The sequence below is a fragment of the Pseudomonas sp. ok272 genome, assembly GCF_900109995.1.
Classification (GTDB): Bacteria; Pseudomonadota; Gammaproteobacteria; order Pseudomonadales; family Pseudomonadaceae; genus Aquipseudomonas.
In genome coordinates, this window is sequence record NZ_FOCB01000001.1 from 1 (window position 1) to 56,953 (window position 56,953).

Below are 56,953 nucleotides of genomic sequence, written 5' to 3' on the forward strand. Positions count from 1 at the left end.
ATCCCCCAATCAGTCCCCTCGCCCCTTTGGGGAGAGGGTTAGGGTGAGGGGGACGATCATGCCGTCAGTACACATCCCGCCGATAACGTCCCTGCTCGATCAAGCGCTCGACCGCCTCGTGGCCCAGCACGTCGTTGAGCACCTGATCCACCCCCGCCGCCATCCCTTGCAGGCTGCCGCAGATGTAGATCGCCGCGCCGTCGGCCAGCCATTGCTGGAGTTCGCTGGCGTGTTCACGCAGGCGATCCTGCACGTAGACCTTGTCGGCCTGGTCGCGGGAGAACGCCAGGTCCAGCCGCTCCAGATCCCCTTCGATCAGCCAGCTTTGCAGTTCGTCCCGGCACAGGAAGTCGTGCTCGCGGTTGCGTTCGCCGAACAGCAGCCAGTGCCGCGTCTGGCCGTCGGCAATGCGCGCCTTGAGCAGGCTGCGCAGGCCGGCGAGGCCGGTGCCGTTGCCCAGCAGGATCATCGGCACCGGCGTGGCGGGCAGATGGAAGCCGCTGTTGCGCTGTACCCGCAGGCTGATCTTCGACCCCAGCGCCGCGTGTTCGGTCAGCCAGCCGGAGCCGACACCCAGGCTGCCGTCGGTGTGGCGTTCCTGGCGCACGATCAGTTCGAGTAGGCCGTCGGCGGCAATCGAGGCAATGGAGTATTCGCGCATGGCCAGCGGTACCAGCGCATCCACCAGCGCCTGGGCGTGGAGGCCGACCAGATGGGTTTGGTTCTGCGGCAGCTGACGGCTGGCCAGGGCCTGTTCGAGGGTTTCCAGCAGGCCATCGACCTGCACCGGCGTGTCACCGCGAATGCCCAGGCCTTCGAGGACGTGATCGATGGCCGACAGGCCGTTGCGTGGCAGCACTTGCACCAGGTCGCCCGCCAGCCAACTGCGGGTGTCGGGTGGCGTGAGGCCCAGCAGGTACACCTCGGAACCGGCGCTGCCGGGGTTCAACAGCTCGCGCTTGCTCAGGGTCCAGTGGCTGTAGTCCGGGGCTTTCCAGGTGTCGACCGGTGCCTGTCCGGTCAGTTGTCCCAGTTGTTGCTGCCAATGCCCCAGGGCATAGGGATCACCGCCATCGACCTCGACCGGGGCAAACAGCGTGGTGCCGCCGTGTTCCTTGAGCCAGGCGTGCAGGCGCCGGGCGAAGCCGCAGAAGTGCTGATACTGGCGGTCTCCCAGGCCCAGCACCGCGTAGTTCAGGCGCGGTAGCGAGGCCGCGCGGCCCAGTACCTTGCGTTCGAACGCGCGCGCACTGTCCGGCGCTTCGCCGTCGCCAAAGGTGCTGACCACGAACAGTGCATGGCTTGAGTCACGCAGGTCCTGTTCGCTCACGGCGGCCAATGGCTGAACCTTGACCGGCACGCCGGCCGTCTGCAATTGGCTGGCGGTCTGCCAGGCCAGTTGCTCGGCGAAACCGCTCTGGCTGGCGAAGCCGATCAACCACGCCGGGGCATCACTGGTGGTGGGTGCCAGGTCCTTGCGGGCGTCCTTGATCTGACGCTTCTTGCGGCGTCGGTCCAGGTACAGCAGCCAACCAGTGATGAAGAACAACGGCATCAGCACCGACGCGATCATCAGCACGATGCGCCCCGCGAGGCCGAAGTAACTGCCGACGTGCAGCGCATAGACACTGGTCAGCAATTGGGCCTTGAAGCTTTTGTCGCTGTAGCGGTCGTGACGCTTGATCACGCCGGTGGCCGGGTCGAGGCTGATCTGGTTCAGCGCCCGCTCATGGGGCGAGTCGCTGAGCAGGTAGAACACGGTCGCCGGTTGCCCGGCCACCGGCGGCATCCGCACGTTGTAGGCACTCAGCTTGGGACCGGCGACGCTGTAGAGGCTGCTCCAGATCGCGTTGTAGTCGGCGGTCGGCGCGGGGCCGGCCGGTGCACCTCGGCCCTGGCGCATGCGCTCGGCGTGCGGCGCATCCGACAGCAACCTGGTCAGGCCCTTGTTGTACCACTCGTAGGACCAGTACAAACCGGTCAACGCCGCCAACAGGTAAACCAGCAGACACCAGGTGCCAGCCACGGAGTGCAGGTCCCAGTTGAAATTGCGGCCTTTTTTCTTCCAGTCCAGGGTCAGCCAGGCGCGCCAGCTTCGCCATTGGCGCGGCCAACGCAGGTACAGCCCCGAGAGGCAGAAGAAGATCAGGATGAGGGTGCAGGCGCCGGTGATTTGCCGGCCCAGGTCGCCCATCGCCAGGAAGCGGTGCAGTTTGAGCATCAGCCCGAAGAAGTCCTGGCCGACGGCTTCACCCATGAACTCGCCGGTGTACGGGTTGACGTAGCGCATCTGGCCACGGCGTTCGCCCGGTGGCGGGGTGAAGGCCACGCGGGCGGCGAAGCCGGTGTCGATGTCGACCCAGAGCATGGCGACCTTCTTGCCTTCAAGGGATTCGGCCTTGGCCACCAGGTCGGCGGGGGGCAGGACGCCAGCGGGGAGTTTCTCCACTTGCAGGACCGTGGGGTTGAGCGCCCGCAGGATCTCGTCCTGGAACGACACGGCCGCACCGGTGATGCCCATCAAGGCCAGCACCAGCCCGGCAGTGATACCGAAGAACCAATGCAACTGGAACAGGGTTTTCTTCAACACAGCAACCGCCTTGCTCATCTAAAGAGGTGTTCCACGGCGCGCATTATGCCGTGAGTTGTCGAGAAAGATTCTTTTTTACAGTCAAAAGCCCCGTTCATCGAGATGAGCGGGGCTGGCAGTTGAGCGTTTGAACACCGCAGTCCTGTGGGAGCAACTGTCTTCGCCATGCCGCTCGTCACCGCCATCGCGAGCAGGAATCTGGGTTGAGCCCGTAGGAGCGAGGCTTGCCCTAATGCCAGTCAGTTAAGGCGCCAAACCTGTGGGAGCGAGCCTGCTCGCGAAGACGGCAACACAGCCAACATCTCCGTTGACTGACCTACTGCTATCGCGAGCAGGCTCGCTCCCACGTGGGTTTCGCTTAACTGACTGGCATTAAGGCTTGCCCGCTCCCACAGGGTTCATCTACTCACTGATGGGTATCGCCACGCCTATCAGAAGTGGAAGTTGGTACTCAGCAATGCCGTGCGGCCCGCCGCCTGGTTGGCGAAGTGGGTCGAGAACGCCTTGTCGTAGTAGGTTTCGTCGGTCAGGTTCTGCACGTTGAGCTGCAGGTCGATGTTTTTGGTCAGCTTGTAGGCCGCCATCGCATCGTAGCGAACGTAGGCGTCGACCATGGTGGTGTTGGCCACGCTGCCGAATACTTCATCGACGTAGAACGCACCGCCACCGACGGTCAGCTTCGGCGTGACCTGGTAAGTGGTCCACACACTGGCGCTGTTGCGCGGGGTGTTCGGCAGTTGGTTGCCATCGGTGGCGCTGGCCATTGGGCCGCCGTCGACCTGCTCGCTGTCCATGTAGACGTAGCCGGCAAACACTTGCCATTTCTCGGTGAGCTTGCCAGTGGCCGACAGCTCGATCCCTTGGACGCGGGTCTTGCCGGCGTTTTCGTAAGAGGTGGTGTCGACCTGCACGCGGGCGTTTTCCTTCTCGGTGCGAAAGAGGTCAGCGGTCAGCGACAGACGATCATTCAACAGGTCCCACTTGGTGCCGATCTCGTAGTTCTTGGTGGTTTCCGGCTCCATGTCGCTGCTCAGCAGGTTTTTGCTGCGATCGACGGTGCCGCCCAGTGGGTTGCCGTCCATGCCTTCGCCCAGGGAGTTGCCCGGTGGGGTGGCGGAGGTGGCGTAGGAGGCATAGATGCTGCCGTTTTCAGCGGGTTTGTAGACCACGCCGAACTGCCCGGTGACGAACTCGCTGGTGTCCTTGCCCTTGGCTTCGACGCCTGTGGCGCCGGGGGTGGTCGGCTTGTTGACCAGGGTCGAGCCGTCCGCGTTGTAGCTGCGGTAGTCGGTGGTGAAGTGGTCGTAGCGCAGGCCCATGTTCAGCAGCCATTGTTGCGACAGTTCCAGGGTGTCGAACACATACAGCGCGTAGGTGTCGGCCTTGGTCTCGGTGCCGGCGTAGTTGCGCGAGATAGCGCCATTCCATGGGTCGCTCGGCGTCGGGTTGGACAGCGAGGTGCAGTTGTAGCCGCTTGGCGCGCCGATGATCGAGGGCTTGCACTTGTTGGTGTTCAGACCGGTGTTGGTGTTGACGTTGTACCCGGACTTCTCGCTTTCTTCGTGGGTGTACTCGATACCGGTGGAGAAGCTGTTCTTGAAGCCGGCGATGTACACGTCACCAAACAGATCAGTCTGGTTGGTGGTGGTGTCGGTGTTGCTGACACGGGTGTTGGCGCGACGCCACACGCTGCCATTGTTGACGTTGGCCTGGCTGTCGTCCGGCTGGGTCAGGATGTAGTCCTGCATGCTGCTGCCGTGACGCAGGGTGTTCTTGAGGGTCAGCGCGTCGTTGAGGTCGTGCTCGATGGCGAAGGTCGCGGTGTCGGTACGGGTCTTGCGGAAGTCGCGGTCGGTCAGGCCGTAGAAGTTGCTGTCGCTGCCGCCGCCGGTGGTTGGCTTGTCCGGGTTGTGCGGGTTGCGGTCGGTCGATTTGCCCGAGGCTGGCATCGAGTACGGGATGCCCGAGTCCGGTAGGTCGTTGCTTTCCAGGTGGTAGTAATCGAGGTTGACGCGGGTGTCGGTGCCCAGGCCGAAGGCCAGGGACGGAGCGACGCCCCAGCGGTCGTAGTTGATGCTGTCACGGCCGGCGACGTTGCTTTCGTGGCTCATCAGGTTCAGGCGGCCTGCGGCGGTGTCGCTGAACTGGTAGTTGCTGTCCAGGGTGTAGCGCTGGGTCTGGTCGGAACCCCAGGTGAAGCCACCGTCGAACGAGTCGCCCAGGTGGGCCTTCTTGCTCACCAGGTTGATGCTGCCGCCCGCTGCGCCACGCCCGCCGATGGCTGAGTTCGGGCCTTTGCTGACTTCAATCGATTCAACGGCGAAGATTTCGCGGCTCTGCGAACCGGTGTCGCGTACACCGTCCAGGTAGGTGTCGCCCTGGGCATCGAAGCCCCGGATGAACGGACGGTCGCCCTGGGGGTTGCCGCCTTCGCCGGCACCAAAGGTGATGCCTGGCACGGTGCGCAGCGCGTCCTGCATGTTCAGGGCGCCGGTGTCCTTGAGGACTTGTTGCGGGATCACGGTCACCGAGCGCGGGGTATCGATCAGCGGTGCGGTGTACTTGGGGGAAGAGGCCTTCTCTACCTGGTAGGAGGTCGCGTCCTGGGCTTCACCGGTCACGCTGGTGGCGTCCAGTGCAATGGCACTGCCCGGCTTCTTGGTGTCGGTGCTTTCGGCAGCGAACACCATGTGGCCAGCGGAGCCGGCGGTGATCGCGACGCCAATCGCAGAAGCGAGCAGGCGCGGTGAACTGACGGGTGATGGTTGTAGTTGGCGTGTCATGGTGAATTCCCCTCCCCAAGGATTTGAGGCGGCGAAATATAGTGTAACCGCGTATTTGTATCAATTGCGAAATATTGCTATTTGCACTTAATTTACATTCTTTACAATTTATCCTTACGGTTTTTACGTCCTCATTCGTTATGCCGGTTTTACATACTCAATAAGAATCAATATCATTGCGTTCCATTCCTTTTCAGGTATCACCCCATGCTGCTGCATATTCCCGGCTTGTTCTCCCGTGAAGAGGTGCAGCGCATCCGTGAGGCCCTGGAACAGGCCGATTGGGCGGACGGTAAAATCACCGCCGGGTATCAGTCGGCCAAGGCCAAGCACAACCTGCAACTGCCCGAAGGCCATCCGCTGGCCCAGGAAATCGGCGCCGCGATGCTGGAGCGCCTGTGGAAAAACCCGCGCTTCATGTCCGCGGCGCTGCCACACAAGGTGTTCCCGCCGTTGCTCAACTGCTACACCGCCGGCGGCAGTTTCGACTTCCATATCGACAACGCCGTGCGCCAGCCCAAGGGCAGCATCGAGCGGGTGCGCACCGACCTGTCGTCGACGCTGTTCTTCAGCGACCCGGATGACTACGACGGCGGCGAGTTGGAGATCCAGGACACCTTCGGCACCCAGCGGGTGAAGTTGCCGGCCGGCGACATGGTGCTGTACCCCGGCACCAGCCTGCACAAGGTCAACGCCGTCACCCGCGGCACTCGCTACGCGTCATTCTTCTGGACCCAAAGCCTGGTGCGCGAGGACAGCCAGCGCGCCTTGCTGTTCGAGATGGACGAAGCGATCCAGCAACTGACCCAGGACATGCCCGACCACCCGTCGCTGATCCGCCTGACCGGCACCTACCACAACCTGTTGCGTCGCTGGGTCGAGGTCTAGGCGGTGAGCTTTCGACTGCGGCGCGAAGAAGTCCTCAACGGCGAGCAACTGCGCGCCATGCTTGCCGAAAGCCCCGCCCGCGCGGCCCAGGCGATTCTGCTGGCGGCCAAGGCGGGCATCCTCGACGGCCAGGCATTGCTGGGGCAAATCCTCCTGCAAGGGCAGGGCATCGCCAAGGACGAGGCGCTCGCCCTGCGCTGGTTCCAGATCGCCGCCAACGGCGGGCACCTGATGGCGCACAACATGCTCGGTCGTTGCCATGAGCACGGCTGGGGCTGTGTGTCCGATGCCACGGTCGCGGCCGGGCATTACCGTCACGCTGCCGCCGGTGGCCTGGACTGGGGCTTGTACAACTACGCCAACCTGCTCGCCACCGGGCGCGGAGTGATGGAAGACCACCCGCAGGCACTGGCGTGTTACCGCCGTGCCGCGCACGTGGGGCATGCCAAGTCGATGAACCTGCTGGGCCGCTATTTGGAAGAGGGCCGCTACTGCCCAGTGGACCCCGAAGGGGCGCTTGACTGGTATCGGCGTTCGGCTGCAGGCGGCGACTTTCGTGGCCAGTTCAGTTATGGCGCCTGCTTGTTCGAGCAGGGGCAGTCGGACCAGGCGCTTGTCTGGTTGCACCGGGCGTTGGCAGGCGGCAATCCCCAGTTCTTGCGCAAGGCCGCACACACCTTGCGCCAGGTGGGCTTGCTCGCGTTGGCCGAGGCATACCTTGAGCAGGCACAGGGGTTGAGCGCATAGGCGCACCGCACGGTGGGCGATGAAATAAAAGCTCGCTCACGTTCTGGCGGGCGATGTCATCCAAGCTCGTTTCAGCCGGCATAAAAAAACCCGTGAACAGTCACGGGTTTTTAGTTGGCTTCAAGCGCGCGGCTTAAACGTAGAACGACTTCAGTGGCGGGAAGCCATTGAACTCAACGGCGCTGTAGCTGGTGGTGTAGGCGCCGGTGGACAGCCAGTACAGGCGGTCACCGATGGCCAGGTTCAGCGGCAGGCCGTACTTGTAGTTTTCGTACATGATGTCGGCGCTGTCGCAGGTTGGGCCGGCGATCACCACTTCTTCCATCTCGCCCTTCTTCTCGGTCCAGATCGGGAACTTGATGGCTTCGTCCATGGTTTCGATCAGGCCGGAGAATTTGCCCACGTCGGTGTACACCCAGCGCTCGACGGCGGTGCGCGATTTACGCGCCACCAGCACCACTTCACTGACCAGGATCCCGGCGTTGGCGATCAACGAACGGCCCGGCTCCAGGATGATTTCCGGCAGGTCGTCGCCGAAGTCTTCCTTGAGGAAGCGGATGATTTCCTCGGCGTAGGTTTCCAGGCTGTTGGTGCGGGTGATGTAGTTGGCCGGGAAGCCACCGCCCATGTTGATCAGTTTGAGGACGATGCCGTCTTCTTCTTTCAGGCGTTCGAAGATCACTTTGACCTTGGCGATCGCCGCGTCCCACACGCTGATGTCGCGCTGCTGCGAACCGACGTGGAACGACACACCGTACGGCACCAGGCCCAGGTCGCGGGCGAGGATCAGCAGGTCCATGGCCATGTCGGTCTGGCAGCCGAACTTGCGCGACAGCGGCCAGTCAGCGGTGGTCGAGCCTTCAGTCAGGATGCGCACATAGACCTTGGAGCCCGGCGCGGCCTTGGCGATGTTGCGCAGGTCGGCTTCGGAGTCGGTGGAGTACAGGCGCACGCCCTTCTCATAGAAGTAGCGAATGTCCTTGGACTTCTTGATGGTGTTGCCGTAGCTGATGCGATCGGCGCTGACGCCACGGTCCAGCACTTTGTCCAGCTCGTAGATCGAGGCGATGTCGAAGCTCGAGCCTTTGTCCTTGAGCAGGTCAATGATCTCGACGGCCGGGTTGGCCTTGACCGCGTAGTAAACCTTGGCAAATTCGAAACCGGCGCGCAGGTCGTCGTAGGCCTGGCTGATCATCGCGGTGTCGATCACCACGAACGGGGTTTCTTGCTGGTCGGCGAACGCCTTCATTTTGTCAAAAGTGGCGCGCGCGAAATAGTCTTCGACGTTGATCGACATGCTGGGAACTCCTAAGGGCAAACATCAGTAATCAATGGGTGCAAATGAACGTCCTCCGTATCCCCACTTTGGTTCGCCTACTTCCCAAGGCATGTCGCCGAAAGCAAAAAGGCCATGGGATAAGCTTCCCTTGGCCTTGCTGTCTCGTCGTCAGTACTTGAGCCGGATGGATCGTTTCCAGCATGGACGTTCGGCGCGAACTTTAGGGCGTGAGGGGCTTGAGATCAACAAAAAATGTCGCGTTTTTGCACTTGTCTGACGTGCGTTAAAGACGACGCTCTTTGTAACCGGCACAGATGACAGAAGGATGTTCCCGAAGAACGATGAAGTGTTAAACATACCTGCACGTTCGACACGGATGCATGCTCATTCGCTGGAAACTACGAAGTCGTCAACATCGCCGACGTTGGCGGCGAAAAGCTTAAATGAGGGAGATTTTGGCGGTTGCGGTGGGTGTTTTCGGTGGTGCTTTTAGGGCCCAGGTGTTGATCTTATTTTCCGCCCTGTGAATCACGCCAAAAACGACAAAAGCTGTGGGAGCGAGGCTGCTCGCGATGGCGTTTTCAACGCCAACCTCGAAGTTGGCTGACATTGCGCATTCGCGAGCAGGCTCGCTCCCACGGTTTTACCTTAAGCGATCAGGCCACCGCCTCGGCCGGCGACACGATGTTGGTCTTCATCCCGCGCGAGCGACCGGAGCTCAGATAGGCCGCAATCGACTCCTGGGTCACTTCCCCGAGGAACACCCGCTCGGCATCCATCACCGGCAGCCACGAACGATTGAACTCGTACATGCGCGACAGCAGGATGCGCAAGTGCTCGTCATAGGCCGCCGTGGTGTTGAATTCGCGCAGGTACTGCACGCAAGTGCCGCTCTGGCGATGCAGGTCACGGCGGCGCACGTAGCCCAGGGCCTTGTTGTCGGCGCAGGTGACCACCACATAGCGGCGGTCGAGGTCGTCCATCAGCTCCAGTGCGTCGCTGACCGGGGTCTCGGGGCTGACGGACGGTGCGTTGTCCGCCGCATCCTCGGCCTTGACCAGCAGCAGGCGCTTGAGGGTGCTGTCCTGGCCCACGAAATCGCTGACAAAATCATCCGCCGGGTGCGCCAGCAGCGTGTCCGGGTGGTCGATCTGCAGCAGCTTGCCGGCGCGGAAGATGGCGATCTTGTCGCCCAGCTTGATGGCTTCGTCGATGTCATGGCTGACCATGATCACGGTCTTGTTCAACGCCCGCTGCATCTCGAAGAACTCGTTCTGGATCATCTCGCGGTTGATCGGGTCGACCGCGCCGAAAGGTTCATCCATCAACAACAGCGGTGCGTCGGCGGCCAGGGCGCGGATCACGCCGATGCGTTGCTGCTGGCCACCGGACAATTCCCGGGGATAGCGGTTGAGGTAGTGCTTGGGTTCGAGCTTGATCATGCTCATCAACTCGCGGGCGCGGTCATGGCACTTTTGCTTGTCCCAGCCCAGCAGGCGCGGGACCACGGTGATGTTTTCCTCGATGGTCATGTTGGGGAACAGGCCGATCTGCTGGATCACATAGCCGATGTTGCGGCGCAGGGTCACGGCGTCGAGGTCGGTGGTGTCTTCGCCGTTGATCAGGATCTTGCCCGAGGTCGGTTTGATCAGGCGGTTGATCATTTTCAGCGTGGTGCTTTTGCCGCAGCCGGAGGGGCCGAGGAACACGCAGATTTCGCCTTCATTGACGGTCAGGCTCACATCGTTGACGGCGCTGATGGTCTTGCCGTTGCTTTGAAAGGTCTTGGTCAGGTGTTGAAGTTCGATCATTTGAACAGTCCTCGTGGCGTCAACGAGCGTTGCAGCCATTGCAAAAGAAGGTCGGCGGCGATGGCCAGCAGGCTGACGAACAGGGCGCCAACCAGCAGCATCGACATGTCGCTGCGGCTGATGGCCGCCAGAATCAGTACGCCCAGGCCACCGGCGCCGATGGTCGCGGCAATGGTCATCACCCCGATGTTCATCACCACGGCAGTGCGCACGCCGGCCAGGATCACCGGCACCGCAATCGGCAACTCGACCATGCGCAGGCGCTGGCCGAAGGTCATGCCGATGCCCCGCGCAGCCTCGCGGATACCCGGTTCAACGCCGGTCAGCGCCAGGTAGGTGTTGCGCATGATGGGCAGCAGGGAATAGAGAAACACCGCCGTGATGGCGGGCATTGGCCCCAGGCCCTGGCCGAACTTGGAATAGAACGGTAGCAACAGGCCGAACAGGGCAATCGAGGGGATGGTCAGCAACACCGTGGCGCTGGCTTGCAGCGGGCCGGCGAGCGCGGGGAAGCGGGTCATCAGGATGCCCAGCGGTACGCCAAACACAATTGCCAGGGTCACGGCGACCCCGACCAGGGTGATGTGCTGCCAGGTCAGGTGCAGGACGAGCGGCCAGTCCAGGTGGGAAAAGGCATTGAGAAACTCCAAGACGTGTCCTCCTTAATCCAATGGGTGCTGGCGCAGGAAATCAGCGGCCACCGAGGATGGGCTTTCATGGTTGACGTCGACCCGGGCGTTGAGTTGGCGCATGGTTTCGTCGTCGAACAGGTCGGCCAGCGGCTTGAGCTGTGCCGCCAGTTGCGGGTGAGCGTCGAGGTAGGCCTGGCGCACCACGGGCGCGGCGGTGTAGTCGGGGAAGTAATGCTTGTCGTCTTCGAGCAACTTGAGTTTGAACGCGCTCAGGCGCCCGTCGGTGGTGTAGACCAGCCCGGCAAACACCTGGCCGTTGCGCAGCGCGGTGTAGACCAGGCCGGCGTCCATCTGGCGGATGGTGCGCCGGGTCAGGTCCATGTCATAACGCTCGACCATCCCGGCCAGGCCGTCGGAACGGTTGGCGAACTCGGTGTCCAGCGCCACCAGCGGGTTGTCCTGGCTGGCGTTGCGCAGCACGGTGTTCAGCTCGCTGATGGTGTTGACCTGCGGGTACTCGGCGGCGATGTTGGCGGGCAGCGCCAGGGCGTAGGTGTTGCTGAACTTCGACGGCGCTAGCCAGGCCAGGCCCTTCTTGGCGTCCAGTGCCCTGACCCGCTCCAGCGACTGCTGGCTGTCGAGTTTTTCGGTGACGTGGTTGTAGGCCACCAACGAGACGCCGGTGTATTCCCAGACCATGTCCAGTTGCCCGGTTTCCTGGGCGCTGCGGGCCAGGTTGCTGCCCAGCCCGCCGGTGATCCGGGCGTCATAGCCCTGGGTGCGCAGGTATTGCGCGGTGATTTCCGCCAGCAGGGTTTGTTCGGTGAACACCCGGGCGCCGATGCGAATCAACGGTTTGTCGGCGGCCTGGGTAAATCCTGCGCACAGCAGCAGGCAGCCTAGTAACAAGCTTATCGTTTTCATGGGTCTTCCTTTGCGCAGGCTTAAGACGGGCGCAGGCCGCGTTCCAGCCAGAGGCGGCTGGCCAGGGTCACCAGGCCGTCGAGCAGCAGGGCGAGCAACGCGGTACAGGCTGCGCCGAGCACCAGTTGCGGCTGATTGTTCAAGGCAATGCCAGGAAATATCAGGCTGCCCAGGCTGTTGGCGCCGATCAGGAACGCCAGTGGCGCGGTGCCGACGTTGATCGCCAGCGCCACCCGTACACCGCCGATGATGATCGGCACGGCGTTGGGCAATTCGACTCGCCACAGGACTTGCGTTGGGGTCATGCCAATGCCGACGGCGGCTTCCTTGAGCGAGCCCTGAACATTCTTCAGGCCCTCATAGGTGTTGCGCACGATGGGCAGCAGGGAGGCGAGGAACAGCGCGAAGATGGCGGGGCCACTGCCGATGCCGAGAAACCCCAGGGCGATGGCCAGGACCGCGAGAGGCGGGACGGTGTTACCGATGTTGAAGATTTGCATGAAGCGCTCGGCGCGTCCCACCAGGGATGGGCGGCTAAGCAGGATACCGGCGGGGATGCCCACGATAAGGGCGGCCAGCATGGAGGCGAGGACAAGGATCAGGTGAGCGTGCAGGTAAAACAATAAATCGTCGCGGTACGTGTCGATCGTATTGATGCCGATCCATTGGATCAGCAGGGCCAGGAGAGCGACGACAACCGCACCTCCTATCAGCCCTTTGCCATAGCGGATAGCCACAGGCGGACTCCTTTGTGTTCAGTCGGCGAACAGTGCTTCGTGTGGCTACGCCATGCTTGGCTGCCGAAGCACTGATCGCGAAAAGCAGCTCCATCGATGCCGGCATAAGCGGCATGAAATTGAGCCATGAGCGCAACCTCGTCAGGTGCAACATGCTGATGTTTCAGCCCCTGGCGACCGGTCGTCACAGGGGAGTGGACGTCTCTACAGCCCCAAAGGTTCCCATCTCAGGCAGCATTTGGCCACCCCTAATGTGCTCAACGGTTCGGTTCTTGGGTCAACTTGGGCTATAATCTGCGCCCTTTTTTGAATCACCTGCCAGGCGATTTCCCATGACCAACCAGGCCGCCGAAGTCGCGAAACGCCGCACTTTCGCCATTATTTCCCACCCCGATGCGGGTAAGACCACCATCACCGAGAAGCTGTTGCTGATGGGCAAGGCGATTGCGGTTGCCGGTACGGTGAAGTCTCGCAAATCCGACCGTCATGCCACCTCCGACTGGATGGAAATGGAAAAGCAGCGGGGCATCTCCATTACCACCTCGGTCATGCAGTTCCCGTATCGCGACCACATGATCAACCTGCTCGACACCCCGGGCCACGAAGACTTCTCCGAAGACACCTACCGCACCCTGACGGCGGTCGACTCGGCCTTGATGGTCCTCGACGGCGGTAAGGGTGTAGAGCCACGGACCATCGCCCTGATGGACGTGTGCCGTCTGCGCGACACGCCGATTGTCAGCTTCATCAACAAACTCGACCGTGACATCCGCGACCCGATCGAACTGCTCGACGAAATCGAAGCCGTCCTCAAGATCAAGGCCGCGCCGATCACCTGGCCGATTGGTTGCTACCGCGACTTCAAGGGCGTGTATCACCTGGCCGACGACTACATCATTGTCTACACCGCCGGGCATGGCCACGAACGCACCGATGTGAAAATCATCGAGAAGCTCGACTCCGACGAGGCCCGCGCCCACCTGGGTGACGAGTACGACCGTTTCGTCGATCAGTTGGAGCTGGTGCAGGGCGCTTGCCACACCTTCAATCAACAGGAGTTCCTGGACGGCCAACTGACCCCGGTGTTCTTCGGTACCGCGCTGGGCAACTTCGGCGTCGACCACGTGCTCGACGCCGTGGTGAACTGGGCGCCGAAACCGTTGGCGCGGGTGGCCAACGAGCGCACCGTGGAACCGGTCGAAGAGAAATTCACCGGCTTCGTGTTCAAGATCCAGGCGAACATGGACCCCAAGCACCGCGACCGCATCGCCTTCATGCGCATCTGCTCCGGCCGCTATGAAAAAGGCATGAAGATGCGCCACGTGCGCACCGGCAAGGACGTGCGCATCGGTGACGCCCTGACGTTCTTCTCCTCGGAACGTGAGCAACTGGAAGAAGCCTACGCCGGCGACATCATCGGCCTGCACAACCACGGCACCATCCAGATCGGTGACACCTTCACCGAGGGCGAGGCCCTGGGCTTCACCGGCATCCCGCACTTCGCCCCGGAACTGTTCCGCCGCGTACGCCTCAAGGACCCGCTCAAGTCCAAGCAACTGCGCCAGGGCTTGCAGCAACTGGCCGAAGAGGGCGCGACCCAGGTGTTCTTCCCGACGCGCAGCAACGACATCATCCTCGGCGCCGTCGGTGTGCTGCAGTTCGATGTGGTCGCCAGCCGCTTGAAAGAGGAATACAAGGTCGAGTGCGCCTACGAGCCGATCACCGTGTGGTCTGCGCGCTGGATCGATTGCAGCGATAAGAAGAAGCTCGAAGAGTTCAGCGTCAAGGCCGTGGAAAACCTCGCCATCGACGGTGGCGGGCACCTGACCTACCTGGCCCCGACCCGGGTCAACCTGGCGCTGATGGAAGAGCGCTGGCCGGACGTGAAGTTCCGCGCCACGCGTGAGCATCATTAAGCGCTGAGTGAGTCACACCCAAAACCCCGTAGGCGTGAGCCGCGGGGTTTTTTGTGGCGAATGCGATCATGTGTGGGAGCGAGCCTGCTCGCGAAGACGGCAGCCCATTCAACATCACTATTGGCTGGCCCGCGGCTTTCGCGAGCAGGCTCGCTCCCACAAGGGATCTCCAGCGCCAGCGGTGTTAGTCGGTTTGCGCATAACCCTTATCGCCAACCGGTCTGCCCATCCATGCCATTTCCCACCCCGCGTTCAGCCTGTGTTCTGGTGAACCTGGCCGATCAGAACTAGATTTCATTCAGCGCCACGGCAAGTGCATGACCTGTCGCTTGGCACCTGTGATTCACCTACGAATGAAAGGATGAAATCGGCTATGAGAATTTTCCAACGCATTGTGCTGTTGATCAAAGTGCTGGTGATGCTGTCGATCGGGATCTCGTCGGCCTGGGCCAGCACCGGTAATGGCGTGGCGCATGACCAGGGCTTCTGGGGCGCGAAGAGCGTGCAGGGCAGTGGCTTGATGGTTGCCAAGTCGGAGTCGGACTCCAATGGGCAGGGTGGCGATAGCCAGGATGATCCCGCCACCGATGGATCGGGCGACGACGGTGATCAAGGCAGCACCGACGATGAAGGCGGCGACAGCGACAGCTAAGGCCAAAGAAAACCCCGCCAGCCCGACAGATGCGCTGTCGAGGCAGGCGGGGTTGGGTTGATGCCGTGTGACGAGCGTCCGATGCGGGTAATGCCGATCAGTTAAGGCGCCAAACCTGTGGGAGCGAGCCCGCTCGCGAAGGCATCAGCACATGCGACATCAATGTTTGCTGATCGATCGCCTTCGCCGGCAAGCCGGTCTCGCTCCCATATGGTTTTCGCTTAACTGACGAACATTCCCCCATACGGGCGCTTGTTCATGGCCGGCTTAAACGACGAATTGCTCGGCGTAGTGGCAGGCCACCTGGCGGTTGTCGAGGGCGCGCAGGGCCGGTTCTTCCTTGCTGCACAACTCGGTGGCGTACGGGCAGCGCTTGTGGAAGGCGCAGCCCGACGGCGGGTTCAGCGGGTTGGGCAGTTCGCCGACGATCTTGATCTTCGGCTTGCTCGGGTCCGGGTGGATGGTCGGTGTGGCCGACAACAGCGCCTGGGTGTAGGGGTGCAGGGGACGGGTGTAGATGTCCTCTTTCGGGCCCATTTCCACCGGACGACCGAGGTACATCACCATCACGTGGTCGGCGACGTGACGCACCACCGCCAGGTTGTGGGAGATGAACACGTAGGCGGTGTTGAACTCTTGCTGCAGGTCCATGAACAGGTTCAGCACCTGGGCCTGGATCGACACGTCCAGCGCGGACGTCGGTTCGTCCGCCACCAGCACCTTGGGTTGCAGCATCATGGCGCGAGCCAGGGCGATCCGCTGGCGCTGGCCGCCGGAGAACATGTGCGGATAGCGCTGGTAGTGCTCGGGACGCAAGCCCACCTGCTTCATCATCGCCTGGACTTTCTCGCGACGTTCGGCGGCACTGAGTTTGGTATTGATCAACAGCGGCTCGGCCAGTTGATCGCCGATCTTCTGCCGTGGGTTGAGGGAGGCGTAGGGGCTCTGGAACACCATCTGCACGTCTTTGCGCAGTTGTTTGCGCTGGGCCTTGTCGGCGCCGGCGACTTCCTGGCCGGCGATCTTCAGGGAGCCGGAGGACGGCTCCTCGATCAGCGTCAGGGCGCGGGCCAGGGTCGACTTGCCGCAACCCGACTCGCCGACCACGGCCAGGGTCTTGCCGGCTTCCAATTCAAATGACACGCCGTTGAGGGCGCGCACGGTCGCATAGCCCTTGAACAGGCCGCGGGAGACATCGTAGTGACGGGTCAGGTCACGGGCGGTGAGAACGACGGCCATTACGCCACCTCCTGATTCAACGGATAGAAGCAGCGGGCGAGGCTATTGCTTTTCGGGTCCAGGGTTGGCCGCTGCTGGCGGCAATGGTCCTGGACGTAAGGGCAGCGCGGCGACAACAGGCAACCTTGCGGGCGGTCATAACGGCCGGGGACGATGCCCGGCAGGGTCGCCAGGCGGGATTCTCCCAGGCTGTGCTCGGGAATGGCCTTGAGCAGCGCTTCACTGTAGGGGTGTGCCGGGATGTCGAACAGCTGTGGTACCTGGCCGACTTCCACCGCTTGCCCGGCGTACATCACGCAGACGCGCTGGGCGGTTTCGGCGACCACGGCCAGGTCGTGGGTGATCAGCACCAGGCCCATGTTCTGCTCCTTCTGCAAGGCCAGCAGCAGTTCCATGATCTGCGCCTGGATAGTCACGTCGAGGGCGGTGGTCGGTTCATCGGCGATCAGCAGTTTCGGCTCGCCGGCAATCGCCATGGCGATAGCCACGCGCTGGCTCATGCCGCCAGACAGTTGGTGCGGGTAGGCGTCCATGCGACTGGCGGCGCCCGGGATTTCGACTTTCTCCAGCAACTCGATGGCGCGCTTGCGGGCGGCCTTGCCGGACATTTTCAGGTGCAGGCGCAGCACTTCTTCGATCTGGAAGCCCACGGTGTAGCTGGGGTTCAACGCGGTCATCGGGTCCTGGAAGACCATCGCCAGGTCTTTGCCGACGATCTTGCGGCGCTGGCGATTGCTCAGCTTGAGCATGTCCTTGCCGTCGAAGTTGAGGGCGTCGGCGGTGACGATGCCGGGATGCTCGATCAGGCCCATCAGCGCCATCATGGTCACGGACTTGCCGGAGCCGGACTCGCCCACGATGGCCAGGACTTCACCCTTGTCCACGGCGATGTCGAGGCCGTCGACCACCGGCACAGCCGTCTGGTCGCCGAAGCGCACGTTGAGATTCTTGATTTCTAACAGTGACATGGGAATCTCCTCAGGCGGCATTCTTGAGTTTCGGGTCCAGCGCATCGCGCAGGCCGTCGCCCATCAGGTTGATTGCCAGCACGCTGAGCAAAATGGTCAAGCCAGGCAGGCTCACGACCCACCAGGCACGTTCGATGTAGTCGCGGGCCGAGGCGAGCATGGTGCCCCACTCCGGCGTAGGCGGTTGTACGCCAAGACCGAGGAAACCCAGGGCGGCGGCATCGAGGATCGCCGAAGAGAAACTCAAGGTCGCCTGGACGATCAGCGGTGCCATGCAGTTAGGCAGCACGGTGATGAACATCAGGCGCGGCAGGGTGGCACCGGCCAGGCGGGCGGCGGTCACGTAGTCACGGTTCAGCTCGCCCATCACCGCCGCGCGGGTCAGGCGCACATAGGCCGGCAGCGAGACGATGGCGATGGCGATCACGGTGTTGATCAGGCCAGGGCCGAGGATGGCGACGATCGCCACGGCCAGCAGCAGGGACGGCAGGGCCAGCATGATGTCCATCAGGCGCATGATGCTCGGGCCGAGCAAGCGCGGGAAGAAGCCGGCCAGCAGGCCCAGCAGGATCCCGGGAATCATCGACATTACCACCGACGACAGGCCGATCAGCAGCGACAGCCGCGAGCCCTGGATCAGGCGTGACAGCAAGTCGCGCCCCAGTTCATCGGTGCCCAGGAGGAATTGCCATTGGCCGCCTTCGAGCCACACCGGCGGTGTGAGCAGGAAGTCGCGGTACTGCTCGCTGGGGTTGTGCGGTGCGACCCAGGGGGCGAACAGCGCGCAAAACACGATCAGGCTGAAGAACATCAGGCCGGCGACGGCGCCCTTGTTCTTGGCGAACGCCTGCCAGAACTCTTTGTACGGCGACGGATACAGCAGGCTTTGATCGACTGCTACTGAGGAGGTTGGAGTGCTCATTCGTCTTGATCTCAGCGCTGGTGACGGATACGTGGGTTAGCGAAGCCGTAGAGGATGTCCACCACGAAGTTCACCAGGATCACAATGCAGGCAATCAGCAGGATGCCGTTCTGCACCACGGGATAGTCCCTGGCGCCGATGGCTTCGATCAGCCATTTGCCGATGCCCGGCCAGGAGAAGATGGTTTCGGTCAGGACCGCGCCGGCCAGCAACGTCCCCACTTGCAGGCCGACCACGGTCAGGACCGGGATCAGCGCGTTCCGCAGGCCGTGGACGAACACCACGCGCGCCGGCGACAAGCCCTTGGCCCGGGCGGTGCGGATGTAGTCTTCGCGCAGCACTTCGAGCATGGAGGATCGGGTCATCCGCGCGATCACCGCCAGCGGGATGGTGCCCAGCACGATGGCCGGCAGGATCAAGTGGTGCAGGTAGTCGAGCAGGGCGCCCGGTTCATCGCTGAGCCAGGTGTCGATCAGCATGAAGTGGGTCTTGCGCTCGACGTCGATCAGCAGGTCGTTTTGCCCGGAGACGGGGGTCCAGCCCAGGTTGACCGAGAAGAACATGATCAGGATCAGGCCCCACCAGAAGATCGGCATCGAGTATCCCGTGAGGGAGATGCCCATCACCCCATGGTCGAACAGGGACCCTCGCTTCAAGGCCGCGATCACCCCGGCCAATAGCCCGAAGACGCCTGCAAACAACAGGGCCGCCATCGACAGCTCGAAGGTGGCGGGGAAGAGCACCTTGAACTCGCTCCACACGCTTTCCCGGGTGCGCAGCGATTCGCCCAGGTCGCCCTGGGCCAGTTTGCCGATGTAGTCCAGGTACTGGGCATACAACGGCTTGTTCAAACCAAGGCGTTCCATTGCCTGAGCATGCATTTCGGGATCGACCCGACGTTCGCCCATCATCACTTCCACGGGGTCGCCGGGAATCATGCGGATCAACGCGAAAGTCAGCAGGGTGATGCCGAAGAATGTGGGGATCAACAATCCCAATCGGCGGGCAATAAAACTCAACATCTTCTGGTGTTCCTCATCAGCCGGTTCGGCATGCCGGTCTACGCCCTGTGTGGGCGGCGACCGGCGTCTTTTTCTACTTCACCTGGGTAGTGGCGAAGTTATTGGTGGACAGCGGGTTCAGGTGATAACCGTCTACGTTGTTGCGCATGGCGGTGAACATCTTGGGATGCGCCTGATCGACCCACACCACGTTGTCGTGCAGGACCTGCAAGGCTTTTGCATAGAGTGCGGCGCGTTCGGCGGTGTCGGTCTTGGTGCGAGCCTGGTCGATCAATGCCTGGAACTGCGGGTTGCACCAGCGGCTGTAGTTTTCGCCGTTTTTCGCCGCTTCGCAACTGAGCAGCGGCGTCAGGAAGTTATCCGGGTCGCCGTTGTCGCCGCTCCAGCCGGCAGACACCATGTCGTGCTCGCCCTTTTTCGCGCGTTTGAGCATCTCGGCCCACTCCATGACCCGGATATCGACCTTCAGGCCGACCTTGGCCAAGTCCGACTGGACCATCTGCGCGCCCAGTTGCGGGTTCGGGTTGGTCGGGCCACCGGCGTTGCGCGTGTACAGGGTGAGCGTGGTGCCTTCGGGCACACCGGCTTGCTTGAGCAGGGCGCGGGCCTTGGCCAGGTCCTGGGGCGGACTCTTCAGCGTGTCGTTGTAGCCCAGCAGGGTCGGCGGATAAGGGTTGACTGCCGCGATGGCGTTGCCCTTGCCGTACAGGGTGTCGACGTAGGCTTGTTTGTCCAGGGCCAGTTCGATGGCCTGGCGCACCCGCACATCGCTCAGGTACGGGTGCTGGGTGTTGAGGGCGATGTAGCCGGTGGACATGGCGGCGATGCCCGCGACCGTGAGGTTCGGGTCGGCCTGGATGGCAGGCACGTCATCGGGCTTGGGGTACAGCGCCACCTGGCATTCATTGGCCCTGAGCTTTTGCAGGCGGGTGTTGTTGTCCGGGGTGATGGCAAAGACCAGCGGGTCTGCCGGTGGCTTGCCGCGGAAGTAGTCCGGGTTGGCCCGGTAGCGGATCTGTGCGTCCTTGTTATAGCGCTGGAAGACGAACGGACCGGTGCCGATGGGCTTGCTGTTCAGGTCGCCCATGTTCCCGGCCTTGAGCAACTGGTCGGCGTATTCGGCCGAGTGGATCGAGGTGAAGGCCATGCCCAGGTCGAGCAGGAACGGCGCCTCGGGGCGGGTCAGGGTGAACGTGACTGTCAGGTCGTCGACTTTTTCGACGCGCTTGAGCAAGTTCTGGAAGCCCATGCTTTCAAAGTACGGGTAGCCGGTGGCCGATTGCGTGTGCCACGGGTGGTTGGGGTCCAACTGGCGCTGGAAACTCCAGATCACATCGTCGGCATTGAACGCGCGGGTCGGGGTGAAGTAGTCGGTGCTGTGGAACGGGACGCCTTGGCGCAGGTGGAAGGTGTATTGCAGGCCATCGGCGCTGATCTCCCAGCTTTCCGCCAGTGCCGGCTGGATCTGCGCGGTACCGGGCTTGAAGTCCACCAGGCGATTGAACAGAGTTTCCGCCGCCGCATCGGAGGTGACGGCGGTGGTGTACAGAACCGGATCGAAACCTTCCGGGCTGGCTTCGGTGCAGACCACCAAGGGCTTGGCCGACGCAGCAAAGGCTGCCATCAGCGCGGTGGCCGCGACAGCCGCACGCAAGGGACGCATTTTCATATAAACCCTCCGTATTCCATTGAGCCAGATTAGCCGTTGGGGCTGATTCGTCGAATCAGCCCCAACGGCACCGCGTCTTAGAGAATGTTGAATGGAATGGTGGTGACCAGGCGGAACTCGTTGATGCTGCCGTCGCTCTGGAACTCGCTGGCACGGTGCGCGGTGTAGGTCGCACGCACGCTGGTGTCCTTCAACGGACCGCTCTGCAGTACGTAGGTGCTGCCGATGCCGTACTCATAGTGCGACTCGCCGTTTTGTACCTGGATACCGTCGTAGCCTTTGTCTTTCACCCCACCGTTGCCGGTGTAGTGCGTGCCGTCGATGCCCCAGCCGCGTGCCTGGTAGAGGTTGAACTTGAGGCCCGGAACGCCGTACTCGGCCATGTTCAGGCCGTAGGAAACCTGGAAGGATTTCTCGTTCGGGCCGTTGAAGTCCGACAGCAGGGAGTTGGCCAGGTAGATGCCGTTGGTTTCGTGCAGGTAGTCGAAGTACTCGTTACCGTTCACTTGCTGGTAGGAGAACGTCAGGGTGTGGGCGTTGTGGTTCAGGCCGAGCGACAGCGAGTAGGTGTCGTTGTCGATCTTGCCGATCTTGGCTTTGCCCGCTTCCTGGGTCTTGTAGTAGTTCAGGCCGGTGGTCAGGGCCACGACCGAACGGTCGCCCACCACGTGGGTCGCGCCGAAGTAGTACTGGTTCCAGATGTCTTCGGCCTGGGTGGCCCACAGGCTGGTGGTCAGGCTTTTGAGTGGCGTGTAGGTAATACCGGCGGTGTTGACGTGATTGGCCTCTTCACGGCCGTTGGCGTACTCGGCGCGGAACTTCTGCAGGCTTTGCTCCGAGCGCGGCGAGACGCGGTCGAAGGTGGCCAGGTCGAAGGTCAGGTTTTCCAGCTCGGCCACGTTCAGCGACACGCCCTGGAAGCTCGAAGGCAGGGCACGGTTGGCGATCACGTCGACTTGCGGGCTGCTGTAGGCCTGGCGGCCAGCGGTCAGGGTGGTGCTGGAGACCCGGGCCTTGACGTTGGCCAGGCCCAGTTTGCTCCACTGGCCGACGGCATCGCCGCCCTTGTGGGTCAGGGTCCGGTTGTTACCCGATGACGGGCCGGTCTTCGGGGCGCCACCATTGCCGGCGGCGAGCTTCTCGCTGTCGGTTTCCAGGGCAATCGCGTTGTAGGCGGCGAGTTCGGTGCTGAAACCGACCGTGCCCTCGGTGAAGCCCGAGTTGTACTTGAGGATGGTGCCCTGGACCCAGTTGATACGACGGTCGGTGTCGTGCAGCGCACCGTCGTCCTTGTACTTGAACTTGCCACCGCGCTTGAGTTGCTCGTTGGCGTACCAGTTACGGGTGCTGCCGTCGAGTTTCTGACCTTCGACGAAGCCGGTGGCCGTGGACTGGGCGTTGCTGGTCTTGAGCGAAACCGGAGTGAATTCCTGGCTCTGGGGCTCAGCGTAGGCGGTGGCTGTGATGCTGGTGATCGCGAGTGCTAATAGGGTATTGCTGCTCAGTTTCATGGATGAAATTCCTTTCTTTCTTTTATTAATGCCGGTCTTCTTGGGTGATCCGGCTATTGGGTTTGCAGCTTGATCAGGGCATTGCAAACGTTTGCCTGGCGGCCGACTGGCAAATTCAGGCAACAGCTCGGCATAGAGGGCGAAAATCGCCCTCAGGTGTTGGTGAGTGGGTTACTGGTCGATACTGACGCCCGAGAACACGCTGCGGCCGAAGGGACTGACTTTGAAACCCTCGACTTTGGCGCTCAACGGCTGGTTGACCGTCGAGTGGGCGACAGGCGTGATCGGCACTTGCTGCTTGAGCAATTGCTGAGCCTGTTTGTAGAGCACCGTGCGCTGGTCGCGGTCGGTGACGATCTTGGCTTGCTTGATCAGCGCGTCATACTGCGGGTCACACCACATCGAGTAGTTGTTGCCGCCAATCGCGTCGCAGCTGTACAGGGTGCCCAGCCAGTTGTCCGGGTCCCCGTTGTCGCCGGTCCAGCCGATCAGGCTGATGTCGTGCTCACCATTCTTGGTGCGCTTGATGTACTCGCCCCATTCGTAGCTGACAATCTTCACTTTCAGGCCAATCTTCGCCCAGTCCGCCTGGAGCATCTCGGCCATCAGTTTGGCGTTCGGGTTATACGGGCGTTGGACCGGCATGGCCCACAGGGTGATTTCCGTGCCCTCCTTGACGCCGGCGGCCTTGAGCAGCTCCTTGGCCTTTTCCGGGTTGAAGGCGGCGTCCTTGATGGTGTCGTCGTAGGACCACTGGGTCGGCGGCATCGCATTGACTGCCAGTTGCCCCGCACCCTGGTAAACGGCGTTGAGGATGCCCTGCTTGTTCACGGCCATGTCCAGGGCCTGGCGCACTTCCAGTTGGTCGAAGGGCTTGTGCTGCACGTTGTAGGCGATGTAGCCGAGGTTGAAGCCGGGTTTTTCGATCAGTTTGAGTTTGGGGTCTTTTTTCAGTGCGTCGAGATCGGCGGGGCGTGGGTGCAGGGTGATCTGGCACTCACCGGCCTTGAGCTTCTGCACGCGTACCGAGGCATCGGTGTTGATCGCGAAAATCAGTTGGTCGAGCTTGACCCGGCTCGGGTCCCAGTACTGTTTGTTGCCCAGGTAACGGATCTGCGAGTCTTTTTGGTAGCGCTGGAACACGAAGGGGCCAGTGCCGACGGGCTTCTGGTTGATCTCGCTCGGCTTGCCGGAGGCCAGCAACTGGTCGGCGTATTCGGCGGAGAGGATCGAGGCGAAACTCATGGCGATGTTCTGGATGAACGCGGCATCGACCGAGTTCAGGGTCATGACCACGGTCAGCGGCCCGGTCTTCTCGACCTTGGCGATGTTCTTGTTCAGGCTCATCCCGGTGAAGTAGGGGAACTCGGTGGGGTAAGCCTTGCGGAAGGGGTGCTCGGGGTCGAGCATGCGGTTGAAGGTGAACAGCACGTCGTCGGCGTTAAAGTCGCGACTCGGCGTGAAGTACTTGGTCGTGTGAAACTTCACCCCTTCGCGCAGGTGGAAAGTGTACGTGAGGCCATCCTCGGAAATATCCCAGCGAGTGGCCAGGCCCGGTACCACAGTGGTCGCGCCCTTTTCGAATTCGGCCAAGCGGTTGTACAACGGCTCGGCGGCATCGTTGTCGGTGGCGGTGGTGTATTGCGCAGTGTCGAAACCCGCCGGGCTGCCTTCGGAGCAAAACACCAGGCTGTTGTTGGCGGCCTGGCTGATGGATGCGGCGGCCAGCAGGCCGGTGCCCAGTAGGGCGGATAAAACCAATGTATGGCGCATGACACTCCCTCTCTTTTTTATTGGATGTTCAGCGGTGAGCCCTCGTCCCATTCGGGGACGTGCGGGTTTCACGGGGCCAAGCCATGGAACAGCCGTTGCCGGACTTAAAGCATTACCGTTGGGCCTCGACGGTAGGTGTCGAAGCCCTGGCAGTAAATGCGTAAAGTCTGATAAGCGCGTAGGAAAGGTCTACGCGTCCTAAACCTGCCGCAGTAGTCTGCAGTGGTTTTTGGCGTAGGTGATTTCCTGGTGGCTTGGCGGGTACAGCAACGGCGACACCTGGTGCGCCGCCGTTGCAGAACCTTACTTGCTGACGCCGACGCCGTAGAAGGAGTTCAAGCCAAACGGGCTGATCTTGAAGTCCTGCACGGTGTTGCGCATGGGTTGATACACCGTCGAATGCGCGATAGGCGTATACGGGACGGCGTCCTTGAGGAGGTGTTGCGCCTGCTTGTACAGTTCGGTGCGCTTGGCCACGTCGGTGGTGGCCTTGGCTTCCTTGATGATCTTGTCGTAAGGCTTGTCGCACCACTTGGAGAAGTTGTTACCGGCCAGGGAATCGCAGCCGAACAGCACGTTCAGCCAGTTGTCCGGGTCCCCATTGTCGCCGCTCCAGCCAATGAGCATCGCCTGGTTCTCGCCGCCCTTGGAGCGCTTGATGTACTCGCCCCACTCATAGCTGACGATGTTGACCTTCAGGCCGATCTTGGCCCAGTCGGACTGCAGCATTTCTGCCATCAGCTTGGCGTTCGGGTTGTAGGGACGCTGCACCGGCATGGCCCACAGGGTGATCTCGGTGCCGTCCTTGATGCCGGCTTCCTTGAGCAGCGCCTTGGCTTTCTCAGGGTCGTACTTGGCATCCTTGATGGTGGTGTCATACGACCACTGGGTCGGCGGCATGGCGTTGACCGCCAGTTGGCCCGCGCCCTGGTACACCGATTCGATGATCTGTGGCTTGTTCACCGACATGTCCAGCGCCTGGCGCACGCGCAGGTCGGCCAGTGGGTTTGGCGCGGTTTGGCCCTTGAGGACCGGCATCACGTTGTAGGCTATATAGCCCAGGTTGAAGCCGGCCTGGTTGGGCAGTTGCAGGTTCTTGTCTTCACCCAGGGCCTTGAGGTCGGCCGGACGTGGGAAGAGGGTGATCTGGCATTCGTTCTTCTTGAGCTTCTGGATCCGCACCGACGGGTCGGTGGTGATGGCGAAGATCAGGTTGTCGATCTTGACGTCTTCAGGCTTCCAGTAGTCCTTGTTGCCGGTGTAACGGATGTTGGAGTCTTTCTGGTAGCTCTTGAACACGAACGGACCAGTGCCGATGGGCTTCTGGTTGATGTCGCCCGGCTTGCCTTCCTTCAACAGTTTGTCGGCGTATTCGGCGGACTGGATGGAGGCGAAGCTCATGGCCAGGTTCTGGATGAACGCGGCGTCTACCGTGCCCAAGGTGAACTTGACGGTATGGTCGTCGACTTTCTCGATGTGCTTGATGTTGGTGTCCATCCCCATGTCCGTGAAGTACGGGAACTCGGTGGGGTAGGCTTTGCGGAACGGCATGTCCTTGTCGATCATGCGGTTGAAGGTGAACAGCACGTCGTCGGCGTTGAAGTTGCGGGTCGGGGTGAAATACGGCGTGGTGTGGAACTTGACCCCATCGCGCAGATGGAAGGTGTAGGTCAGGCCATCTGGGGTAACTTCCCAACTGGTTGCCAGGCCAGGAACAACAGCGGTGCCGCCACGTTCGAACTGACTCAAGCGGTTGAACATGGTTTCTGCTGCGGCGTCGAAGTCGGTTCCGGTGGTGTACTGACCAGGGTCAAAACCGGCTGGGCTGCCTTCGGAGCAAAACACCAGGTTAGTCGCCGCAGAGGCGAAAGGTGCACTAGCCAGCAGGCTGGCGCCGACTAAAAACGGAATGACCGCGTGTTTAAGCATGGTGGCCTCATGATTTGTTGTCATTTTTGGAATTAGAGGACGACCTCGTGAGTCGACCTGCGGATACTTATGCAGGGCCCATACCCAATGCAAGATCCAGATCAGCTACAGATCTTAAACGGTGGTACGGACGTACCTTAATGTCGCATTTGTGTAACTGTCGGCGCAGTTGAACGTTTGCGCCGGCCTTTTTCGGTGCAAATGACGCACTAAAGCAGTGCGATCAACGAACTTTGTGTGCACTTCGAGTGCCGGTGTTACCGATCTAAACCTGCTGGCTAGACGGTTTCGGGGAGAGTGTAGACGAGGCTGCGGTGAGCCGGCGTCCAGGTGCGGGAGTCAATCGACCGCAGGTTGGGAGCGAGCCCGCTGCCCACGGCTCGCTCCCTGCACATTACGGCATCAACACTTCAACGGAGCCATCGGCGGTCATGCTGACCTGGCTGGTGCCGGCTTCGACGTCAGGTGTTACTGGCGCGGCGTCCATGGCCGCGGCTTTCATCATCATCGGCGCGCGCATGTAGGGTTGTGGATAACCGTTGCTGTTGAGGTTCAGGTTGACGATTTTGTAACCCTTGCCGCCCAGTGCATCGGTGGCCAGTTGGGCGCGTGCCTTGAAGGCAGTCACGGCGTCCTTGAGCAGGGCGTCTTCGCTGGCCTTGCGGGTCGGGGTGGCGATGGCGAAGTCCATGCCGGCCATCTTCAGGTCGGTCAGCAACTCGCCGGTGAGCTTGGACAGGGCGGCGAAGTCCGAGCTTTCCAGGCGCAGTTCGGCGCGTTCACGCCAGCCGGTGATCTTCTGGCCCTTGGTGTCGTAGATCGGGTAGCTGTTGCGGCTGCCCTGGCGCAGGGTAATGTCCTTGACCTGCCGTGCCTGGCCCAGGGCCTTGTTCAGGGTGGTGCTGATGTCGGCGGCGAGCTTGGCTGGATCGGTGTTCTGGGCTTCGGTGTAGAGCGTCACGATCATCAGGTCGCGCGCCACTTCCTGGCTGACTTCGGCGCGCAGGGAGATCTGGTTGTAGTGCAACTCGTCCGCGGCCAGGGCCGGGAGGCTGGCAAGGATGCCGGCGCTGAGGGTGAGAAGGGCGGCACGGCGGCGAAACGTATTCATGAAAGCTCCTTGGGGATGGGCAGGGGTCAACGTCCTGGCCTGCGTGACTCCATCAGACTCTAGCTTTTATTGTCCGGTTCACCCAGTTACAACTTCAATACAGATCGATCCCGCGACTGTGGCGCTTTGCCGCACTTTTGCCTGTCGGGCCACCTGCTTGGTTATACTTGACGCGATCTGCCTGGAGCACTCATCAGGAGAGCTCATGCTCGCCCCCGTACAACTGCTTTCCGCCACGCGCCAGAACCTCTGGCGACTGACCTTTATCCGCATTCTGGTGCTCGCCGCCCAGGCCGGTTCGGTGGGCCTCGCCTACTGGTTCGACCTGCTGCCGTTGCCTTGGGTCGAGCTGGCGATGACACTCGGCTGCTCGATGCTGCTGTGCGTGTTCACCGCCGTGCGGCTGCGTACGTCGTGGCCGGTCACCGAGCTTGAATACGCGGTGCAACTGGCCTGCGACCTGTTTATCCACAGTGCGCTGCTGTATTTCTCCGGCGGTTCGACCAATCCGTTCGTCTCCTATTACCTGGTGCCCCTGACCATTGCTGCCGTCACGTTGCCGTGGCGCTACTCGGTGATCCTCTCCGGGATCGCGTTGACCATGTACACCTTGTTGCTGGCGCAGTTCTATCCGCTGGAAACCTTCCCGATGTACCGGGAAAAGATGCAGATCTACGGCATGTGGCTGAGCTTTGCCCTGGCGGCGGCGGTGATTACCTTTTTCGCCGCCCGCATGGCCGAAGAGCTGCGTCGCCAGGAAGAGCTGCGGGCGATCCGCCGCGAAGAAGGCCTGCGCGATGAGCAACTGCTGGCCGTGGCGACCCAGGCCGCCGGTGCTGCCCATGAATTGGGCACGCCGTTGGCCACCATGAGCGTGCTGCTCAATGAGATGCAGCAGGACCATCAGGACCCGCTGTTGCGCGAAGACCTCAGCGTGCTGCAGGATCAGGTCAAGCTGTGCAAGCAGACCTTGCAGCAACTGGTGCGCGCGGCCGAGGCCAATCGCCGTTTGGCGGTGGAGATGCAGGACGTCAGCGCCTGGCTCAAGGAAGCCCTGGACCGCTGGCACCTGATGCGCCCCGAGGCCACTTATCGCCTGCAACGCCTGGGCACGGGGAGCGAGCCGCGCCTGGCGCCGCCGCCAGACCTGACCCAGGCCCTGCTCAATCTACTGAACAATGCCGCCGATGCCTGCCCCGAAGGGCTGGAAGTGACGCTGGACTGGGATGCCGAAGAGCTGACCATCAGCATTCGCGACCATGGCGCCGGCGTACCGTTGGCGATTGCCGAGCAAATCGGCAAGCCATTCTTTACCACCAAGGGCAAAGGTTTCGGCCTGGGCCTGTTTTTGAGCAAGGCCAGCGTGACACGCGCCGGCGGCTCAGTGAAACTCTACAGTCATGAGGAAGGCGGCACGCTCACCGAGCTGCGCCTGCCCCGTGCCGCACGAGGAGACGAACATGAGTGACGAGATCCAAGTCGAAGGCGAAGACCTGCCGCATTTATTGCTGGTGGACGACGACGCTACTTTCACCCGCGTCATGGCCCGCGCCATGAGTCGCCGCGGCTTTCGCGTCAGCACCGCAGGTTCGGCCGAAGAGGGCCTGGACATCGCTCAACAGGACCTGCCGGACTACGCCGCGCTGGACCTGAAAATGGACGGCGACTCGGGCCTGGTGCTGTTGCCCAAGCTGTTGGAGCTGGACCCCGAGATGCGCGTGGTGATCCTCACCGGTTATTCGAGCATTGCCACCGCCGTCGAGGCGATCAAGCGTGGGGCCTGCAACTACCTGTGCAAGCCGGCCGATGCCGATGACGTGCTGGCGGCGCTGCTCTCCGAACACGCCGACCTCGACAGCCTGGTGCCGGAAAACCCGATGTCGGTGGACCGCCTGCAGTGGGAACACATCCAGCGCGTGCTCACCGAGCACGAAGGCAATATCTCTGCCACGGCCCGCGCCCTGGGCATGCACCGCCGAACCCTACAGCGCAAACTGCAGAAGCGCCCCGTGCGCCGCTGAACCCGCGCTGAATAGCAATTGTCACCACTGGTGACAATTGGAGCCGATCATCTATGATCGGTTCGTGCCTGTTCCTTTCTCTATCGAGCCATATCCATGAATCAGAACGCCGAATACTCCGCGGTCAACGATGAAGTGCGCGGGCAGTTTTTCCGCCGTGTCTGGGAAATGATCACGCCGTACTGGCGCAGTGAAGAGAAGGGCAAGGCCTGGCTGCTATTGATCGCGGTGATTGGCCTGTCGCTGTTCAGTGTGGCGATCTCGGTGTGGATCAACAGTTGGTACAAGGATTTCTACAACGCCCTGCAGAAGAAGGACGATGCGGCCTTCTGGAGCCTGATCCTGTACTTCTGTGGCATCGCCGCGGTGGCGATCCTGGGCGCGGTCTATCGTTTGTACCTGACCCAGATGCTGACGATTCGCTGGCGGGCCTGGCTCACCGAGAAACACTTCGCCCGCTGGCTTGGGCACAAGAACTACTACCAGCTGGAGCAGGGCGGCTACACCGATAACCCGGACCAGCGGATTTCCGAAGACCTCAACAATTTCACCAGCAACACCTTGGGCCTGGGCCTGGGGCTCTTGCGCAACATGGTCAGCCTGGTGTCGTTCTCGATCATCTTGTGGGGCGTGTCCGGCAGCATCGAAGTGCTCGGCTACACCATCCCGGGCTACATGTTCTGGTGTGCATTGATTTATGCGCTGGTGGGCAGTTGGATCACCCACCTGATCGGCCGTCGCTTGATTGGCCTGAACAACCAACAACAACGCTTTGAAGCCGACTTGCGTTTCTCTATGGTCCGGGTCCGGGAAAATGCCGAGAGCATTGCCCTGTACAACGGCGAGCCGAATGAGCAGCAGCGCCTGAGCACGCGCTTTAGCAAGGTCTGGCACAACTTCTGGGAGATCATGAAGGTCTCCAAGCGCCTGACGTTCTTCACCGCCGGTTACAGCCAGATCGCGATCATCTTCCCCTTCATCGTCGCGGCGCCGCGCTACTTCACGGGCAAGATCGAACTGGGCGAGCTGATGCAAATCAACTCGGCGTTCGGCAACGTCCAGGAAAACTTCAGCTGGTTCATCAGCGCCTATTCGGACCTCGCGTCATGGCGCGCGACCTGCGACCGTCTGCTGAGCTTCCGCCAGGCCATGAGCGACAACGAAGACCGCGTGCCGGCCATCAACGTGCAGCAACAGGGCGATGAGTTGAAGGTGCAGCACGTCGGCCTGGACCTGGCCGATGGCCGGCATTTGCTGGTCAACGCCGACATGACCGTGGAGCCGGGCGATCGGCTGATGCTCAGCGGACGCTCCGGCAGCGGTAAAAGTACCTTGCTGCGGGCAATGGGCGGGCTCTGGCCGGCGGGACACGGCAATATCCGCCTGCCGGCGGCCAAGTACCTGTTCCTGCCGCAAAAACCCTACCTGCCGATTGGCACCCTGCGTGAAGCGCTGAGTTATCCACAGTCCGGCGACACGTATTCCCATGAGCGTTACGTCCACGTGCTGGAAGCGTGCCGCTTGCCGCACCTGGTCGCCCGTCTCGACGAGGCCAACCACTGGCAGCGCATGTTGTCACCGGGCGAGCAGCAACGCCTGGCCTTTGCCCGCGCGCTGCTGTACGCGCCGCAATGGCTGTACATGGACGAAGCGACGTCGGCGATGGACGAGGAAGACGAAGCCTCGCTGTACCAGGCGCTGATCGATCACCTGCCGGGCCTGAGCATCGTCAGTGTCGGCCACCGCAGCAGCCTCAAGCGCTTCCACCCACGGCATGTGCGGATCGACAGTGGCCAGTTGATGGAACAGACCGTCACGGCCTGACCCCCGGAATCTGCGGGAATCCCCCTGTGGGACCCCCGCTGTAGGTGCGAGGCTTGTCCGCGAAAACGGTGGATCAGTCAATGAAGAGGTTGGCTGTGTGGGCCTCTTCGCGGGCAAGCCCCACAGGCTTCGGGTGGATTGAAATCTGTGCCCGAGCACACATCCCCTGTGGGAGCGAGCCTGCTCGCGAAGGCAGTGGGTCAGCCAACGCTGCTGCTGAATGTGCCGGCCGCTTCGCGGGCAAGCCTCGCGCCTACAGAAACTGTTGGGCCAGACGCCAGGGTCCTGGCTGGCTTATCATTAGCCCCCTAACGACGCCCTCAAGGTTCACCCGGCATGCTGGCAATCTTTCTCACGACCCTGACCATCACCGCGCCCGTGTTTGCCATGCTGTTCCTGGGCGCTTTGCTCAAGCGCATCAACTGGATCGACGACAGCTTTATCCACACCGCGTCGGCCCTGGTGTTCAACGTCACCATGCCGGCGTTGTTGTTCCTGGGGATCATCCACGCTGACCTGAACAGCGCGCTGAAGCCAGCGCTACTGATCTATTTCTCTGTCGCGACCCTGGTGTGTTTCGCCCTTGCCTGGGGTTGGGCGATCGTGCGTTGCCCGCGTGCGGACCGGGGCATCTACACCCAGGGCGCGTTTCGCGGCAACAATGCGGTCATCGGCCTGGCGTTGGCGGCGAGCCTGTATGGCGACTACGGGATTTCCCTCGGGGCGATCCTCGCGGCGCTGGTGATCCTGCTCTACAACACCCTGTCGACCATTGTGCTGGCGGTGTACAGCCCGGTGATCAAGTCCGATCCGTGGAGTATCTGCAAGAGCGTACTGAGCAACCCGCTGATCATCAGCGTGATCGCGGCGGTACCCTTTGCCTACTTCCAGATTCGCCTGCCGGGCTGGCTGGAAACGTCCGGTGGCTACCTGGCGCAGATGACCTTGCCGCTGGCGCTGATCTGCATTGGCGGCACGCTGTCACTGGCGGCGATGCGCAAGAGTGGTGGCCTGGCCTTGAGTTCGAGCCTGGTGAAGATGATTGGCCTGCCGGTCCTGGCCACGACCGGGGCTTGGTTGTGGGGCTTTCGCGGGGCGGAACTGGGCGTGCTGTTCCTGTACTTCGCCAGCCCGACCGCCGCCTCCAGCTTCGTCATGGCCCGGGCGGCCAATGGCAACCACGAACTGGCGGCGGCGATCATCGTCATCACCACGCTGATGGCGGCGATGACCACCAACATCGGGATCTTCGTGTTGCAGTGGGGTGGGTGGATTTAGCGCAGGGTGCGGCGGTGCTCGTCAGGTCCCTTCGCGAGCAGGCTCGCTCCCACAGGTCCCGCGCCATCTGTGTGGGAGCGAGCCTGCTCGCGATAGCCATTTCACCGACCGCCCGTTACTCCGGCGTGTGGTAGCTATCGATCACTTCCTGCGCCGCGCGGAAGGCTTCCATCGACGCGGGCACGCCGGCGTAGACCGCACAGTGCATCAGGGTTTCGCGGATTTCGTCGACGGTGCAGCCGTTGTTCAGCGCACCGCGCACGTGGCCCTTGAGTTCCTGCGGGGCCTTGAGTGCGGTCAGGGCGGCGAGGGTGATCAGGCTGCGGGTCTTGAGCTCCAGGCCGCCACGGTTCCACACCGCGCCCCAGGCGTGTTCGTTGACGAATTCCTGGAAGGGCTGGGTCAGTTCGGTGGCGTTGCCCATCGAGCGGTCGACGAAGGCGTCGCCCATTACCTGGCGGCGCACTTCAATGCCGCTCGGCTTGCGGGGAGGGGAGGTGTCGGTCATGGCAATGGCCTCGTGTGATGTTGGCGGCGCCAGGCGCGCACTGACGTGAACAGTAAGAACGCCAGCAGCGCCGGCAGGACATAAAACAGCATCAGGTGTTCCAGCTTGCCGGCCAGTGGCATGCCCGTGGTGAAGGACGCCACGTGCAGCCCGTAGGCCAGGTACAAGGCGAGGAACAGCAAGCCTTCGACGCGCGTGACGCGGTAGCCGGAATAGAACACCGGCAGGCACAGCAGGGTCACGCCAAGCAGCACCGGCAAGTCGAACGCCAGGGCGTTGGGCGAGACCGACAGCGGCGAGGGCGCCACCAGCGCGGTGAAGCCCAGTACCCCGAGCAGGTTGAACAGATTGCCGCCGATCACGTTGCCCACGGCGATGTCACGCTGGCCGCGCACGGCGGCCAGCAGCGAGGTGGCCAGTTGCGGCAGCGAGGTGCTGATGGCGACGATGGTGAGGCCGATGACCCGCTCCGACAGGCCCAGTTCGCTGGCCAGGTCCACCGCGGCATCGAGCAGCAGGTGGCCGGCGCCGATCAGCAGCACCAGGCCCGTGAGGATCAACAGCGCGCTGCGTATCCACGGCGTACGCGGGGGCGGGGTGTAGGCGCTCGGTGTGTGCGGGCTGTGCTGCGACTGGCGCAGCAACAAACCGAGGTACAGCACCAGCGCCGCCAGCAGCACGATGCCGTCCAGTGGCGTCAGTGTTTCATTCCAGGCCAGGGCGAACACCAGCGCGCTGGCGCCGATCAGCAGCGGGATGTCCAGGCGCACGAGTTGCCGGGAGACGCGCAGGGGCATGATCAGCGCTGACAGGCCGAGGATCACCAGGATGGTGAAGATGCTGCTGCCGATCACGCTGCCGACGGCGATGTCGGTGTTGTGGGCGAGGGTGGCTTGCAGGCTGACGGTCAGCTGCGGTGCGCTGCTGCCGAACGCGACGATAGTCAGGCCGATGATCAGCGGACGGACCTTCAGGTGGGCGACCAGGCGTACCGCAGCGCGTACCAGCAACTCGGCGCCGAGGATCAGCAAGAGCAGGCCGCCGAGCAGTTGCAGCAGGCTCAGCGGTGGCAGGTCGGATAATCCAGAGATGGTCGGCGCTCCCGGTCAGTCGCTCAAGGCTTGTACGCGGACCCGCGCGGTGCCGCTGCGCAGCATGCCCAACTGGTCGGCAGCGGCCCGGGACAGGTCGATCAAGCGGCCGCGGGTAAACGGGCCGCGGTCGTTGATCCGCACGATGACGGTCTTGTCGTTGTTCAGGTTGGTGACCTTGACCCGCGTCCCGAACGGCAGTTTGCGGTGGGCGGCGGTCAGGGCGTGCTGGTCAAACGGTTCGCCGCTGGCGGTGCGTTTGCCATGGTGTTTGGCGCCGTAATAGGAGGCGGTTCCGGATTCGTCGTAGCCGCGGGGGTCGACGTTGTAGCTGGCGCAGCCGGTGAATAGGGAGGCGAGTATGGCGAGGCCGAGTAAACGCTTGATCCCGGTTGTCCGCAAAGCCCTTGTGGGAGCGAGCCTGCTCGCGAAAAGGCCAGCACATCCGACATCACTGCCGACTGCACCACCGCTTTCGCGAGCAGGCTCGCTCCCACAGGGAACGGAGCCAGGCTTAACATCTGGCTCCATACCCATCAGCCTTCGAGCTTGCTTTTGAGCAGTTCGTTGACCTGCTGCGGGTTGGCCTTGCCTTTGGACGCCTTCATCGCCTGGCCGACGAAGAAGCCGAACATCTTGCCGCGCTTGGCTTCGTCCGCGGCGCGGTACTGTTCGACCTGCTCGGCGTTGGCCGCGAGCATCTCATCGAGCACGGCCGAAATGGCGCCGCTGTCGGTGACTTGCTTGAGGCCGCGCTTGTCGATGATCTCGTCCGCGTTGCCTTCGCCTGCGGCCATGGCTTCGAACACGGTCTTGGCAATCTTGCCGGAGATGGTGTTGTCCTTGATCCGCAGCAGCATGCCGCCCAGTTGCTCGGCCGAGACCGGGGCCTCGTCGATTTCCAGGCCCTGTTTGTTCAACAGGCTGCCCAGTTCGACCATGACCCAGTTGGCGGCGAGCTTGGCGTCGCCGGCGATGCTCACCACTTTCTCGAAGTAGTCAGCTTGCTCGCGGCTGGAGGCCAGGACGCTGGCATCGTAGACCGACAGGCCGAACTGCGCCTGGAAGCGTTCGCGTTTCTGTGGCGGCAGCTCCGGCAGGGTGGCGCGGATGTCGTCGAGGAACGAGTCCTCGATCACCACCGGCAACAGGTCCGGATCGGGGAAGTAACGGTAGTCGTTGGCTTCCTCCTTGCTGCGCATGGCGCGGGTCTCGTCCTTGTTCGGATCGTACAGGCGCGTTTGCTGAATCACCCGGCCGCCGTCTTCGATCAGTTCGATCTGGCGACGCACTTCGGTGTTGATCGCCTTCTCGATGAAGCGGAACGAGTTGACGTTCTTGATCTCGCAGCGGGTGCCGTACTCGACCTGGCCTTTTGGCCGCACCGACACGTTGCAGTCGCAACGCAGCGAACCTTCGGCCATGTTGCCGTCGCAGATGCCCAGGTAGCGCACCAACGCGTGGATGGTCTTGACGTAGGCCACGGCTTCCTTGGCGCTGCGCATGTCCGGCTCGGACACGATCTCCAGCAGCGGGGTGCCGGCGCGGTTCAGGTCGATGCCGGTGGCGCCGTTGAATTCTTCATGCAGGCTCTTGCCGGCATCTTCTTCCAGGTGTGCACGGGTCACGCCGACACGCTTGATGGTGCCGTCTTCCAGCGGGATGTCCAGGTAGCCCTTGCCGACGATCGGCAACTCCATCTGGCTGATCTGGTAGCCCTTGGGCAGGTCCGGGTAGAAGTAGTTCTTGCGCGCGAACACGTTGTGCTGGCCGATTTCGGCGTCAATCGCCAGGCCGAACATCACCGCCATGCGCACCGCTTCCTGGTTCAGCACCGGCAGTACGCCGGGCATGCCCAGGTCGACCAGGCTGGCCTGGGTGTTGGGCTCGGAGCCGAACGTGGTGGCGCTACCGGAGAAAATCTTCGATTGGGTGGCGAGCTGGGTATGAATCTCCAGCCCGATCACGACTTCCCATTGCATGTGTTTCTCCTCAGAAGCCTGTCGGGGTGCGGGTGTGCCAGTCGGTGTTCAACTGGTACTGGTGCGCAACGTTGAGCAAGCGGCCTTCCTGGAAGTACGGCGCGAGCAGTTGCACGCCAACCGGCAAGCCATCGACAAAACCGGCTGGCATCGACAGGCCCGGCAGGCCCGCGAGGTTGGCGGTGATGGTGTAGACGTCTTCCAGGTAGGCGGCGACCGGGTCGCTGTTCTTGGCGCCGAGTTTCCAGGCCGGGTTGGGCGTGGTCGGGCCGAGGATGATGTCGACCTCATTGAAGGCGGCCATGAAGTCGTTCTTGACCAGGCGACGGATCTTCTGGGCCTTCAGGTAGTAGGCGTCGTAGTAACCGGCGGAGAGCGCGTAGGCGCCGACCATGATCCGGCGCTGTACTTCGGCGCCGAAGCCTTCACCGCGCGAGCGTTTATAAAGGTCGGTCAGGTCTTTCGGGTCTTCGCAGCGATAGCCGAAGCGCACGCCGTCGAAACGCGACAGGTTGGACGAGGCCTCTGCCGGGGCGATCACGTAGTACGCCGGAATCGCGTGCTGCATGTTCGGCAGGCTGATGTCCTTGATCACCGCACCGAGCTTTTCCAGCTCCTTGATGCTGCCATGGATCAGCTCGGCGATGCGTGGGTCCAGGCCTTTGCTGAAGTACTCCTTCGGCACGCCGATGCGCAGGCCCTTGAGCGAGGTGGTGAGGCTGGCGCTGTAGTCCGGAACCGGCTCGTCGATGCTGGTGGAGTCCTGCGGATCGAAGCCAGCCATACCTTGCAACAATATTGCGCAGTCTTCGGCGGTGCGTGCCAAGGGGCCGCCCTGATCGAGACTGGAGGCGTAGGCAATCATGCCCCAGCGCGACACACGACCGTAGGTCGGTTTCAGGCCGGTGAGGTTGGTGAAGGCTGCCGGCTGTCGGATAGATCCGCCGGTGTCGGTGGCCGTGGCCGCCGGTAACAGACGAGCGGCAACCGCCGCCGCCGAACCGCCGGACGAGCCGCCTGGCACGTGTTCCAGGTTCCACGGGTTTTTCACCGCGCCGTAGTAGCTCGACTCGTTGGCCGAGCCCATGGCGAACTCGTCCATGTTGGTCTTGCCCAGGGTCACGGCGCCGGCGGCGGCCAGCTTGGCGACCACGGTGGCGTCGTACGGGGCCTTGAAGTTGTCGAGCATCTTCGAGCCGCAGCTGGTGCGGATGCCCTGGGTGCAGAACAAGTCCTTGTGGGCGATCGGCGCGCCGAGCAGGGCACCGCTCTCACCCTTGGCCCGGCGGGCGTCAGCGGCTTTCGCCTGCGTGAGCGCCAGGTCCTCGGTGAGGCTGATGAAGCTGTTGAGCTGGGGGTCCAGCTGGGCGATACGCGCCAGCAACACCTGGGTCAGCTCTTCGGAGGAAAACTTTTTGTCGGCGAGTCCGCGGGCGATCTCGGCCAGAGTCAATTGATGCATTGCAGGCTCTTTCCCTTTAGTCGATGACTTTCGGAACCAGGTACAGGCCGTTTTCGACCGCTGGTGCGATGGATTGATAGGCCTCGCGGTGATTGGATTCGGTCACGACGTCAGCACGCAGGCGCTGGTTGGCCTCCAATGGGTGGGCCAGCGGCTCGATACCGTCGGTATTGACCGCCTGCATTTCGTCGACCAGTCCCAGAATGCTGTTCAGGGCCGAGGTGATGTGTGGAAGATCGGCATCATTGAGGCCAAGGCAGGCCAGATGAGCGATTTTTTCCACGTCTGAGCGTTCAAGCGCCATGGGTTTCTCCAGTGGAAAACAGGACGGACGGCGTCCGTATGTGTAGATTGTCGGAACACTACCGCACTTCTACGGTCATAAGGCCGCGATTGTGGTGCTTGGTGCACAGAAAAGCCGCCAATTTAACATATTGGCGCCTTGCCCAAAATCCCTGTCGTTGTTAGAGTTTGCCGCACTTTTTTACCCACGCGTTGCCTAGGGTCCCTTTCCCATGTTCAAGAAACTGCGTGGCATGTTTTCCAGCGATCTTTCCATTGACCTGGGCACTGCCAACACCCTTATTTACGTGCGCGAGCGCGGTATCGTCCTGAATGAGCCATCGGTTGTGGCTATTCGTACGCACGGTAATCAGAAAAGTGTCGTTGCCGTCGGCACCGAGGCCAAGCGCATGCTGGGCCGTACGCCGGGCAACATTGCCGCCATTCGTCCGATGAAGGACGGCGTGATCGCCGATTTCAGCGTCTGCGAAAAGATGCTGCAGTACTTCATCAACAAGGTTCACGAAAACAGCTTTCTGCAGCCCAGCCCTCGTGTGCTGATCTGCGTGCCGTGCAAGTCCACCCAGGTTGAGCGTCGTGCCATCCGTGAATCGGCCCTCGGTGCCGGTGCCCGTGAAGTGTTTCTGATCGAAGAACCGATGGCTGCTGCCATTGGTGCCGGCCTGCCGGTTGAAGAAGCGCGTGGCTCGATGGTCGTCGATATCGGTGGCGGTACCACTGAAATTGCACTGATCTCCCTCAACGGTGTGGTCTACGCCGAATCCGTACGGGTCGGTGGCGACCGTTTCGACGAAGCGATCATCACTTATGTGCGTCGCAACTACGGCAGCCTGATCGGCGAATCCACCGCCGAGCGCATCAAGCAGGAAATCGGTACGGCCTACCCAGGCGGTGAAGTTCGCGAAGTCGACGTTCGCGGCCGTAACCTGGCGGAAGGCGTTCCACGTGCATTCACCCTGAACTCCAATGAAGTGCTGGAAGCTCTGCAAGAGTCGCTGGCAACCATCGTTCAGGCCGTGAAGAGCGCGCTGGAGCAATCGCCGCCGGAGCTGGCTTCGGATATCGCCGAGCGTGGCCTGGTGCTGACCGGTGGTGGCGCCTTGTTGCGTGACCTCGACAAGTTGCTGGCCCAGGAAACCGGTCTGCCGGTGATCGTTGCCGAAGATCCGCTGACCTGCGTGGCTCGCGGTGGTGGCCGTGCATTGGAAATGATGGATAAGCACACCATGGACCTGCTCTCCAGCGAGTGATCTCGCCGGGCGCTTCTATGCTGTTCGCGCACAGGCAGCACTTTGCAGTGCTGCCTGTTGCCGTTTATCTTCTGTCAGTCTGCATCCAGGCCGGTTTGATGCCGTATGAATAAACAGAACATTTGCCTGGGAGGAGCGGCTTATTAAACCGCTTTTCGCCAAAGGCCCCTCAATGGGTATGCGCTTCCTGGTGCTGGCCGTGCTATCGGTCGCGCTGATGGTAGTCGATGCCCGTTTCGACGTACTCAAGCCGGCCCGCAGCCAGATGTCGCTGGTATTGATGGACGCCTATTGGGTCACCGACCTGCCCGAACGACTGTGGCAAGGTGTGAGCAGCCAGTTCGGCAGCCGTACCGAGCTCGTCGCCGAGAACGAAAAACTCAAGACTGAAAACCTTCTGCTCCAGGGACGCATGCAAAAGCTCGCGGCCTTGACCGAGCAGAACGTTCGGCTGCGCGAGTTGCTCAACTCCTCGGCGCTGGTCAATGAGAAGGTCGAAGTGGCCGAACTGATCGGCGTCGATCCCAATCCGTTCACCCATCGCATCATCATCAACAAGGGCGAGCGCGATGGCGTGGTGCTGGGTCAGCCGGTGCTCGATGCCCGTGGCTTGATGGGCCAGGTGGTCGAGCTGATGCCCTACACCTCGCGGGTGTTGCTGCTGACGGACACCACCCACAGTATTCCCGTGCAAGTGAACCGCAACGGCTTGCGGGCGATTGCCAGCGGCACCGGTAACCCGGAGCGCCTGGAACTGCGCCACGTCGCGGACACTGCCGATATCAAGGAAGGCGACTTGCTGGTCAGTTCCGGCCTGGGCCAGCGCTTCCCGGCGGGTTACCCGGTGGCGACAGTCAAGGAAGTGATCCACGACTCTGGCCAGCCTTTCGCCATTGTCCGTGCCGTGCCGACCGCCGCCCTCAACCGCAGTCGCTACATGCTGCTGGTGTTCAGCGACAGCCGAACCCCAGAAGAGCGGGCCAATGAAGCCGCACAAGCCCAGGATGCCCAGGATCACTCCGGCACTGGAGTCAGCGTGCCGGCGACCGTGCCCAAGCCCGTGGTTGCTCCCGTTCCAGCTGCGGTCACGCCGGTCGCGCCTGCGGTTGCACCCACGCCAGTGACCCCCGCCAAACCGGTGGCCCAGGCCACGCCGGCCAAACCACCGGTGGCCGTCAAGCCAGCGGTCAAGCCACCGGCTGCAGCGCCTCGAGCGACCACCGGAGGGAGAGAATAATGGCCCGGGCTTCCCGTAATGGTTGGATGATTTGGGCGACGTTCGTCGTTGCCCTGCTGTTGAGCATTGTGCCGTTCCCTCACATCGAGATCCTGCGCCCAATGTTCATCGCGCTGCCGCTGGCCTACTGGGCGCTGCAGTTGCCGGAAAAAGTCGGCATGGTCACGGCCTTCTGCCTCGGTCTTGCCCTGGACGTGCTGTACGGCACCTTGCTGGGTCACAACGCGTTGATCCTGACGCTCATCACCTTCCTGATCCTGTCGCTGCAACAGCGCCTGCGGATGTTTCCGATGTGGCAGCAGAGCCTGGTGATCCTGGTGATCCTGGGGCTGGCCCAACTGCTGCAACTGTGGCTCAGTGCGCTGACCGGCAGCCGTGAGACCCTGGCGGTGCTCTTGCCGGCGCTGATCAGTGCGTTACTGTGGCCCTGGGTCAGTTTCGGGCTGCGTGGATTGAGTCGCCGCTACAAGATCAATTAATTCGGACAGGCATTTGCCCGTACCTGGACAGGGAGATGTCTTGATGAATCCGCTTTACCTCGCCTCAGGTTCGCCGCGCCGGCGTGAGCTACTCACGCAGGTTGGCGTGCCGTTCACCGCCATCAGCGCGGATATCGATGAAACCCCTCTGACTGACGAAGCCCCCATGGCCTATGTCGAGCGCCTGGCTCGCAGCAAGGCCCTGGCCGGTCGCGCGCGGCTGTTGGCTGGCGAGCCGGGCGCCCCGGCCTGTGTGCTGGGCGCCGACACGGCCGTGGTGCTCGACGGGCAGATCCTCGGCAAGCCGCAGGACGAGGCCGATGCACGGGCAATGTTGCAGCGACTGTCGGGGCGCGAGCATGAAGTCCTGACCGCGATTGCACTGCTCGATGGCCCGCGCCTTGAATCCCGGGTGGTCCGCAGCCTGGTCCGCTTTCGCCCGATCAGCGATCAAGAGGCCCGGGCCTATTGGGCCAGTGGCGAGCCGCAGGACAAGGCCGGTGGCTACGGCATCCAGGGCCTGGGCGCGGTCTTTGTGGCCGGGCTCAATGGCAGCTATTCCGCGGTGGTTGGCCTGCCCCTGTGCGAAACCTGCGAACTGCTCGGGCATTTCGGCATACCCTGTTGGCAAACCCCAATCGCGCGCTCAGCGCCGTACTGACTTGATGCGGCCATAATCGTGAACATGCCTGAACGAGACCTTGTCATGAGTGAAGAGATTCTGATCAACATCACGCCGATGGAATCGCGTGTGGCGGTGGTCGAAAACGGTGTGTTGCAAGAAGTGCATGTCGAACGCACGCAAAAACGCGGGATCGTCGGCAACATTTACAAAGGCAAGGTGGTGCGGGTCCTGCCCGGCATGCAGGCGGCGTTCATCGATATCGGCCTGGACCGGGCTGCGTTTATCCATGCCTCGGAGATTTCCCTGCGCGAAGGCCCGGCGGTGGAGAGCATCAGCGCGCTGGTCCACGAAGGCCAGAGCCTGGTGGTGCAAGTCACCAAGGACCCGATTGGCTCCAAGGGCGCGCGCTTGACCACCCAGTTGTCGATTCCCTCGCGTTATCTGGTGTACATGCCGCGTACCGCCCATGTCGGCATTTCGTTGAAGATCGAAGACGAAGCCGAGCGCGAGCGCCTCAAGCAAGTGGTCACCGATTGCGTGGCCAAGGAAGGTATCAAGGAAGCGGGCGGGTTTATTCTGCGCACCGCCGCCGAAGGTGCCGGTGCGGATGAAATCCTGATGGACATCCGCTACCTGCGCCGCCTGTGGGACCAGATCGGCGCGCAGATCAAGACCGTCGGCGCCCCCACGGTGATCTATGAAGACCTCGGCCTGGCGCTGCGCACCCTGCGTGACCTGGTCAGTCCGAAGATCGAGAAGATTCGCATCGACTCGCGGGAAACCTTCCAGAGGACCACGCAGTTCGTCGCCGAATTGATGCCGGAGATTGCTGATCGCCTGGAGCACTACCCCGGCGAGCGGCCGATTTTTGACCTGTATGGCGTCGAAGACGAAATCCAGAAAGCCCTCGAACGCAAGGTGCCACTCAAGTCCGGTGGTTACCTGGTGGTTGACCCGGCCGAAGCCATGAGCACCATCGACGTCAACACCGGTGCGTTCGTCGGCCACCGTAACCTTGAAGAGACGATCTTCAAGACGAACCTGGAAGCCGCGACGGCGATTGCCCGGCAATTACGCCTGCGCAACCTGGGCGGGATCATCATCATCGACTTTATCGACATGGAAGATGAAGAACATCAACGCCAGGTGTTGCGGACCCTGGAGAAACAGCTGGAACGTGATCACGCCAAGACCAACATCATCGGTATCACCGAGTTGGGCCTGGTGCAGATGACGCGCAAGCGCACCCGCGAGAGTCTTGAGCAGGTGCTCTGCGAGCCGTGCAGCAGTTGCCAGGGGCGGGGCAAGCTCAAGACCCCGGAAACCGTGTGTTACGAGATTTTTCGCGAAATCCTGCGTGAGGCACGTGCCTATCAGGCTGAAGGCTACCGCGTACTGGCCAATCAGAAAGTGGTGGATCGCCTGCTGGATGAAGAATCAGGCAATGTCGCGGAGCTCGAAGGGTTTATCGGACGTACTATCCGTTTCCAGGTCGAGACCATGTATTCCCAGGAACAGTACGACGTGGTGTTGCTCTGATCCGCTGTCTAGCGCATGTGTTCACCTTGAGGGCCCACTGACATGGAGCGTCTGATGCGTATTCTAGGTGCGCTTACCCGCTGGGGGCTTGGCCTCTGTGCCTTGCTGTTGGTGCTGGTTGCGCTGTACGTCAACCTGGGGCGCGAATTTGTGCCGTTTGTGGCCGAGTACCGTGTCGAGGTTGAAGCCAAGGCGCGCGAAGCCCTGGGTATGCCGTTACAGGTCGGTAGCCTGGAAGGTCGCTGGAGCGGCATGGCCCCGATCCTATTGGCCCATGACGTGATGGTCGGCGAGGGCGCCAATGCCCTGCACCTGGATCAGGTGCGGGTGGTGCCGGATGTGTGGGCCAGCCTGCTGGCGCGCGCGGTACGCATCGACCACCTTGAGCTCAACGGGCTGAAGATCAACCTCAAGGAAGGCGCGGACGGCCAATGGCTGCTCGAAGGCCTGCCCGTGCAGCAGGACCAGCCGCTGGACCCCGGGCAATTGCTCAATCAGATGCAGGCGGTGGCCCAGCTTTCCATACTCGATAGCCAGATCACCCTGCAGCCACTCGACCAGCCACCGTTGACCCTGACGTATGTCGGCCTGAGCCTCAAGACCGGCGCCAGTCGCCAACGTCTCGACGCCCGGCTGACCTTGCCGGATGGCCAGCCGTTGGCGATGAGCCTGCGCACCCGGATTCGCGCCAGCCAGTGGCAGGATGGGCAAGTCGATGCTTACCTGAGCCTGCCGCAAAGTGATTGGTCACGCTGGTTGCCGACCCGGCTCACCCAACAGTGGAAGTTCTCCGAGCTCAACGCTGGCGGCGAGTTCTGGTTGAACTGGGACAAAGGCCAGTTGCAGAGCGCTGCCGTGCGCCTGAATGCGCCCAAGATCAACGGTGCCTACGCCGACCGCAAACCCGTCACGCTCACCAATCTGGCCCTGAATGCCTACGTGCAGCGCACGTCGGCGGGGCTGGAGGTGGTGGCCGATTCGCTGGCCCTGAACCTGGGGCCAACGCGTTGGGAAACCCGCCTGCAACTCAAGCAGACCCTGGCGACGGCCAGCACCGAAGAAGTGTGGAAGCTGCAGGCCGACTACCTTGACCTGACTCCCGTGACGCCGGTGCTGCAAGCGCTGGTCCCGCTGCCTGACGGCCTGGCCAAGACCATCGACCACCTGAAGGTGACGGGTGGCCTGCGCAATGTGCTGCTCGATTTCCGTCCGCAGAATGCCGGTGATCAGAAACTCAGCTTTGCCGCCAACCTGGAGCGTGTCGGCTTCGACGCCTATTCCGGCGCACCGGCTGCGCGCAATGTGTCCGGCAGCATCAGCGGTGACCTGGGGCAGGGCGAACTGCGCATGGACAGCAAGGATTTTTCCCTGCACCTGGCCCCGATATTCGCCAAGCCCTGGCAGTACATCCAGGCCAATGCGCGGCTGACCTGGAAGCTCGATCAACAAGGTTTCACCCTGATTGCACCGTACCTGAAGGTACTGGGCGAAGAGGGCAAGATTGCCGGCGACTTCCTGATCCGCCTGCACTTCGACCACAGCCAGGAAGACTACATGGACCTGCGGGTGGGGCTGGTGGACGGCGATGGCCGTTACACCGCCAAGTACCTGCCCACGGTGTTGAGCCCGGCGCTGGATGAGTGGTTGCGCACGGCGATCATCAAGGGCGCGGTCGACCAGGGCTTCTTCCAGTACCAGGGCTCGCTGAGCCATGACGCGGTGGACGCGGCGCGCAGCATCAGCCTGTTCTTCAAGGTGCATGATGCCGAACTGGCCTTTCAGCCCGGCTGGCCCCACGTCAGCAAGGTCAGCGGCGATGTGTTCGTCGAAGACAGCGGCGTGCGGATCCTGGCGAGCAAGGGGCAACTGCTCGACACCCAGGTGCGCGATGTCTACGTCAATATTCCCCATGTGCCGGCCGGGCAGAGCAGCCATATGTTGATTGACGGCGACTTTGCCGGTGGCCTGGGCGATGGCCTGAAGATTCTCCAGGACGCGCCGATTGGTACCGGTCCGACCTTCGCCGGCTGGCAGGGTGACGGTGAGTTGAAGGGCAAGATCAAGCTCGACATCCCGTTGGAGCACGGCATCGATCCAAAGATCGTGGTCGACTTCAAGACTGCCAAGGCGCGCTTGAAGCTCAAGGACCCAGAGCTTGAGCTGACTCAGCTCAAGGGCGACTTCCTGTTTGACAGCGCTAAGGGCCTGAGCGGGCAGAACATCAGCGCGCAGGCGTTTGACCGGCCGATCACCGCGCAGATCTTTGCCGATGGCCGCGCGGGCAAGCTCAACACCCGTGTCACGGCCAAGGGCCAGGTGACGGTGAAGAAACTCACGGACTGGTTGAAAGTCAGCCAGCCGCTGCCGGTCTCCGGCGACATTCCGTATCAACTGCAACTCAACCTTGACGGTGCCGACAGCCAGTTGATGGTCAGCTCCAGCCTCAAGGGGGTCGCCGTCGACCTGCCTGCGCCGTTTGGCATGAGCGCCGCGCAAGGGCGTGACACGGTGTTTCGCATGACCCTGGAGGGCGCGGAGCGGCGTTACTGGCTCGATTATGGCGACTTGGCGGACTTTACCTTCGCCGCTCCGGCGACGAGTTTTGTCGACGGGCGCGGTGAGTTGTTCCTGGGCGCGGGCAACGCGGTGTTGCCGGGCGGCAAGGGCCTGCGCATTCGCGGTGTGCTGTCCGAGCTGGATATCGAGCCCTGGAACGCCTTGGTGGACAAGTATGCCGGCCAGGACCCCAGCGGCAGTGCCAAGCAGTTGCTCAGCAGCGCCGACTTCAAGGTGGGCAAGCTCATCGGGTTTGGCACTACCCTGGATCAGGCGCGCTTGCAGGCCACGCGAAAACCGTCCGCCTGGACCTTGCAACTCGATAGCCAGCAGGTCAAAGGTAGCGTGGGACTGCCGGATGCCAAGGCGGCCCCCATTGCGGTGAACCTGCAGTACGTGCGCTTGCCGGCGCCGGACCCTGCGGTGCAGGCCGATGAAAATGCGCCGGACCCGTTGGCCTCGGTCGACCCGACTAAAATCCCGGCGCTGGATATCCGCATTGACCAGATCTTCCAGGGCAACGACCTGATGGGTGCCTGGTCACTCAAGGTGCGGCCGATTGCCAAGGGCATCGCCTTCAACAGCATGGACCTGGGACTCAAGGGCATGGAGTTGAAGGGCGCCGGTGGCTGGGAAGGCACGGCGGGGGCGACCAGCAGTTGGTACAAAGGCCGCCTCGAAGGCAAGAACCTGGGGGATGTGCTCAAGGGCTGGGGCTTTGCGCCGACGGTCACCAGCGATAACTTCCACCTGGACATCGACGGGCGCTGGCCTGGATCGCCTGCCTGGGTCGGCCTCAAGCGTTTCTCCGGGAGCCTGGATGCCTCGCTGAACAAGGGGCAATTCGTCGAAGTCGAAGGCGGCGCCCAGGCGCTGCGGGTGTTCGGCCTGCTCAACTTCAACTCGATTGGCCGCCGCTTGCGCCTGGACTTCTCGGACCTGTTCGGCAAAGGCCTGAGCTACGACCGGGTCAAGGGCCTGTTGGTCGCCAGCGATGGCGTCTACGTGACCCGTGAGCCGATCGTCCTGACCGGACCGTCGAGCAACCTGGAACTCAATGGCACGCTGGACATGGTGCGCGACCGGGTCGATGCCAAGCTGATGGTGACATTGCCGTTGACCAACAACCTGCCAATTGCCGCGCTGATCGTCGGGGCACCGGCGGTGGGCGGGGCGCTGTTCCTGATCGATAAGTTGATCGGGGATCGCGTAGCGCGTTTCGCCAGCGTCAAGTACACCGTCAAGGGACCGGTGAAAGAGCCGAAAATCACCTTTGAAAAGCCTTTTTGAGTGGTGTTTCCGGACGCACGACCCAAGCCTATGGAGTAGCATGGCGGCCTACCTGATGCGGAGCGCACCATGTCTGTCGCGGTGATTCAAATGGTCAGCCAGAGCGATGTGCTGGCCAATCTGGCCCGGGCCCGGGACTTGCTCGAACACGCCGCCGCCGGCGGTGCACGGCTGGCGGTGCTGCCGGAAAACTTCGCGGCCATGGGTCGGCGCGACATTGCCGACCTCGGGCGCGCCGAAGCGCTGGGCGAAGGTCCGATCCTGCCCTGGTTGAAACAGACCGCTCGCGACCTCAAGTTATGGATAGTCGGCGGCACGTTGCCGCTGCCACCGCCGGATCAACCCCAGGGCAAGGCCAATGCCTGCTCGTTGCTGATCGATGAGCATGGCCAGACGGTCGCACGCTACGACAAGCTGCATTTGTTTGATGTCGATGTTGCCGACCCTCGCGGGCGCTATCGCGAGTCAGATGACTATGCTTATGGCAGCACGGTGGTCGTGGCGGATACCCCGGTCGGCCGAGTGGGCCTGACGGTTTGCTATGACCTGCGGTTCCCGGAGCTGTACAGCGAGTTGCGGGCAGCCGGGGCCGAGTTGATCACCGCGCCGTCGGCCTTTACCGCGGTGACGGGGGCGGCTCATTGGGAGGTGCTGATCCGCGCGCGGGCCATCGAGACCCAGTGCTATGTGCTGGCGGCCGCCCAGGGTGGTACTCACCCGGGGCCGCGTGAGACCTTCGGCCATGCGGCGATTGTCGACCCGTGGGGGCGCGTGCTGGCGCAACAGGATCAAGGCGAGGCCGTGCTGCTGGCCGAACGCGATAGCAGCGAACAGGCGTCCATTCGGGCGCGGATGCCGGTGTCCAGTCACCGGCGCTTTTTCTCGCAGGGCGCACAGCGACCTGCTTCAGAACGTTGAATTAAGGCGTAAACCTATGAGCGAGTTGTTGTCCTCAGTCAGTGAACATCTGCTAGCGCCGGGTGGCGTGACCATCGAGAGCCTGCAAAGTGTGCTAGGCGATCTGGCCGGCCCGGGCATCGATGCCGCCGACCTGTATTTCCAGGGACAGATTTCCGAGTCCTGGGCGCTGGAAGACGGCATCGTCAAGGAAGGCAGCTTCAACCTCGACCAAGGCGTCGGCGTGCGTGCGCAGTCCGGTGAAAAGACCGGGTTTGCCTACAGCAACGCGATCACCCTCGAAGCCCTGGGCTTGGCGGCCCGCGCGGCGCGTTCGATCTCCCGTGCCGGGCAGAACGGCACGGTGCAGGCCTTCACCACCCAGGATGTCGCCCAGCTCTACGCGCCCGATAACCCGCTGGAAGTGATGACGCGTGCCGAGAAAGTCGAGCTGCTCAAGCAGGTCGACGCCGCGACCCGTGCACTCGATCCGCGTATCCAGCAAGTCACGGTGAGCATGGCCGGGGTCTGGGAACGGATACTGGTGGCCTCCACCGATGGTGGGCTGGCGGCGGATGTGCGTCCGCTGGTGCGCTTTAACGTCAGTGTGATCGTCGAGCAGAACGGCCGTCGCGAGCGCGGTGGCCATGGCGGCGGCGGGCGTACCGACTATCGCTACTTCCTCGCGCAAGATCGCGCCATGGGCTACGCCCGTGAGGCGTTGCGCCAGGCGTTGGTCAACCTGGAAGCCATCCCGGCACCGGCCGGGACCTTTCCCGTGGTGCTGGGCTCGGGCTGGTCCGGGGTCTTGCTGCACGAAGCGGTGGGCCACGGCCTGGAAGGCGACTTCAACCGCAAGGGCAGTTCGGCCTACAGCGGGCGCATGGGCGAAATGGTCGCGTCCAAGTTGTGCACCATCGTCGATGACGGCACCCTGGCCGGTCGCCGGGGCTCACTGAGTGTCGACGACGAGGGCACCCCGACCGAATGCACCACGCTGATCGAAAACGGCGTGCTCAAGGGCTACATGCAGGACAAGCTCAACGCACGCCTGATGGGCGTGGCGCGTACCGGCAATGGTCGTCGCGAGTCCTATGCGCACTTGCCGATGCCGCGCATGACCAACACCTACATGCTGGCTGGTGAAAGCGATCCGGCGGAAATCATCGCCTCGGTGAAGAAGGGCATCTACTGCGCCAGCCTCGGCGGTGGCCAGGTCGATATCACCAGCGGCAAGTTCGTGTTCTCCACCAGCGAGGCGTACCTGATCGAAGACGGCAAGATTACCGCGCCGGTCAAGGGTGCGACGTTGATTGGTAACGGGCCGGAAGCGATGAGCCGGGTATCGATGGTCGGTAGCGACCTGTCGTTGGACAGCGGTGTGGGCACGTGCGGCAAGGATGGTCAGTCGGTGCCGGTGGGTGTCGGCCAGCCAACCCTGAAAATCGACGCGATCACCGTCGGAGGCACGGGCGCGTAGGGGATGGAGCTTCGGGTGAGCCGCGTGGCGACTCACCCGATTCGGGACTTAACGCAGACCGCGTTGAGTCTCGTCCAGCTCACGGATGTACTTGAAGATTTTACGGCTGGAAGCAGGAGGTTTGTTTTGCGCAACCTCGTGCTGGGCCTGACGGATCATGGAGCGCAATTGCTGGCGGTCCGCGTCCGGGTACTCGATGAAGAACTTTTCCAGTACGGCATCGTCGCCAGCGATCAAGCGATCGCGCCAGCGTTCCAGACCGTGGAAGCGTTCGTTGTACTGGCGAGTGGAGGCATCGAGTTGATCGAGCAGGACCAGAATGGCGTCAGTGTCCTGATCGCGCATCAGTTTGCCGATGAACATGAGGTGCCGTTTACGCGCGATATTCGCGGTGTGCTTGGGCGCGTCGGCCAAGGCCCGGCGCATGGCGTCGGTCAAGGGCAGTTTCGCCTGCAAGGCAGGTTTGAGTGTGGTAAGGCGCTCGCCGAGGTCAACCAGAGCATGCAGCTCGCGTTTGACCTGAGTTTTGCTTTTTTCTCCCGTATCGAGGGAGTCGTCGTAAGAATCAACCATGGTGGCCGTCCGCAAAGAATCGCCGCCATGATAACCAGTCGGGGGCCGCTTGTCCGGCCCGGTCGCTCGATGGCCTTAACCGAAAGCAGAATTTGAGTGGAGAACAGCATGAGTGCAGTTGAAAGCGTCGGCCCGAAAGCGTTGCCGGCACTGCAAGAGCAAGTCGAGCAGATCATCGCCGAAGCCAAGCGCCAGGGCGCCAGCGCCTGCGAAGTGGCTGTGTCTCTGGAGCAGGGGCTGTCGACGTCGGTGCGCCAGCGGGAAGTGGAGACGGTCGAATTCAACCGCGACCAGGGCTTTGGCATCACCTTGTACGTTGGCCAGCGCAAAGGCTCGGCCAGCACCTCGGCCAGTGGCCCGGAGGCGATTCGCGAGACGGTCGCCGCCGCGCTGGCCATCGCCAAGCACACCTCTGAAGATGAACATTCGGGGCTGGCCGATGCGGCCTTGATGGCGCGCGACCTGCAGGACTTCGATCTGTTCCACGCGTGGGACATTACCCCTGAGCAGGCCATCGAGAAAGCCCTGGCCTGTGAAGCGGCGGCATTTGCCACCGACAGCCGGATCAAGAACGCCGATGGCACCACCTTGAGTACTCACCAGGGTTGCCGGGTGTATGGCAACAGCCATGGTTTTATCGGTGGCTATGCCTCGACGCGCCATAGCCTGAGCTGCGTGATGATCGCCGAAGCCGATGGCCAGATGCAGCGCGACTACTGGTACGACGTCAATCGCCAGGGCAGCTTGCTGGCGGATCCGGTGAGCATCGGCCAACGAGCGGCGCAACGGGCGGCCAGCCGCCTGGGCGCCCGTCCGGTACCGACCTGCGAAGTGCCTGTGCTGTTTTCGGCGGAGCTGGCGGGCGGTTTGTTCGGCAGTTTCCTGGGGGCGATCTCGGGTGGCAACCTGTACCGCAAATCGTCGTTCCTTGAAGGGGCTCTGGGGCAGAGACTGTTCCCTGAATGGTTGACCATCGATGAGCGCCCGCACCTGATGCGCGCCATGGGCAGCTCCTCGTTCGACGGCGACGGCCTGGCGACCTATGCCAAACCGTTCGTCGAAAAGGGCGAGTTGGTGTCTTACGTGCTGGGCACCTATTCCGGACGCAAGCTCGGTATGCCGAGTACCGCCAACGCCGGTGGCGTGCACAATCTGTTCGTCACCCACGGCGATGAAGACCAGGCCGCGCTGCTGCGGCGCATGGGGCGTGGTTTGCTGGTGACAGAGCTGATGGGGCAGGGCCTGAACATGGTCACCGGTGACTACTCTCGTGGCGCGGCGGGGTACTGGGTCGAGAACGGTGAGATCCAGTTCGCGGTCCAGGAAGTGACCATCGCCGGCAACATGCGCGACATGTTCCAGCAGATCGTTGCCGTGGGCAATGACCTGGAGCTGCGCAGCAACATCCGCACCGGTTCGGTGTTGATCGAGCGAATGACCGTCGCCGGCAGCTGATCCGATACCGCTGGATCAAAAAGCGCACGCCTCATTGAGTCGTGCGCTTTTTTATGCGCGATGGGAAGCCGGCCGTGGGAATAGTCCCGCTCACTTAAGGGCGTCCCGATACCGAAGCAACACCCGTGGCGAGCAACCGGTTGTTTAAGTGAGCAGCATTACGCTGTGGTAGGCCTTGCCACCGTTGAAGGTACCGCGTTTGCCGAGTGGCCGGTGGCGCGCCTGGGCCATCGACGAGCAACTGGGCGGGTTCGACACCTTCAAGGATGCCTTCAGCAAGGCCGCCCCGACGCGCTTTGGCAGTGGTTGGGAAGACCCAGGTGATGGATGCCGCGTTGGGGGAGGGCTACTCGCCTTCGTCGAAGAAGTTGTTGATCAGCGCCGCGAGCGCGTCCAACGCTTCCTGTTCCTGCTCGCCTTCAGTCTTCAGATGAATCTTGGTGCCTTTGCCAGCAGCCAGCATCATCATCGCCATGATGCTCTTGCCGTCGACCATGGACTCGGGCGTGCGACCAGCCCGGATCTGGCAGGGAAACTGGCCGGCAACGCCGACGAACTTGGCGGACGCCCGGGCGTGCAGGCCCAGTTTGTTGATGATTTCGATTTCCAGAGCAGGCATCGCGGTGTGAATCCTTTAGCTAAGGTCGCGGTGGCGGACCTGGACGTTCTTCAAGGTTTTTTGCAGGAGCTGACCCAGGCGTTCGGTCAGGTAGACGGAGCGGTGATGCCCGCCGGTGCAGCCGATGGCAATCGTGACATAGGCGCGATTGCTGGCGGCAAAGCGGGGTAGCCATTTGAGCAGGTAGCTGGAAATGTCCTGGAACATTTCTTCGACGTCCGGTTGGGCAGCCAGGTAGTCGGCCACGGGTTGATCAAGTCCCGACTGGGCGCGCAGTTCTGGCTTCCAGTAGGGATTGGGCAGGCAGCGCACATCGAATACCAGGTCGGCGTCGACGGGCATACCGCGCTTGAAGCCAAACGACTCGACCAGGAACGCGGTCCCTGGTTCCGGCTGGTTCAGTAGGCGCAACTTGATGGTGTCGCGCAACTGGTACAGGTTCAGGTTGGTGGTGTTGACCTTGAGGTCGGCCAGGTCGGCAATCGGCCCCAGCAGGTGGGTTTCATCCTGAATGGCTTCGGCCAGCGAGCGATTGGCACTGCTCAGCGGGTGGCGGCGGCGGGTTTCGGAGAAACGCTTGAGCAGGGTCTCTTCGTCGGCGTCCAGGTACAGCACATCGCATTGGATGTGCCGGCTGCGGACTTCTTCCAGCAGTTCGGGAAAGCGAGTCAGGTGACTGGGCAGGTTGCGCGCATCGATGGACACCGCCACCAGCGGCTGTGCCAGCTCATTGTGGATCAGTGCGCGTTCAGCCAGCTCAGGCAGCAAGCCGGCGGGCAGGTTGTCGATGCAGTAGTAGCCGTTGTCCTCCAGTACATCGAGGGCAGTGCTTTTACCGGAGCCGGAACGGCCGCTGACAATGATCAGGCGCATGATTAGTGACCGTTCTGCTCATCCAGGACAACCTGGTACAAGGCTTCATTGCTGGTAGCGCTGCGCAGGCGATCACGCACTTCCTTGCGGTCCAGCATGCTGGCGATCTGGCGAAGCAGTTCCAGGTGCGCATCGGTAGCGGCCTGGGGCACCAGCAATACAAACAGCAGGTCCACCGGAGCGCCGTCGATGGCGTCGAAATCAATAGGCGCATCCAGGTGCATCAAGGCGCTGATGGGCGACTCGCAGCCTTTGAGGCGACAGTGAGGGATGGCGATGCCGTTGCCAAAACCGGTCGAGCCGAGTTTTTCACGGGCAATCAGGGCCTCGAAGACATCTTGCATCTCCAGATCCGGGACTTCCCGGGCGATCAGGTTGGCAATTTGCTCGAGTGCGCGTTTTTTACTGCCGCCCGGCACGTTCACCAAGGAACGGCCGGGGGTCAGGATGTTTTCAAGTCGGATCATGGGTTGGGGGTGTTAACGACCGGTCGCGCCCTGGAGGAGGCTCTGGGTCTTTTCCTTATGCTTTTTGAGTTGGCGATCCAGTTTGTCGGTCAGCAGGTCAATCGCAGCATACATGTCGTTATGCTCGGCGTTGGCGACGACCTCTCCACCGTGAATATGCAGTGTGGCTTCGATCTTCTGCAAAAGCTTCTCGACCGTCATCGTGACCTGCACGTTGGTGATCTTGTCGAAGTGGCGCTCCAGTCGGTCGAGTTTTTCGCCGATGTAGGCCCGCAGAGGTTCGGTTACTTCCAGTTGGTGTCCACTGATGTTGACTTGCATACAGCTTCTCCTTCGTTGCCAGTGCATAAAGCGGCAGGCCGAAATGCCTGCCACTGGAACGCTGTAACGTGGTCCAGCCTACATCAACCGCTTCCGTTCGCTGGAGGGCGAAATCCCGAGGGATTCACGGTATTTGGCGACTGTACGGCGGGCCACCTGAATGCCTTGTGCCTCCAGTAAACCAGCGATCTTGCTGTCACTCAACGGCTTTTTCTGATTTTCCGCCGCGACCAGTTTTTTGATGATCGCGCGGATCGCCGTGGACGAGCATTCGCCGCCCTCGGAGGTGCTGACGTGGCTGGAGAAAAAGTATTTCAACTCATAGATACCCCGTGGGGTATGCATGAATTTTTGCGTGGTCACCCGTGAAATGGTCGACTCGTGCATGCCAACCGCTTCAGCGATGTCATGCAGCACCAGGGGCTTCATGGCTTCATCGCCATACTCGAGAAAGCCGCGTTGGTGTTCGACGATCTGGGTGGCCACTTTCATCAGGGTTTCGTTGCGGCTCTGCAGGCTCTTGATGAACCAGCGTGCTTCCTGCAACTGATTGCGCATGAAGGTGTTGTCGGCGCTGGTATCGGCGCGACGGACGAAACCTGCATATTGCGGGTTGACCCGCAGTCGCGGTACCGACTCCTGGTTCAGTTCGACAAGCCAACGCTCGTTGTCCTTGCGCACGATCACGTCGGGAACCACGTACTCGGCTTCACTCGACTCGATTTGCGAGCCCGGACGCGGGTTGAGGCTTTGCACCCGTTCGATGACCTGGCGCAGTTCGTCTTCCTTGAGCTTCATGCGGCGCATGAGCTGGCTGTAGTCGCGGCTGCCGAGTAAGTCGATGTAGTCGCTGACCAGGCGCTTGGCTTCTGCCAGCCAAGGGGTCTTGGCGGGCAGTTGGCGCAATTGCAGCAACAGGCATTCACCCAGGTTGCGAGCGCCGATACCGGCGGGTTCGAATTGCTGGATGCGATGCAGGACGGCTTCGATCTCGTCCAGTTCGATGTCCAGTTCCGGGTCGAACGCCTCGAGAATCTCTTCGAGGGTTTCGTCCAGGTAGCCCTGGGTGTTGATGCAGTCGATCAGGGTTACGGCGATCAGCCGGTCGGTGTCGGACATCGGTGCCAGGTTCAGTTGCCAGAGCAGGTGGCTTTGCAGACTTTCACCGACCGAGGTGCGGGTGGTGAAGTCCCACTCGTCGTCATCGTTGCTGGGCAGGCTGCTGGCGCTGGTCTGGTAGACGTCTTCCCAGGCGGTGTCGACGGGCAGTTCGTTCGGGATGCGCTCGTTCCATTCGCCTTCCTCGAGGTTATCCACCGTGGGGGCGGTTTCCTGGTAGGAGGGTTCCTGGATGTCGGTATTGGGTTTGTGCTCGATGTTGTCCGCCATCGGGTCGGCGTTATCGAAGTCGTCGCCTTCTTCCTGGCGTTCGAGCATCGGATTGGACTCCAATGCTTCCTGGATTTCCTGCTGCAGGTCCAGGGTCGACAATTGGAGCAGGCGGATGGCCTGTTGCAGCTGCGGTGTCATCGTCAGCTGCTGGCCCATTCTCAAGACTAGCGATGGTTTCATGGCTGGGGCTTAACACCTTATTCGCCGGCGCACGTGCGCCATCCACTACAGGGCGCCGAGGCGCCAAACTTAAGCAAATTATATGCCTGAAACTGAAGTGTTTGCCTAGAGCGCCGCGACAATAAAAACATTCATGGATTCATTGACATTGCGTCCAGGCGACTGGCTCGGGCCTTGCGTGCTTAGAGTCGGAACTCGTGGCCCAGATACACTTCCTTGACCAGCTCGTTGGCCAGGATGGTTTCGGCATCGCCTTCGGCAATCAGTTGGCCGTCGTTGACGATGTAGGCGGTCTCGCAGATGTCCAGGGTCTCGCGCACGTTGTGGTCGGTGATCAGGACGCCGATGCCCTTGGCCTTGAGGTGGTGGATGATCTGCTTGATGTCACCTACCGAGATCGGGTCCACGCCGGCGAAGGGTTCGTCGAGCAGGATGAACTTGGGTGCAGTGGCCAGGGCGCGAGCGATTTCCACGCGGCGACGTTCGCCACCGGACAGGCTCATGCCCAGGTTGTCGCGAATATGGTTGATGTGGAACTCCTGGAGCAGGCTTTCCAGTTCTTTGCGACGAGCGGCCTTGTCGAGTTCCTTGCGGGTTTCGAGGATGGCCATGATGTTGTCGGCTACCGACAGTTTGCGGAAGATCGACGCTTCTTGCGGAAGATAACCGATGCCGGCTCGGGCGCGACCGTGCATGGGCTGGTGGCTGACATCCAGGTCATCGATCAGGACGCGGCCCTGATCGGCCTGGACCAGGCCAACGATCATGTAGAAGCAGGTGGTCTTGCCGGCGCCGTTCGGGCCCAGCAGGCCGACGATCTGGCCGCTGTCGATGGACAGGCTGACGTCACGCACGACCTGGCGGCTCTTGTAGCTCTTGGCCAGATGCTGAGCTTTCAGAGTTGCCATTAGTGGGCCTTATTCTCGTCGGTTTTTTGCTTCGCCGGGATCATCATGTCGATTCGAGGCTGAGGTGTGGTGACCGAAGTGCCGTTGGCGCGACCCGCTTGGGCAATCTGCTTGGCGGTGTCGTAGACGATTTTCTCGCCTTCTGTGGTGCCGCCATCGCTGTTGATCACTTTGGCCCGATCGATCAGCACGATGCGATTCTGCTGGGCATGGTACTGGATGGTCTTGCCATAGCCCTTGACGGGCTGCACGTCGGTGGCCTTCTGCTTCTGTTCGAAGTACGCCAGGTTGCCCACCGACGTCACGACATCGATTTGGCCGTCCTTGGTGCGGGTGATGGTCACGGTGTTGCCGAGAACCTTCATCGAGCCCTGGGTGATGATCACATCACCCTTGTAGGTGGCGATGCCTTGCTTGTCGTCCAGTTGAGCGTCGTCAGCCTGAATGCGGATAGGTTGTTCGCTATCGTTCGGCAGGGCCCAGGCGCTCACGCTTCCCAGTGCTGCGCCCAGACTGAGCAAAATAGGGAGGGTTTTAACGAGCCTCATACTGTCCTCTTACGTTCGATAGCAGGTGTATCCTGCTTTCCTTCAGGTACGCTTTCATGCCAACGCCGGTCGATACACCATTAGCACCGTCGATTCTAACGGCTTGCTGGGTCTGCGCATATTGCTGCTGCGGGAATACTGTCATGCGGCTGCTGGTAATGACCATCGTGCGATTCTTTTCATCGGTGCGCGCAATGCGTACCGCATCAATCAGCTCAACCTCGGTGCCACCTGAATTGACTTCGCCACGCTTGCTCTGGACGTGCCAGGGGAATTCGGTGCCGCGAAACATATTCAGGTCAGGGTTGGTCAACAGGGTGACGTCGCTGGCCTTGAGGTGTTCGACTTTGTCCGATGTCAGGTCGTATTGCAGCCTGCCGTCTGGCAGGTACTGCACGCTACGGGCATTGGTGGCGTAGTAGTCGATTTCGCTTTCGTTGACGGTTGCGACGGGCTTGTCGAGGAAGCGCTCGGGGCTGATGTTCCAGTAGCCTACTGCCGCGAACAGCGCAGCAATCGCGGTAAAGAGCACAATGTTGCGAAACTTTTTACTCAGCATAAAGGGCTCACAGGTACGCGGCGTTGGCCGCTTCTAGGTTGCCTTGGGCGCGCAGGATCAGTTCGCAGAATTCACGGGCGGCACCTTCGCCGCCACGGGCTTGGGTAATGCCATGGGCGTGCTCGCGCACGAA

Annotated in this window: 50 protein-coding genes and 1 pseudogene (1 of these 51 cut by a window edge); 18 read left to right on the forward strand and 33 right to left on the reverse strand. The window is 62.0% G+C overall.

Translation table 11 applies throughout. The features are described from left to right. Positions 1-64: 64 nt before the first annotated feature. Positions 65-2,590 (reverse strand): PepSY domain-containing protein, encoded by a 2,526-nt coding sequence (locus BMW74_RS00005; RefSeq protein WP_093413388.1) that lies wholly within the window; start codon positions 2,588-2,590, stop codon positions 65-67. Positions 2,591-3,021: 431 nt separating this feature from the next. Further along, positions 3,022-5,373: a TonB-dependent receptor gene (locus tag BMW74_RS00010; RefSeq protein ID WP_093411788.1), complete on the reverse strand. Its 2,352-nt coding sequence runs from the start codon at positions 5,371-5,373 to the stop codon at positions 3,022-3,024. Between the two features lie 207 nt (positions 5,374-5,580). Between BMW74_RS00010 and BMW74_RS00015 the strand changes: the two genes are divergently transcribed. Both BMW74_RS00015 and BMW74_RS00020 read left to right on the forward strand, forming a co-directional pair. Continuing rightward, positions 5,581-6,261, forward strand: coding sequence for a Fe2+-dependent dioxygenase (locus tag BMW74_RS00015; RefSeq protein ID WP_093411791.1), 681 nt, complete (start codon positions 5,581-5,583; stop codon positions 6,259-6,261). A 3-nt stretch (positions 6,262-6,264) separates the two neighbouring features. Then, complete coding sequence (locus tag BMW74_RS00020; protein WP_093411794.1) at positions 6,265-7,008, forward strand: tetratricopeptide repeat protein; 744 nt, start codon at positions 6,265-6,267, stop codon at positions 7,006-7,008. A 133-nt stretch (positions 7,009-7,141) separates the two neighbouring features. Here BMW74_RS00020 and BMW74_RS00025 read toward each other — a convergent pair whose 3' ends face one another. The 6 genes from BMW74_RS00025 to BMW74_RS00045 form a co-directional block, all read right to left on the reverse strand. Then, entirely contained in the window at positions 7,142-8,305 is a 1,164-nt protein-coding gene (locus BMW74_RS00025) for a type III PLP-dependent enzyme (protein ID WP_093411796.1), read from the reverse strand. A 421-nt stretch (positions 8,306-8,726) separates the two neighbouring features. Then, positions 8,727-8,897: a hypothetical protein gene (locus BMW74_RS25125; protein ID WP_175479130.1), complete on the reverse strand. Its 171-nt coding sequence runs from the start codon at positions 8,895-8,897 to the stop codon at positions 8,727-8,729. Positions 8,898-8,943: 46 nt separating this feature from the next. Further along, positions 8,944-10,098 (reverse strand): osmoprotectant ABC transporter ATP-binding protein OsmV, encoded by a 1,155-nt coding sequence (locus BMW74_RS00030; protein WP_093411799.1) that lies wholly within the window; start codon positions 10,096-10,098, stop codon positions 8,944-8,946. Then, complete coding sequence (locus tag BMW74_RS00035) at positions 10,095-10,748, reverse strand: ABC transporter permease (protein WP_093411802.1); 654 nt, start codon at positions 10,746-10,748, stop codon at positions 10,095-10,097. The genes BMW74_RS00030 and BMW74_RS00035 overlap by 4 nt, the downstream gene beginning before the upstream one ends. Before the next feature lie 12 nt (positions 10,749-10,760). Beyond that, on the reverse strand, positions 10,761-11,654 hold the full coding sequence (locus tag BMW74_RS00040) for a glycine betaine ABC transporter substrate-binding protein (RefSeq protein WP_093411805.1): 894 nt from the start codon (positions 11,652-11,654) through the stop codon (positions 10,761-10,763). A 20-nt stretch (positions 11,655-11,674) separates the two neighbouring features. Continuing rightward, positions 11,675-12,391, reverse strand: coding sequence for an ABC transporter permease (locus BMW74_RS00045; RefSeq protein ID WP_093411807.1), 717 nt, complete (start codon positions 12,389-12,391; stop codon positions 11,675-11,677). A gap of 332 nt (positions 12,392-12,723) precedes the next feature. Between BMW74_RS00045 and BMW74_RS00050 the strand changes: the two genes are divergently transcribed. Further along, positions 12,724-14,307 (forward strand): peptide chain release factor 3, encoded by a 1,584-nt coding sequence (locus tag BMW74_RS00050; protein WP_093411808.1) that lies wholly within the window; start codon positions 12,724-12,726, stop codon positions 14,305-14,307. A gap of 373 nt (positions 14,308-14,680) precedes the next feature. Continuing rightward, positions 14,681-14,959, forward strand: a complete 279-nt coding sequence (locus BMW74_RS00060) for a hypothetical protein (protein WP_093411812.1) — start codon at positions 14,681-14,683, stop codon at positions 14,957-14,959. 267 nt (positions 14,960-15,226) lie between these two features. On the opposite strand, the gene BMW74_RS00065 is transcribed toward BMW74_RS00060, so the two are convergent. The 9 genes from BMW74_RS00065 to BMW74_RS00105 form a co-directional block, all read right to left on the reverse strand. Further along, on the reverse strand, positions 15,227-16,198 hold the full coding sequence (locus BMW74_RS00065) for a peptide ABC transporter ATP-binding protein (RefSeq protein WP_093411814.1): 972 nt from the start codon (positions 16,196-16,198) through the stop codon (positions 15,227-15,229). Continuing rightward, a complete protein-coding gene (locus BMW74_RS00070; protein ID WP_093411816.1) occupies positions 16,198-17,166 on the reverse strand; it encodes an ABC transporter ATP-binding protein in 969 nt (322 codons plus the stop codon). The genes BMW74_RS00065 and BMW74_RS00070 overlap by 1 nt, the downstream gene beginning before the upstream one ends. 10 nt (positions 17,167-17,176) lie before the next feature. Continuing rightward, positions 17,177-18,088 (reverse strand): ABC transporter permease subunit, encoded by a 912-nt coding sequence (locus BMW74_RS00075; RefSeq protein WP_093411819.1) that lies wholly within the window; start codon positions 18,086-18,088, stop codon positions 17,177-17,179. A gap of 11 nt (positions 18,089-18,099) precedes the next feature. Beyond that, complete coding sequence (locus BMW74_RS00080) at positions 18,100-19,110, reverse strand: ABC transporter permease subunit (RefSeq protein WP_093411822.1); 1,011 nt, start codon at positions 19,108-19,110, stop codon at positions 18,100-18,102. Positions 19,111-19,183: 73 nt separating this feature from the next. Beyond that, a complete protein-coding gene (locus tag BMW74_RS00085) occupies positions 19,184-20,779 on the reverse strand; it encodes an ABC transporter substrate-binding protein (protein WP_093411825.1) in 1,596 nt (531 codons plus the stop codon). 77 nt (positions 20,780-20,856) lie between these two features. After that, positions 20,857-22,290, reverse strand: a complete 1,434-nt coding sequence (locus BMW74_RS00090) for an OprD family porin (RefSeq protein ID WP_093411828.1) — start codon at positions 22,288-22,290, stop codon at positions 20,857-20,859. Positions 22,291-22,461: 171 nt separating this feature from the next. Continuing rightward, positions 22,462-24,063 carry an ABC transporter substrate-binding protein gene (locus BMW74_RS00095; protein WP_093411830.1) on the reverse strand — a complete coding sequence of 534 codons (1,602 nt, stop codon included), beginning with the start codon at positions 24,061-24,063 and terminating at the stop codon, positions 22,462-22,464. A gap of 303 nt (positions 24,064-24,366) precedes the next feature. Further along, positions 24,367-25,992: an ABC transporter substrate-binding protein gene (locus BMW74_RS00100; RefSeq protein WP_093411833.1), complete on the reverse strand. Its 1,626-nt coding sequence runs from the start codon at positions 25,990-25,992 to the stop codon at positions 24,367-24,369. 394 nt (positions 25,993-26,386) lie between these two features. Next, entirely contained in the window at positions 26,387-27,103 is a 717-nt protein-coding gene (locus BMW74_RS00105) for an SIMPL domain-containing protein (RefSeq protein ID WP_093411836.1), read from the reverse strand. A gap of 205 nt (positions 27,104-27,308) precedes the next feature. Between BMW74_RS00105 and BMW74_RS00110 the strand changes: the two genes are divergently transcribed. The 4 genes from BMW74_RS00110 (at position 27,309) to BMW74_RS00125 (ending at position 32,226) form a co-directional block, all read left to right on the forward strand. After that, the gene (locus BMW74_RS00110; protein ID WP_093411839.1) at positions 27,309-28,571 is read left to right on the forward strand and encodes an ATP-binding protein; all 1,263 of its coding nucleotides are present in this window, start codon (positions 27,309-27,311) and stop codon (positions 28,569-28,571) included. Next, positions 28,564-29,124, forward strand: a complete 561-nt coding sequence (locus tag BMW74_RS00115) for a response regulator transcription factor (protein WP_093411842.1) — start codon at positions 28,564-28,566, stop codon at positions 29,122-29,124. Before BMW74_RS00110 ends, BMW74_RS00115 begins: the two co-directional genes overlap by 8 nt. Positions 29,125-29,220: 96 nt before the next feature. Then, positions 29,221-30,948 carry an ABC transporter ATP-binding protein/permease gene (locus BMW74_RS00120; protein WP_093411845.1) on the forward strand — a complete coding sequence of 576 codons (1,728 nt, stop codon included), beginning with the start codon at positions 29,221-29,223 and terminating at the stop codon, positions 30,946-30,948. 336 nt (positions 30,949-31,284) lie between these two features. Next, positions 31,285-32,226 (forward strand): AEC family transporter, encoded by a 942-nt coding sequence (locus BMW74_RS00125; protein WP_093411848.1) that lies wholly within the window; start codon positions 31,285-31,287, stop codon positions 32,224-32,226. A 115-nt stretch (positions 32,227-32,341) separates the two neighbouring features. On the opposite strand, the gene BMW74_RS00130 is transcribed toward BMW74_RS00125, so the two are convergent. The 6 genes from BMW74_RS00130 to gatC all read right to left on the reverse strand — a co-directional run bounded on the left by BMW74_RS00130 (position 32,342) and on the right by gatC (position 37,573). Continuing rightward, a complete protein-coding gene (locus BMW74_RS00130) occupies positions 32,342-32,734 on the reverse strand; it encodes a carboxymuconolactone decarboxylase family protein (protein WP_093411851.1) in 393 nt (130 codons plus the stop codon). Continuing rightward, the gene (locus tag BMW74_RS00135; RefSeq protein WP_093411853.1) at positions 32,731-33,792 is read right to left on the reverse strand and encodes a calcium/sodium antiporter; all 1,062 of its coding nucleotides are present in this window, start codon (positions 33,790-33,792) and stop codon (positions 32,731-32,733) included. Before BMW74_RS00135 ends, BMW74_RS00130 begins: the two co-directional genes overlap by 4 nt. 48 nt (positions 33,793-33,840) lie before the next feature. Then, on the reverse strand, positions 33,841-34,212 hold the full coding sequence (locus tag BMW74_RS00140; RefSeq protein WP_093413391.1) for a septal ring lytic transglycosylase RlpA family protein: 372 nt from the start codon (positions 34,210-34,212) through the stop codon (positions 33,841-33,843). Between the two features lie 149 nt (positions 34,213-34,361). After that, positions 34,362-35,807 (reverse strand): Asp-tRNA(Asn)/Glu-tRNA(Gln) amidotransferase subunit GatB, encoded by a 1,446-nt coding sequence (gene gatB / locus BMW74_RS00145; protein ID WP_093411854.1) that lies wholly within the window; start codon positions 35,805-35,807, stop codon positions 34,362-34,364. A gap of 10 nt (positions 35,808-35,817) precedes the next feature. Next, entirely contained in the window at positions 35,818-37,269 is a 1,452-nt protein-coding gene (gene gatA, locus BMW74_RS00150) for an Asp-tRNA(Asn)/Glu-tRNA(Gln) amidotransferase subunit GatA (RefSeq protein WP_093411856.1), read from the reverse strand. Positions 37,270-37,285: 16 nt separating this feature from the next. Next, the gene (gene gatC / locus BMW74_RS00155) at positions 37,286-37,573 is read right to left on the reverse strand and encodes an Asp-tRNA(Asn)/Glu-tRNA(Gln) amidotransferase subunit GatC (protein WP_093411859.1); all 288 of its coding nucleotides are present in this window, start codon (positions 37,571-37,573) and stop codon (positions 37,286-37,288) included. Positions 37,574-37,784: 211 nt separating this feature from the next. Here gatC and mreB point away from each other — a divergent pair, with 211 nt between their 5' ends. From mreB to tldD, 8 genes are all read left to right on the forward strand, one after another. Continuing rightward, on the forward strand, positions 37,785-38,822 hold the full coding sequence (mreB, locus tag BMW74_RS00160; RefSeq protein ID WP_002555108.1) for a rod shape-determining protein MreB: 1,038 nt from the start codon (positions 37,785-37,787) through the stop codon (positions 38,820-38,822). A gap of 142 nt (positions 38,823-38,964) precedes the next feature. Then, positions 38,965-40,059 (forward strand): rod shape-determining protein MreC, encoded by a 1,095-nt coding sequence (mreC, locus tag BMW74_RS00165; RefSeq protein WP_256562505.1) that lies wholly within the window; start codon positions 38,965-38,967, stop codon positions 40,057-40,059. After that, entirely contained in the window at positions 40,059-40,538 is a 480-nt protein-coding gene (gene mreD / locus BMW74_RS00170) for a rod shape-determining protein MreD (RefSeq protein WP_093411864.1), read from the forward strand. Before mreC ends, mreD begins: the two co-directional genes overlap by 1 nt. A gap of 43 nt (positions 40,539-40,581) precedes the next feature. Continuing rightward, the gene (locus BMW74_RS00175; protein WP_093411867.1) at positions 40,582-41,199 is read left to right on the forward strand and encodes a Maf family protein; all 618 of its coding nucleotides are present in this window, start codon (positions 40,582-40,584) and stop codon (positions 41,197-41,199) included. A gap of 45 nt (positions 41,200-41,244) precedes the next feature. Further along, positions 41,245-42,702 carry a ribonuclease G gene (rng, locus tag BMW74_RS00180; RefSeq protein ID WP_093411870.1) on the forward strand — a complete coding sequence of 486 codons (1,458 nt, stop codon included), beginning with the start codon at positions 41,245-41,247 and terminating at the stop codon, positions 42,700-42,702. 42 nt (positions 42,703-42,744) lie between these two features. Next, positions 42,745-46,548: a YhdP family protein gene (locus BMW74_RS00185; RefSeq protein ID WP_093411872.1), complete on the forward strand. Its 3,804-nt coding sequence runs from the start codon at positions 42,745-42,747 to the stop codon at positions 46,546-46,548. Between the two features lie 69 nt (positions 46,549-46,617). Then, positions 46,618-47,466: a carbon-nitrogen hydrolase family protein gene (locus BMW74_RS00190; RefSeq protein WP_093411875.1), complete on the forward strand. Its 849-nt coding sequence runs from the start codon at positions 46,618-46,620 to the stop codon at positions 47,464-47,466. Between the two features lie 16 nt (positions 47,467-47,482). Beyond that, on the forward strand, positions 47,483-48,925 hold the full coding sequence (tldD, locus tag BMW74_RS00195; RefSeq protein WP_093411876.1) for a metalloprotease TldD: 1,443 nt from the start codon (positions 47,483-47,485) through the stop codon (positions 48,923-48,925). A gap of 48 nt (positions 48,926-48,973) precedes the next feature. Here tldD and yjgA read toward each other — a convergent pair whose 3' ends face one another. Further along, entirely contained in the window at positions 48,974-49,498 is a 525-nt protein-coding gene (yjgA, locus tag BMW74_RS00200) for a ribosome biogenesis factor YjgA (RefSeq protein ID WP_093411879.1), read from the reverse strand. A 108-nt stretch (positions 49,499-49,606) separates the two neighbouring features. Between yjgA and pmbA the strand changes: the two genes are divergently transcribed. Together pmbA and BMW74_RS24465 are read left to right on the forward strand one after the other, a co-directional pair. Beyond that, positions 49,607-50,953, forward strand: coding sequence for a metalloprotease PmbA (pmbA, locus tag BMW74_RS00205; RefSeq protein WP_093411881.1), 1,347 nt, complete (start codon positions 49,607-49,609; stop codon positions 50,951-50,953). 226 nt (positions 50,954-51,179) lie between these two features. Beyond that, positions 51,180-51,263 (forward strand): annotated as a pseudogene (locus BMW74_RS24465) (Fe-Mn family superoxide dismutase); the annotation flags it as partial. A gap of 36 nt (positions 51,264-51,299) precedes the next feature. Here BMW74_RS24465 and BMW74_RS00210 read toward each other — a convergent pair. The 9 genes from BMW74_RS00210 to BMW74_RS00250 all read right to left on the reverse strand — a co-directional run. Beyond that, the gene (locus tag BMW74_RS00210; RefSeq protein ID WP_093411884.1) at positions 51,300-51,572 is read right to left on the reverse strand and encodes an HPr family phosphocarrier protein; all 273 of its coding nucleotides are present in this window, start codon (positions 51,570-51,572) and stop codon (positions 51,300-51,302) included. 15 nt (positions 51,573-51,587) lie between these two features. Beyond that, a complete protein-coding gene (gene rapZ, locus BMW74_RS00215) occupies positions 51,588-52,445 on the reverse strand; it encodes an RNase adapter RapZ (protein WP_093411888.1) in 858 nt (285 codons plus the stop codon). A gap of 2 nt (positions 52,446-52,447) precedes the next feature. Then, entirely contained in the window at positions 52,448-52,912 is a 465-nt protein-coding gene (gene ptsN / locus BMW74_RS00220; RefSeq protein WP_093411891.1) for a PTS IIA-like nitrogen regulatory protein PtsN, read from the reverse strand. A gap of 12 nt (positions 52,913-52,924) precedes the next feature. Then, positions 52,925-53,233, reverse strand: coding sequence for a ribosome hibernation-promoting factor, HPF/YfiA family (hpf, locus tag BMW74_RS00225; RefSeq protein WP_093411894.1), 309 nt, complete (start codon positions 53,231-53,233; stop codon positions 52,925-52,927). 78 nt (positions 53,234-53,311) lie between these two features. Beyond that, a complete protein-coding gene (locus tag BMW74_RS00230) occupies positions 53,312-54,805 on the reverse strand; it encodes an RNA polymerase factor sigma-54 (protein WP_093411897.1) in 1,494 nt (497 codons plus the stop codon). 182 nt (positions 54,806-54,987) lie between these two features. After that, on the reverse strand, positions 54,988-55,713 hold the full coding sequence (gene lptB / locus BMW74_RS00235; protein ID WP_093411900.1) for an LPS export ABC transporter ATP-binding protein: 726 nt from the start codon (positions 55,711-55,713) through the stop codon (positions 54,988-54,990). Then, positions 55,713-56,261: a lipopolysaccharide transport periplasmic protein LptA gene (lptA, locus tag BMW74_RS00240; RefSeq protein WP_093411903.1), complete on the reverse strand. Its 549-nt coding sequence runs from the start codon at positions 56,259-56,261 to the stop codon at positions 55,713-55,715. Before lptA ends, lptB begins: the two co-directional genes overlap by 1 nt. Further along, on the reverse strand, positions 56,248-56,820 hold the full coding sequence (gene lptC / locus BMW74_RS00245; protein ID WP_093411906.1) for an LPS export ABC transporter periplasmic protein LptC: 573 nt from the start codon (positions 56,818-56,820) through the stop codon (positions 56,248-56,250). Before lptC ends, lptA begins: the two co-directional genes overlap by 14 nt. Positions 56,821-56,827: 7 nt before the next feature. Continuing rightward, positions 56,828-56,953, reverse strand: the 3' portion of a protein-coding gene (locus BMW74_RS00250) for a KdsC family phosphatase (protein ID WP_093411909.1). It continues 399 nt past the right edge of the window; only the last 126 of its 525 coding nucleotides appear in the window; its start codon lies beyond the right edge, outside the window — the gene reads right to left on this strand; its stop codon occupies positions 56,828-56,830.

Bases quoted from the DNA above. Each gene is read 5' to 3' on its own strand.
- BMW74_RS00040 (WP_093411805.1), bottom strand. From the start codon at position 11,654: ATGAAAACGATAAGCTTGTTACTAGGCTGCCTGCTGCTGTGCGCAGGA.
- BMW74_RS00065 (WP_093411814.1), bottom strand. From the start codon at position 16,198: ATGGCCGTCGTTCTCACCGCCCGTGACCTGACCCGTCACTACGATGTC.
- pmbA (WP_093411881.1), top strand. From the start codon at position 49,607: ATGAGTGCAGTTGAAAGCGTCGGCCCGAAAGCGTTGCCGGCACTGCAA.
- ptsN (WP_093411891.1), bottom strand. From the start codon at position 52,912: ATGATCCGACTTGAAAACATCCTGACCCCCGGCCGTTCCTTGGTGAAC.
- rng (WP_093411870.1), top strand. From the start codon at position 41,245: ATGAGTGAAGAGATTCTGATCAACATCACGCCGATGGAATCGCGTGTG.
- BMW74_RS00185 (WP_093411872.1), top strand. From the start codon at position 42,745: ATGGAGCGTCTGATGCGTATTCTAGGTGCGCTTACCCGCTGGGGGCTT.
- hpf (WP_093411894.1), bottom strand. From the start codon at position 53,233: ATGCAAGTCAACATCAGTGGACACCAACTGGAAGTAACCGAACCTCTG.
- BMW74_RS00105 (WP_093411836.1), bottom strand. From the start codon at position 27,103: ATGAATACGTTTCGCCGCCGTGCCGCCCTTCTCACCCTCAGCGCCGGC.
- BMW74_RS00070 (WP_093411816.1), bottom strand. From the start codon at position 17,166: ATGTCACTGTTAGAAATCAAGAATCTCAACGTGCGCTTCGGCGACCAG.
- BMW74_RS00175 (WP_093411867.1), top strand. From the start codon at position 40,582: ATGAATCCGCTTTACCTCGCCTCAGGTTCGCCGCGCCGGCGTGAGCTA.
- BMW74_RS25125 (WP_175479130.1), bottom strand. From the start codon at position 8,897: ATGTCAGCCAACTTCGAGGTTGGCGTTGAAAACGCCATCGCGAGCAGC.
- BMW74_RS00110 (WP_093411839.1), top strand. From the start codon at position 27,309: ATGCTCGCCCCCGTACAACTGCTTTCCGCCACGCGCCAGAACCTCTGG.
- BMW74_RS00125 (WP_093411848.1), top strand. From the start codon at position 31,285: ATGCTGGCAATCTTTCTCACGACCCTGACCATCACCGCGCCCGTGTTT.
- gatB (WP_093411854.1), bottom strand. From the start codon at position 35,807: ATGCAATGGGAAGTCGTGATCGGGCTGGAGATTCATACCCAGCTCGCC.
- BMW74_RS00075 (WP_093411819.1), bottom strand. From the start codon at position 18,088: ATGAGCACTCCAACCTCCTCAGTAGCAGTCGATCAAAGCCTGCTGTAT.
- BMW74_RS00025 (WP_093411796.1), bottom strand. From the start codon at position 8,305: ATGTCGATCAACGTCGAAGACTATTTCGCGCGCGCCACTTTTGACAAA.
- BMW74_RS00015 (WP_093411791.1), top strand. From the start codon at position 5,581: ATGCTGCTGCATATTCCCGGCTTGTTCTCCCGTGAAGAGGTGCAGCGC.
- BMW74_RS00100 (WP_093411833.1), bottom strand. From the start codon at position 25,992: ATGCTTAAACACGCGGTCATTCCGTTTTTAGTCGGCGCCAGCCTGCTG.
- BMW74_RS00230 (WP_093411897.1), bottom strand. From the start codon at position 54,805: ATGAAACCATCGCTAGTCTTGAGAATGGGCCAGCAGCTGACGATGACA.
- BMW74_RS00095 (WP_093411830.1), bottom strand. From the start codon at position 24,063: ATGCGCCATACATTGGTTTTATCCGCCCTACTGGGCACCGGCCTGCTG.
- BMW74_RS00130 (WP_093411851.1), bottom strand. From the start codon at position 32,734: ATGACCGACACCTCCCCTCCCCGCAAGCCGAGCGGCATTGAAGTGCGC.
- BMW74_RS00060 (WP_093411812.1), top strand. From the start codon at position 14,681: ATGAGAATTTTCCAACGCATTGTGCTGTTGATCAAAGTGCTGGTGATG.
- mreB (WP_002555108.1), top strand. From the start codon at position 37,785: ATGTTCAAGAAACTGCGTGGCATGTTTTCCAGCGATCTTTCCATTGAC.
- gatA (WP_093411856.1), bottom strand. From the start codon at position 37,269: ATGCATCAATTGACTCTGGCCGAGATCGCCCGCGGACTCGCCGACAAA.
- BMW74_RS00190 (WP_093411875.1), top strand. From the start codon at position 46,618: ATGTCTGTCGCGGTGATTCAAATGGTCAGCCAGAGCGATGTGCTGGCC.
- BMW74_RS00115 (WP_093411842.1), top strand. From the start codon at position 28,564: ATGAGTGACGAGATCCAAGTCGAAGGCGAAGACCTGCCGCATTTATTG.
- rapZ (WP_093411888.1), bottom strand. From the start codon at position 52,445: ATGCGCCTGATCATTGTCAGCGGCCGTTCCGGCTCCGGTAAAAGCACT.
- lptA (WP_093411903.1), bottom strand. From the start codon at position 56,261: ATGAGGCTCGTTAAAACCCTCCCTATTTTGCTCAGTCTGGGCGCAGCA.
- BMW74_RS00085 (WP_093411825.1), bottom strand. From the start codon at position 20,779: ATGAAAATGCGTCCCTTGCGTGCGGCTGTCGCGGCCACCGCGCTGATG.
- BMW74_RS00120 (WP_093411845.1), top strand. From the start codon at position 29,221: ATGAATCAGAACGCCGAATACTCCGCGGTCAACGATGAAGTGCGCGGG.
- BMW74_RS00210 (WP_093411884.1), bottom strand. From the start codon at position 51,572: ATGCCTGCTCTGGAAATCGAAATCATCAACAAACTGGGCCTGCACGCC.
- BMW74_RS00080 (WP_093411822.1), bottom strand. From the start codon at position 19,110: ATGTTGAGTTTTATTGCCCGCCGATTGGGATTGTTGATCCCCACATTC.
- BMW74_RS00010 (WP_093411788.1), bottom strand. From the start codon at position 5,373: ATGACACGCCAACTACAACCATCACCCGTCAGTTCACCGCGCCTGCTC.
- lptB (WP_093411900.1), bottom strand. From the start codon at position 55,713: ATGGCAACTCTGAAAGCTCAGCATCTGGCCAAGAGCTACAAGAGCCGC.
- BMW74_RS00050 (WP_093411808.1), top strand. From the start codon at position 12,724: ATGACCAACCAGGCCGCCGAAGTCGCGAAACGCCGCACTTTCGCCATT.
- mreD (WP_093411864.1), top strand. From the start codon at position 40,059: ATGGCCCGGGCTTCCCGTAATGGTTGGATGATTTGGGCGACGTTCGTC.
- gatC (WP_093411859.1), bottom strand. From the start codon at position 37,573: ATGGCGCTTGAACGCTCAGACGTGGAAAAAATCGCTCATCTGGCCTGC.
- BMW74_RS00090 (WP_093411828.1), bottom strand. From the start codon at position 22,290: ATGAAACTGAGCAGCAATACCCTATTAGCACTCGCGATCACCAGCATC.
- yjgA (WP_093411879.1), bottom strand. From the start codon at position 49,498: ATGGTTGATTCTTACGACGACTCCCTCGATACGGGAGAAAAAAGCAAA.
- BMW74_RS00030 (WP_093411799.1), bottom strand. From the start codon at position 10,098: ATGATCGAACTTCAACACCTGACCAAGACCTTTCAAAGCAACGGCAAG.
- tldD (WP_093411876.1), top strand. From the start codon at position 47,483: ATGAGCGAGTTGTTGTCCTCAGTCAGTGAACATCTGCTAGCGCCGGGT.
- lptC (WP_093411906.1), bottom strand. From the start codon at position 56,820: ATGCTGAGTAAAAAGTTTCGCAACATTGTGCTCTTTACCGCGATTGCT.